General features: G+C 63.2%; 51 protein-coding genes (1 of these 51 running past the window's edge). 29 read left to right on the top strand and 22 right to left on the bottom strand.

Going from position 1 to position 56,637, the window contains the following annotated elements; all coding sequences use genetic code 11:
• Positions 1-44 precede the first annotated feature (44 nt).
• The 4 genes from tauD to tauA are packed head-to-tail and all read right to left on the bottom strand — an operon-like array spanning position 45 to position 3,546.
• The gene (gene tauD / locus F3J44_RS08330) at positions 45-878 is read right to left on the bottom strand and encodes a taurine dioxygenase (RefSeq protein WP_167271659.1); all 834 of its coding nucleotides are present in this window, start codon (positions 876-878) and stop codon (positions 45-47) included.
• Between the two features lie 47 nt (positions 879-925).
• Positions 926-1,765 (bottom strand): taurine ABC transporter permease TauC, encoded by an 840-nt coding sequence (tauC, locus tag F3J44_RS08325; RefSeq protein WP_167271657.1) that lies wholly within the window; start codon positions 1,763-1,765, stop codon positions 926-928.
• Positions 1,762-2,544 carry a taurine ABC transporter ATP-binding subunit gene (gene tauB, locus F3J44_RS08320; RefSeq protein WP_370526721.1) on the bottom strand — a complete coding sequence of 261 codons (783 nt, stop codon included), beginning with the start codon at positions 2,542-2,544 and terminating at the stop codon, positions 1,762-1,764. The genes tauC and tauB overlap by 4 nt, the downstream gene beginning before the upstream one ends.
• Before the next feature lie 30 nt (positions 2,545-2,574).
• Positions 2,575-3,546, bottom strand: a complete 972-nt coding sequence (gene tauA, locus F3J44_RS08315) for a taurine ABC transporter substrate-binding protein (RefSeq protein ID WP_167271653.1) — start codon at positions 3,544-3,546, stop codon at positions 2,575-2,577.
• A 501-nt stretch (positions 3,547-4,047) separates the two neighbouring features.
• Between tauA and F3J44_RS08310 the strand changes: the two genes are divergently transcribed.
• The 7 genes from F3J44_RS08310 (at position 4,048) to F3J44_RS08280 (ending at position 10,566) form a co-directional block, all read left to right on the top strand.
• Positions 4,048-5,376, top strand: a complete 1,329-nt coding sequence (locus F3J44_RS08310) for an OprD family porin (protein WP_167062740.1) — start codon at positions 4,048-4,050, stop codon at positions 5,374-5,376.
• 163 nt (positions 5,377-5,539) lie between these two features.
• Positions 5,540-6,178, top strand: coding sequence for a peroxiredoxin (locus F3J44_RS08305; RefSeq protein ID WP_016497546.1), 639 nt, complete (start codon positions 5,540-5,542; stop codon positions 6,176-6,178).
• A gap of 334 nt (positions 6,179-6,512) precedes the next feature.
• Positions 6,513-7,478: a sulfonate ABC transporter substrate-binding protein gene (locus tag F3J44_RS08300; RefSeq protein ID WP_167062738.1), complete on the top strand. Its 966-nt coding sequence runs from the start codon at positions 6,513-6,515 to the stop codon at positions 7,476-7,478.
• Between the two features lie 59 nt (positions 7,479-7,537).
• Complete coding sequence (ssuD, locus tag F3J44_RS08295) at positions 7,538-8,686, top strand: FMNH2-dependent alkanesulfonate monooxygenase (protein WP_167271651.1); 1,149 nt, start codon at positions 7,538-7,540, stop codon at positions 8,684-8,686.
• Positions 8,687-8,696: 10 nt separating this feature from the next.
• Complete coding sequence (gene ssuC / locus F3J44_RS08290; RefSeq protein WP_159412850.1) at positions 8,697-9,494, top strand: aliphatic sulfonate ABC transporter permease SsuC; 798 nt, start codon at positions 8,697-8,699, stop codon at positions 9,492-9,494.
• The gene (gene ssuB / locus F3J44_RS08285; protein ID WP_370526371.1) at positions 9,491-10,306 is read left to right on the top strand and encodes an aliphatic sulfonates ABC transporter ATP-binding protein; all 816 of its coding nucleotides are present in this window, start codon (positions 9,491-9,493) and stop codon (positions 10,304-10,306) included. The genes ssuC and ssuB overlap by 4 nt, the downstream gene beginning before the upstream one ends.
• A gap of 44 nt (positions 10,307-10,350) precedes the next feature.
• Positions 10,351-10,566 (top strand): molybdopterin-binding protein, encoded by a 216-nt coding sequence (locus tag F3J44_RS08280; RefSeq protein WP_003255829.1) that lies wholly within the window; start codon positions 10,351-10,353, stop codon positions 10,564-10,566.
• Positions 10,567-10,720: 154 nt separating this feature from the next.
• Here the strand turns inward: F3J44_RS08280 and F3J44_RS08275 are convergent, their stop codons facing one another.
• The 4 genes from F3J44_RS08275 to F3J44_RS08260 all read right to left on the bottom strand — a co-directional run bounded on the left by F3J44_RS08275 (position 10,721) and on the right by F3J44_RS08260 (position 15,786).
• A complete protein-coding gene (locus F3J44_RS08275; RefSeq protein WP_167271649.1) occupies positions 10,721-11,347 on the bottom strand; it encodes a TetR/AcrR family transcriptional regulator in 627 nt (208 codons plus the stop codon).
• Entirely contained in the window at positions 11,347-12,924 is a 1,578-nt protein-coding gene (gshA, locus tag F3J44_RS08270; RefSeq protein WP_205299761.1) for a glutamate--cysteine ligase, read from the bottom strand. The genes F3J44_RS08275 and gshA overlap by 1 nt, the downstream gene beginning before the upstream one ends.
• A 154-nt stretch (positions 12,925-13,078) precedes the next feature.
• Positions 13,079-13,462, bottom strand: coding sequence for a PaaI family thioesterase (locus F3J44_RS08265; RefSeq protein ID WP_167062730.1), 384 nt, complete (start codon positions 13,460-13,462; stop codon positions 13,079-13,081).
• On the bottom strand, positions 13,462-15,786 hold the full coding sequence (locus F3J44_RS08260) for a Tex family protein (RefSeq protein WP_167271647.1): 2,325 nt from the start codon (positions 15,784-15,786) through the stop codon (positions 13,462-13,464). Before F3J44_RS08260 ends, F3J44_RS08265 begins: the two co-directional genes overlap by 1 nt.
• A 217-nt stretch (positions 15,787-16,003) precedes the next feature.
• Between F3J44_RS08260 and ompR the strand changes: the two genes are divergently transcribed.
• Together ompR and F3J44_RS08250 are read left to right on the top strand one after the other, a co-directional pair.
• Positions 16,004-16,744 (top strand): two-component system response regulator OmpR, encoded by a 741-nt coding sequence (gene ompR, locus F3J44_RS08255; RefSeq protein WP_167062724.1) that lies wholly within the window; start codon positions 16,004-16,006, stop codon positions 16,742-16,744.
• Positions 16,745-16,757: 13 nt separating this feature from the next.
• On the top strand, positions 16,758-18,071 hold the full coding sequence (locus F3J44_RS08250) for an ATP-binding protein (RefSeq protein WP_167271645.1): 1,314 nt from the start codon (positions 16,758-16,760) through the stop codon (positions 18,069-18,071).
• Between the two features lie 83 nt (positions 18,072-18,154).
• Here the strand turns inward: F3J44_RS08250 and rimK are convergent, their stop codons facing one another.
• Positions 18,155-19,060 (bottom strand): 30S ribosomal protein S6--L-glutamate ligase, encoded by a 906-nt coding sequence (gene rimK / locus F3J44_RS08245; RefSeq protein WP_015268602.1) that lies wholly within the window; start codon positions 19,058-19,060, stop codon positions 18,155-18,157.
• Positions 19,057-19,539 (bottom strand): ATP-dependent zinc protease, encoded by a 483-nt coding sequence (locus tag F3J44_RS08240; RefSeq protein ID WP_167062718.1) that lies wholly within the window; start codon positions 19,537-19,539, stop codon positions 19,057-19,059. The genes rimK and F3J44_RS08240 overlap by 4 nt, the downstream gene beginning before the upstream one ends.
• A 109-nt stretch (positions 19,540-19,648) precedes the next feature.
• Between F3J44_RS08240 and F3J44_RS08235 the strand changes: the two genes are divergently transcribed.
• A complete protein-coding gene (locus F3J44_RS08235) occupies positions 19,649-20,050 on the top strand; it encodes an RNA-binding S4 domain-containing protein (protein WP_167062715.1) in 402 nt (133 codons plus the stop codon).
• Between the two features lie 104 nt (positions 20,051-20,154).
• Here the strand turns inward: F3J44_RS08235 and F3J44_RS08230 are convergent, their stop codons facing one another.
• The gene (locus tag F3J44_RS08230) at positions 20,155-20,949 is read right to left on the bottom strand and encodes a phosphatase PAP2 family protein (RefSeq protein ID WP_167271643.1); all 795 of its coding nucleotides are present in this window, start codon (positions 20,947-20,949) and stop codon (positions 20,155-20,157) included.
• A 118-nt stretch (positions 20,950-21,067) separates the two neighbouring features.
• On the opposite strand from F3J44_RS08230, the gene hslO reads away from it, so the two are divergent.
• The 13 genes from hslO (at position 21,068) to F3J44_RS08165 (ending at position 37,827) form a co-directional block, all read left to right on the top strand.
• Complete coding sequence (gene hslO, locus F3J44_RS08225) at positions 21,068-21,967, top strand: Hsp33 family molecular chaperone HslO (protein ID WP_167062709.1); 900 nt, start codon at positions 21,068-21,070, stop codon at positions 21,965-21,967.
• A gap of 179 nt (positions 21,968-22,146) precedes the next feature.
• Entirely contained in the window at positions 22,147-23,694 is a 1,548-nt protein-coding gene (locus tag F3J44_RS08220; protein ID WP_167062705.1) for a phosphoenolpyruvate carboxykinase, read from the top strand.
• Positions 23,695-24,069: 375 nt separating this feature from the next.
• A complete protein-coding gene (gene leuA / locus F3J44_RS08215) occupies positions 24,070-25,764 on the top strand; it encodes a 2-isopropylmalate synthase (RefSeq protein WP_205299785.1) in 1,695 nt (564 codons plus the stop codon).
• Between the two features lie 12 nt (positions 25,765-25,776).
• The gene (locus tag F3J44_RS08210) at positions 25,777-26,511 is read left to right on the top strand and encodes a helix-turn-helix transcriptional regulator (protein WP_167271641.1); all 735 of its coding nucleotides are present in this window, start codon (positions 25,777-25,779) and stop codon (positions 26,509-26,511) included.
• Positions 26,512-26,702: 191 nt separating this feature from the next.
• Entirely contained in the window at positions 26,703-28,136 is a 1,434-nt protein-coding gene (locus F3J44_RS08205; RefSeq protein ID WP_205299759.1) for an efflux transporter outer membrane subunit, read from the top strand.
• Positions 28,133-29,287, top strand: coding sequence for an HlyD family secretion protein (locus F3J44_RS08200; protein ID WP_167271637.1), 1,155 nt, complete (start codon positions 28,133-28,135; stop codon positions 29,285-29,287). Before F3J44_RS08205 ends, F3J44_RS08200 begins: the two co-directional genes overlap by 4 nt.
• Positions 29,280-30,794, top strand: coding sequence for a DHA2 family efflux MFS transporter permease subunit (locus F3J44_RS08195; protein ID WP_167271636.1), 1,515 nt, complete (start codon positions 29,280-29,282; stop codon positions 30,792-30,794). Before F3J44_RS08200 ends, F3J44_RS08195 begins: the two co-directional genes overlap by 8 nt.
• A 265-nt stretch (positions 30,795-31,059) precedes the next feature.
• The gene (locus F3J44_RS08190; RefSeq protein ID WP_205299758.1) at positions 31,060-31,851 is read left to right on the top strand and encodes a DUF3050 domain-containing protein; all 792 of its coding nucleotides are present in this window, start codon (positions 31,060-31,062) and stop codon (positions 31,849-31,851) included.
• Positions 31,848-32,195, top strand: coding sequence for a DUF4437 domain-containing protein (locus F3J44_RS08185; protein ID WP_167271633.1), 348 nt, complete (start codon positions 31,848-31,850; stop codon positions 32,193-32,195). The genes F3J44_RS08190 and F3J44_RS08185 overlap by 4 nt, the downstream gene beginning before the upstream one ends.
• 18 nt (positions 32,196-32,213) lie before the next feature.
• A complete protein-coding gene (locus F3J44_RS08180) occupies positions 32,214-33,143 on the top strand; it encodes a diiron oxygenase (RefSeq protein WP_167271632.1) in 930 nt (309 codons plus the stop codon).
• Positions 33,144-33,163: 20 nt separating this feature from the next.
• Complete coding sequence (locus F3J44_RS08175; protein ID WP_167271630.1) at positions 33,164-36,631, top strand: amino acid adenylation domain-containing protein; 3,468 nt, start codon at positions 33,164-33,166, stop codon at positions 36,629-36,631.
• Between the two features lie 19 nt (positions 36,632-36,650).
• Complete coding sequence (locus F3J44_RS08170) at positions 36,651-37,118, top strand: SRPBCC family protein (RefSeq protein ID WP_167271628.1); 468 nt, start codon at positions 36,651-36,653, stop codon at positions 37,116-37,118.
• Between the two features lie 274 nt (positions 37,119-37,392).
• Positions 37,393-37,827 carry a thioesterase family protein gene (locus F3J44_RS08165; RefSeq protein WP_167271626.1) on the top strand — a complete coding sequence of 145 codons (435 nt, stop codon included), beginning with the start codon at positions 37,393-37,395 and terminating at the stop codon, positions 37,825-37,827.
• 130 nt (positions 37,828-37,957) lie between these two features.
• Here the strand turns inward: F3J44_RS08165 and F3J44_RS08160 are convergent, their stop codons facing one another.
• The 3 genes from F3J44_RS08160 to fdhD all read right to left on the bottom strand — a co-directional run bounded on the left by F3J44_RS08160 (position 37,958) and on the right by fdhD (position 41,898).
• Positions 37,958-38,434 (bottom strand): glycine zipper domain-containing protein, encoded by a 477-nt coding sequence (locus tag F3J44_RS08160; protein WP_167062688.1) that lies wholly within the window; start codon positions 38,432-38,434, stop codon positions 37,958-37,960.
• A 282-nt stretch (positions 38,435-38,716) separates the two neighbouring features.
• Complete coding sequence (locus F3J44_RS08155; protein WP_167271624.1) at positions 38,717-41,062, bottom strand: FdhF/YdeP family oxidoreductase; 2,346 nt, start codon at positions 41,060-41,062, stop codon at positions 38,717-38,719.
• A gap of 5 nt (positions 41,063-41,067) precedes the next feature.
• Positions 41,068-41,898, bottom strand: a complete 831-nt coding sequence (gene fdhD, locus F3J44_RS08150; RefSeq protein WP_167271622.1) for a formate dehydrogenase accessory sulfurtransferase FdhD — start codon at positions 41,896-41,898, stop codon at positions 41,068-41,070.
• Between the two features lie 175 nt (positions 41,899-42,073).
• On the opposite strand from fdhD, the gene lysM reads away from it, so the two are divergent.
• Complete coding sequence (lysM, locus tag F3J44_RS08145; protein ID WP_167062682.1) at positions 42,074-42,514, top strand: peptidoglycan-binding protein LysM; 441 nt, start codon at positions 42,074-42,076, stop codon at positions 42,512-42,514.
• 87 nt (positions 42,515-42,601) lie between these two features.
• Here the strand turns inward: lysM and yrfG are convergent, their stop codons facing one another.
• Positions 42,602-43,264 carry a GMP/IMP nucleotidase gene (gene yrfG, locus F3J44_RS08140; protein WP_167062679.1) on the bottom strand — a complete coding sequence of 221 codons (663 nt, stop codon included), beginning with the start codon at positions 43,262-43,264 and terminating at the stop codon, positions 42,602-42,604.
• Positions 43,265-43,328: 64 nt separating this feature from the next.
• Here yrfG and nudE point away from each other — a divergent pair, with 64 nt between their 5' ends.
• Positions 43,329-43,895, top strand: coding sequence for an ADP compounds hydrolase NudE (nudE, locus tag F3J44_RS08135; RefSeq protein ID WP_054903565.1), 567 nt, complete (start codon positions 43,329-43,331; stop codon positions 43,893-43,895).
• Between the two features lie 11 nt (positions 43,896-43,906).
• Positions 43,907-44,710 (top strand): 3'(2'),5'-bisphosphate nucleotidase CysQ, encoded by an 804-nt coding sequence (cysQ, locus tag F3J44_RS08130; RefSeq protein ID WP_205299782.1) that lies wholly within the window; start codon positions 43,907-43,909, stop codon positions 44,708-44,710.
• Between the two features lie 135 nt (positions 44,711-44,845).
• Here the strand turns inward: cysQ and F3J44_RS08125 are convergent, their stop codons facing one another.
• Genes F3J44_RS08125 through rfbC form a run of 5 tightly spaced genes read right to left on the bottom strand, consistent with a single transcriptional unit; the run spans position 44,846 to position 49,958 of the window.
• Positions 44,846-45,301, bottom strand: a complete 456-nt coding sequence (locus tag F3J44_RS08125) for a YiiD C-terminal domain-containing protein (RefSeq protein WP_167062672.1) — start codon at positions 45,299-45,301, stop codon at positions 44,846-44,848.
• A complete protein-coding gene (locus F3J44_RS08120; protein ID WP_167271618.1) occupies positions 45,298-46,707 on the bottom strand; it encodes a sigma-54 dependent transcriptional regulator in 1,410 nt (469 codons plus the stop codon). Before F3J44_RS08120 ends, F3J44_RS08125 begins: the two co-directional genes overlap by 4 nt.
• Positions 46,704-48,518 carry an ATP-binding protein gene (locus F3J44_RS08115; RefSeq protein WP_167062666.1) on the bottom strand — a complete coding sequence of 605 codons (1,815 nt, stop codon included), beginning with the start codon at positions 48,516-48,518 and terminating at the stop codon, positions 46,704-46,706. The genes F3J44_RS08120 and F3J44_RS08115 overlap by 4 nt, the downstream gene beginning before the upstream one ends.
• 37 nt (positions 48,519-48,555) lie before the next feature.
• On the bottom strand, positions 48,556-49,416 hold the full coding sequence (gene rfbD, locus F3J44_RS08110) for a dTDP-4-dehydrorhamnose reductase (protein ID WP_167271616.1): 861 nt from the start codon (positions 49,414-49,416) through the stop codon (positions 48,556-48,558).
• Complete coding sequence (rfbC, locus tag F3J44_RS08105) at positions 49,413-49,958, bottom strand: dTDP-4-dehydrorhamnose 3,5-epimerase (protein ID WP_167062660.1); 546 nt, start codon at positions 49,956-49,958, stop codon at positions 49,413-49,415. The genes rfbD and rfbC overlap by 4 nt, the downstream gene beginning before the upstream one ends.
• A 455-nt stretch (positions 49,959-50,413) precedes the next feature.
• Between rfbC and aguA the strand changes: the two genes are divergently transcribed.
• The gene (gene aguA / locus F3J44_RS08100) at positions 50,414-51,520 is read left to right on the top strand and encodes an agmatine deiminase (RefSeq protein WP_167271614.1); all 1,107 of its coding nucleotides are present in this window, start codon (positions 50,414-50,416) and stop codon (positions 51,518-51,520) included.
• Between the two features lie 575 nt (positions 51,521-52,095).
• Here aguA and F3J44_RS08095 read toward each other — a convergent pair.
• Positions 52,096-54,192 (bottom strand): TonB-dependent siderophore receptor, encoded by a 2,097-nt coding sequence (locus tag F3J44_RS08095; protein WP_167271612.1) that lies wholly within the window; start codon positions 54,190-54,192, stop codon positions 52,096-52,098.
• On the opposite strand from F3J44_RS08095, the gene F3J44_RS08090 reads away from it, so the two are divergent.
• Positions 54,191-54,466 (top strand): hypothetical protein, encoded by a 276-nt coding sequence (locus F3J44_RS08090; protein ID WP_167271610.1) that lies wholly within the window; start codon positions 54,191-54,193, stop codon positions 54,464-54,466. The two genes, F3J44_RS08095 and F3J44_RS08090, sit on opposite strands and share 2 nt — an antisense overlap.
• Positions 54,467-54,664: 198 nt before the next feature.
• On the top strand, positions 54,665-55,969 hold the full coding sequence (locus F3J44_RS08085; RefSeq protein WP_205299781.1) for an OprD family porin: 1,305 nt from the start codon (positions 54,665-54,667) through the stop codon (positions 55,967-55,969).
• Positions 55,970-55,999: 30 nt separating this feature from the next.
• On the opposite strand, the gene F3J44_RS08080 is transcribed toward F3J44_RS08085, so the two are convergent.
• On the bottom strand, positions 56,000-56,637 hold the end of the coding sequence (locus tag F3J44_RS08080; protein WP_167271606.1) for an FMN-binding glutamate synthase family protein. 1,033 nt of this gene lie beyond the right edge of the window; only the last 638 of its 1,671 coding nucleotides appear in the window; the start codon falls outside the window, past its right edge; it ends in the stop codon at positions 56,000-56,002.

The raw sequence follows: 56,637 nt of genomic DNA, 5'->3' as shown, positions 1-56,637 counted from the left end.
CTACCCGGTGTGTAGGAGCGACCGCAGGTCGCGAGAGGGGCCTTTCAGAAGGGTGCATCCCCAAGGATGGTCGCCCGGTGCATGACCCGCCGATTGGGCCGGTAGTCATCCACCGCAAAATGCTGGGTCACGCGGTTGTCCCAGAACGCCACGTCATTTTCCTGCCAACGCCAGCGAATGCTGAACTCCGGCCGCGTCGCGTGGGCGAACAGCAACTTGAGCAGCGCCTCGCTTTCCAGCTCGCTCAGTTCATTGATGCGCGTGGTGAACCCCTCATTGACGAACAACGCCTTGCGCCCGCTCACCGGGTGCGTGCGTACCACCGGGTGCGACAGCGGCGGGTTGTTGCGCCGGGTTGCTTCCCAGCGTGCCAGGTCTTCGGGCGTGGTGCCGAAGCGCTCCAGCGGGAACGACTTGGTGAAGTCGTGGGTGGCGGTGAGCCCGTCGAGCAGGCCCCGCAAAGGCGCCGACAAGGCCTCGAAGGCAGCGATGCCGCTGGCCCACAGGGTGTCGCCGCCAAAGGCTGGCAGTTGCTTGGCGCTGAGCACCGCGCCTAGCGCGGGGGTGGGCAGGAAGGTCACGTCGGTGTGCCAGACGGCATTGTCGCGCACGTCGGTCACCGCCGTGTCGAGGATCAGCACCTGGGGCGTTTCTGGCACGTTGGGGTAGATCGGGTGGATGTGCAGGTCGCCAAAGCGCGCGGCAAAGCGTGCCTGCTGCTCGGGCTCGATGGGCTGGTCACGGAAGAACAGCACCTGGTGCTGCAACAGCGCCTGCTCGATAGCGTCACGCTCGGCGGTGGTGATTTCGCCGCTGATGTCCACGCCACTGATCTGCGCGCCGAGCGCCGGGCTGAGGGGGGTGATGGTCAGGCTCATGTCGTTCTCTTCATCAGGCGCCAGTGTGCTGGCGTGGTCAGTCGTGTTCAGTGGCTCTGGCCATGCCAGGGCACCAGCTTGCGTTGCAGGGCACGCAGGCCCATCTCCAGGGCAAAGGCGATCAGGGCGATCAGCAGGATGCCCAGCACCACCACATCGGTAACCAGGAACTGCGCCGCCGACTGCACCATGAAGCCCAGGCCGCTGGTGGCGGCGATCAGCTCGGCGGCAACCAGGGTCGACCAGCCGACGCCCAGGCCAATGCGGATGCCGGTGAGGATGTCGGGCAGGGCGCTGGGCAGGATCACGTGGCGAATCAGCTGTGCCTTGCTCGCCCCCAGCGATTGCGCGGCGCGCAGCTTGGCCGGGTCGACGGTGCGCACGCCGGTGGCGGTGGCAATGGCGATGGGGGCGAAGATCGCCAGGTAGATCAGCAGCACCTTGGACAGCTCGCCAATGCCGCACCAGATGACGATCAGCGGCAGGTAGGCCAGCGGCGGAATTGGCCGGTAGAACTCGATCAGCGGGTCGAGGATGCCGCGGGCCACGCGGTTGTAGCCAATGGCGATGCCGACCGGGATGGCGGTCAGGGTGGCGGCGGCCAGGGCCAGGCCGATACGCCCAAGGCTGGCGCCCAGGTGCTGCCACAGGCTTGCGTCCATGTAGCCCTGGGTGAGCAGGGTCCAGCCCTTGGCCAGGATGTCGCCGGGTGAAGGCAGAAATAGCGGTTCGACCCAGCCGGCGGCCGTCACCAGCCACCAGGCCAGCAGCAGGCTGGCCAGGGTCAGGGTGCTGATCCAGCGGGTGGGCAAGGAACGGCGCACCTTGGCGGCGGGCCGGTGAGAGGTGGCTTGCTTGCCGGCAACCGGCAGGTTCAGGCTGTTCATGCTTGCTCCTGCAGGCTTTGGCGTTGGGCGAATACGCGGGCCAGTACGTGCTCGCGGGTTTCGATGAAGCGGGGGTCGGACTTGATTGCCCGGGCGGGTTCGCCGGCGGCATAGCGCTGGCCGAAGTCCAGTTGCAGGCGCTCGACCACGCGACCGGGGTTGGGTGCCAGCAGCACCAGCTCGCTGGCCAGGAACACCGCTTCCTCGATGTCGTGGGTAATCAGGAACACCGGCTTGGCGGTGCGTTGCCACACCTGCAGCAGCAGCTCCTGCATCTGTTCGCGGGTGAAGGCATCCAGGGCGCCGAAGGGTTCGTCCATCAGCAGCACCCGTGGGTCGGCCGCCAGCGCCCGGGCCAGGCCCACTCGCTGTTTCTGGCCGCCGGAGAGTTGCCAGATACGCCGCTCGGCAAAGCCTTCGAGGTCTACCAGGGCCAACATCTCGCGGGCCTTGGCCTCACGTTGGGCGCGTGGCACGCCGGCCAGCTCCAGGCCGAAGGCGACGTTGCCCAGCACGTTCTGCCAGGGCAGCAGGGCATCGTCCTGGAACACCACGCCCCGCTCGGCGCCGGGGCCGTGCACCGGGTTGCCGTCGAGGCTGATACGTCCGGCGCTGGGGGCGACGAACCCGGCGATCAGGTTCAGCAGCGAGGTCTTGCCGCTGCCCGATGGCCCGAGGGCCACCAGCAACTGGCGTGGGCCCAGGCTCAGGTTGATGTCGGCCAGCACCGGGGTGGCGGCGCCGGGGTACTGTGCGCTGATGCGCTCCAGCTCAAGCAAGGCCATGACAGGCTCCCTGGGTGATAAGCGTTAGTTGGGGATGTACTGGGCGCTGACGTAGGGCGCGTAGTCCGGCAGCACCGCGTCGACCTTGCCCTGTTGCTTGAGGAAGGTGGCCGTGTCGGTCAGCGCCTGGGTGGTGGGTGCGCCCAGTGCCTTGGCCTGGTCGGCGGCCAGTGGGTAGACGTTGCCCTGCAGCAGCACCGGAATGTCGGTTGGCTTGGCACCGGAAAGCTTGGCCAGCTTGGCCACGTTGTCTGGGTTGGCCAGCCAGGCTTGCGGGTCTTTGCGGTAGTCGGCGTAGGCGTCGAGGGTGACTTTGGCGAAGGCCTTGACCACCTCGGGGTGCTTGCTGGCGAAGTCCTTGCGCACGATCCAGGCGTCGAAGGTGGGCGCGCCTTGCTTGGCCAGGTCGCCGGAGGTAATCAGCACCTTGCCGTTTTCCTTGGCCACGCCCAGGGCTGGGTCCCACACATAGGTGGCGTCGATGTCGCCGCGCTTCCAGGCGGCGATGATCGCCGGTGGCGCGAGGTTGAGGATCTGCACCTTGGCCGGGTCGATGTTCCACTGTTTCAGCGCGGCCAGCAGGCTGTAGTGGCCGGTGGATACGAACGGCACGGCGACTTTCTTGCCGACCAGGTCCTGTGGGGTTTTGATGCTGTCGCGGGCCACCAGCGCTTCGCCGGCGCCGATCTGGGTGGCGATCAGGAAGGTTTCGACCGGCAGCTTGCGGGTAGCGGCGGCGGCCAGCGGGCTGGAGCCCAGGTAGCCGATCTGCACGTCGCCACTGGCCACGGCGGTGATCACATCGGCGCCATTGTCGAATTTGCGCCAGTCGATGCTGGCCTTGCTGGCTTTTTCATAGTCGCCATCTACTTGGGCGACCTTGGCCGGGTCGACGGTGGTCTGGTAGGCCACCGTCAGGTCGGCGGCCTGGGCCAGCCAGCTGGTGCTGGCGAGGGTCAGGGCGGCGAACAGGCGCAGCGGAGCATGCGGGATCATGGTTGAACCTCTCGTCAGGCAATGTGGGGATTGGATGAAGAGAGACTAAATGATCTAAGAATTCTAAAATAAATAACTTTTTTGCATTAGCTTAGGATGCAAAGCTGTTAGCGCAGGTCAGGATCAGGGAATGCCTGATGGCGGAAGCTGGAAGGGCTGCTAGTCTCTTTTCCCTCCCAAAGGGGCGCAATGGGGTAGTTGGTCGGCAAACGTTTGCAAATAACCTAAAGGTATGATTGCGAACTGCCGATACAACGTTTTGCAGTAAAGGTTCAGATGATATTCCGTAAAAATCTTAGGATTTCACAAAACGGTCATTTTGGATTTATAGGATTGTCATTATCCTGTAGCGCAGGAGTGTCTTAGACCAAAGTCGAGAAACGTTTGGAAATGATTGACTAAACGGTCACGGTTTTGGGCTAAATCGCCCATCCACGGTGAGCGGGGCAAAAGATCCCGCCGCCAGAGATACACAAGAATTAGAACGTAGAGGAGCAAAACATGTACAAGTCCAGCCTGGCTCTGGCCGTGGCACTGGGGGTTATCGCCCAATCTGCAGGCGCTGCCGGTTTCGTTGAAGACAGCAAACTGTCGCTCAGCTCGCGCACCATGTATTTCAACAACGACAACCGTGAAGGCGGCGCCGACAACCGTGAATCGGGTCAGGGCTTCAAGCTCGACTACATCTCCGGTTTCACTGAAGGCACCGTAGGCTTCGGCGTCGACGCCCAGGCCCTGTGGGGTATTCACCTGGATGGCGGCCGCGGCAAGCACCCAGACAACAGCAGCTTCTTCCCAAGCGATTCCGACGGCTCGGCTGTCGGCCAGTGGGCGCGCGTAGGCGCCAACGCCAAGGCTCGCTTCTCCAAGACCGAAGTTCACTTCGGTAGCGCCCTGGCGCCGAACCTGCCGATCCTGGTTTCCAACGACGGTCGTCTGCTGCCGCAAACCTTCGAGGGTGGCACCATCCAGTCGAAGGAAATCGACAACCTGACCATCAACGCCGGTCAGCTGACCCACGCCATGGGCCGTGCGTCGAGCAACCGTACTGGCCTGTCGGTCGCTGGCGCGACTGCAGACAGCAACAAGTTCCGCTACGGCGGCCTGGACTACAAGCTCACTCCAGACCTGACCCTGCAGTACTACTACTCGAACCTGGAAGACTTCTACAAGCAGCACTTCCTGGGCGCCACCCACGTCTTCAAGATTGCTGACAACCAGTCGTTCAAGACCGACCTGCGCTACTTCGACAGCAGCAGCGATGGCAACAACGGCCACGGCGGCGGCTTCAACTTCAGCAACAACGGTGGCTACGCCAAGAACACCGGCAAGGTCGACAACAAGACCTGGTCTGCCATGTTCACCTACACCCTGGGTGGCCATGCGCTGATGCTGGGTCGCCAGCAAGTCAGCGACGACGGTGCTTTCGTCTGGCTGAACCAAGGCAACGTGGTTGACGGCAACGGTCGCAACGAAGGCGCTGGCGGTTCCAGCTTCTACCTGTTCACCGACAGCATGATCAACCAGTTCGCCCGTGCTGGCGAGAACACCAACTTCGGCCAGTACTCGTATGACTTCGCCTCGCTGGGTGTTCCAGGCCTGAAGGCCTCGGTTGCCTACCTGCGCGGTGACGACATTCGTTACAAGAGCGGCCACGGCACCTACAACGAGTGGGAACGTGACGCCCGCGTCGACTACACCATCCAGGAAGGCACCCTCAAAGGCCTGGGCTTCAGCCTGCGCCAGGGCGTGTTCCGTGGTACTGGCGAAGCTAGCGCCGACCAGGACCAGACTCGCTTCATCGTGAACTACACTTACAGCTTCCTGTAAGCCGTAGCCACACAGAAAGCCTCGCCTAGTGCGAGGCTTTTTTGTGCCTGCGATTTGGTATGCGCAATGGTTATAAATAAATCATTATTTATTCTTTTTGTTTTTAATCGGATGCAGGCACATTGAACCCATACGGTCAGCACACAGCACAGGAGCCGCACCCATGAGCCTCAAACTCGGCGACATCGCCCCCGATTTCGAACAGGATTCCAGCGAAGGCAAAATCCGCTTTCACGAGTGGCTGGGTAACAGTTGGGGCGTGCTGTTCTCCCACCCGGCCGACTTTACCCCGGTGTGCACCACCGAGCTGGGCCTGACCGCCAAGCTCAAGGACGATTTCGCCAAGCGCGGGGTCAAGGCCATCGCCCTGTCGGTTGACCCGGTCGACTCGCACCACAAGTGGATCGAGGACATCAACGAAACCCAGAACACCGTGGTCAACTTCCCGATCATCGCCGACGCCGACCGCAAGGTGTCCGACCTGTACGACCTGATTCACCCCAACGCCAGCGACACCCTGACGGTGCGCTCGCTGTTCGTCATCGACCCGAACAAGAAGGTGCGCCTGACCATTACCTATCCGGCCAGTACCGGGCGCAACTTCAACGAAATCCTGCGGGTGATCGACTCGCTGCAACTCACCGACAACCACAAGGTGGCCACGCCAGGTAACTGGCAGGACGGCGACGAGGTGGTGATCGTGCCTTCGCTCAAGGACGAAGAGGAGATCAAGCAGCGCTTCCCGAAAGGTTACCGGGCGGTGAAACCTTACCTGCGGCTGACCCCGCAACCTAACCGTTGATGAATTCCTCGTTGCATTGCTCTTAGCCATAGCAGGGATATTCGGGCCGTTTCGACGGCCCTTTTTTATGCCTGTGGGTTTTGTCATGCCTGGTAGGAGCGAGCGCAGCTCGCGATGCGCGCGCGCGGCGCCTGGCGAATTAAATAGGCTTTAATGGAATAAACAAATGAAAAAATATGATTTCTAGATATATAAACAGGCTGGTAATGTTCTTCAACCGAACACCCAGCAGCGCCGATACCACTAACCGGCACTGCCTTCGCTCCACCACCTTACTCGCCCGTCAACGAGGCAAGCAGGTGCAACCCGAACCCCATCGCATCAGGAGAGCGCCATGCGCACAGTCTTCTTGCGTCGAGGTCTGGTCGCCCTGTTTGCGGCGGCTGTCTCCTTCGGCGCCATCACCCAAGCCCAGGCAGAAAGCCTGCGCATCGGTTACCAGAAATACGGCACCCTGGTGCTGCTCAAGGCCAAGGGCACGCTGGAGAAGCGCCTGGCCGAGCAGGGCGTGCAGGTGCAGTGGACCGAGTTCCCCGGTGGCCCGCAACTGCTCGAAGGCCTGAACGTTGGCTCCATCGACTTTGGCGTCACCGGCGAAACCCCGCCTGTGTTTGCCCAGGCAGCCGGTGCCGACCTGCTCTACGTGGCCTACGAGCCGCCCGCCCCGCACAGCGAAGCCATCCTCGTGCCCAAGGGCTCGCCGATTCAGTCGGTGAAGGAGCTCAAAGGCAAGAAAGTCGCCCTCAACAAAGGCTCCAACGTCCATTACCTGCTGGTTCGCGCCCTGGAAGACGCAGGCCTCAAGTACAGCGACATCCAGCCTGTGTACCTGCCACCTGCCGATGCCCGCGCCGCCTTCGAGCGTGGCAGCGTCGACGCCTGGGTGATCTGGGACCCGTACCAGGCGGCTGCCGAACAGCAACTGCAGGTCCGCACCCTGCGTGACGGCAAGGGCCTGGTCGACAACCACCAGTTCTACCTCGCCACCCGCAACTACGCCACCCAGCACCCGGCGGTGATCAGCACCCTGATCGACGAAGTGCGCGCTGTTGGCGAGTGGTCCCAGGCCAACCCGCAGGAAGTTACCCAGCAGGTAGCGCCGCTGCTCGGCCTGCCCGCCGACATCACCCTGACCTCGGTGAAACGCCAGGGCTACGGCGCTGCGCCGCTGACCCCGCAGGTGATCGCCGCGCAACAGAAGATTGCCGACACCTTCCAGGCGCTCAAGCTGATTCCCAAGCCGCTGAGCATCAAGGACGTGATCTGGACACCCCCTGCCAAGGTCGCCAGCGCGCCTTGACTGATTCGCCTGCGCCGGGGCACCGCCCCGGCTGAGCCACCCTTGAGGAGACAACTCCAATGAGCCTTAACATTTTCTGGTTCCTCCCCACCCACGGTGACGGCAAGTACCTGGGCACTTCCGACGGCGCCCGTGCAGTCGACCACGGCTACCTGCAGCAAATCGCCCAGGCCGCCGACCGCCTTGGCTTTGGCGGCGTGCTGATCCCCACCGGGCGCTCCTGCGAGGACTCCTGGCTGGTGGCGGCCTCGCTGATTCCGGTTACCCAACGCCTGAAATTCCTGGTTGCCCTGCGCCCTGGCATCATTTCGCCAACCGTGGCCGCACGCCAGGCCGCAACCCTCGACCGCCTGTCCAACGGCCGTGCGCTGTTCAACCTGGTGACCGGTGGCGACCCGGACGAACTGGCCGGTGATGGCCTGCACCTGAACCACCAGGAGCGTTACGAAGCCTCGGTGGAGTTCACCCGCATCTGGCGCAAGGTGCTTGAAGGCGAAACGGTCGACTACGACGGCAAGCACCTTCAGGTGAAAGGCGCCAAGCTGCTCTACCCACCGATCCAGCAACCACGCCCGCCGCTGTACTTCGGTGGCTCGTCCGAGGCCGCCCAGGACCTGGCCGCCGAGCAGGTGGAGCTTTACCTGACCTGGGGCGAGCCGCCAAGCGCGGTTGCCGAGAAAATCGCCCAGGTGCGCGAGAAAGCCGCCGCACAAGGCCGCGAAGTGCGCTTTGGCATCCGCCTGCACGTGATCGTGCGGGAAACCAACGACGAAGCCTGGGCGGCTGCCGACAAGCTGATCTCGCACCTGGACGACGACACCATCGCCCGTGCCCAGGCCTCGCTGGCGCGCTTCGACTCGGTGGGCCAGCAGCGCATGGCGGCCCTGCACAACGGTAACCGCGACAAGCTGGAAGTCAGCCCCAACCTGTGGGCCGGGGTTGGCCTGGTACGTGGCGGCGCCGGTACCGCGCTTGTTGGCGACGGCCCCACCGTGGCGGCCCGGGTCAAGGAATACGCGGCGCTTGGCATCGACACCTTCATCTTCTCCGGCTACCCGCACCTGGAAGAGTCGTACCGCGTGGCCGAGCTGCTGTTCCCGCACCTGGACGTGCAGCGCCCGGAGCAGCCCAAGGCCGGGGGCTATGTAAGCCCGTTCGGTGAAATGGTCGCTAACGACATCCTGCCCAAGTCCGTCGCACAGAGCTGAGGGCCGGACCATGAGTCGTGCAACTTCCACAACCCTGAGCCAGCGCCTGGCGCCCTGGGCGCTGCCGGTCCTGCTGCTGGCCGCCTGGCAACTGGCGGTCAGCGCCGGCTGGCTGTCGACGCGCATCCTGCCGGCACCCAGCGCGGTGGTCAGCGCCGGTGTCGAGCTGGTGCGCAGCGGCGAGATCTGGACCCACCTGGCCATCAGTGGCTGGCGCGCCGGGCTGGGCTTCGTCATTGGCGGCAGCATTGGCCTGGTACTGGGCTTTATCACCGGCCTGTCGAACTGGGGCGAACGCCTGCTCGACAGCTCGGTGCAGATGATTCGCAACGTGCCGCATCTGGCGCTGATTCCGCTGGTGATCCTGTGGTTCGGTATCGACGAGTCGGCGAAGATTTTCCTGGTCGCCCTTGGCACGTTGTTCCCGATCTACCTGAACACCTACCACGGCATCCGCAACGTCGACCCGGCGCTGGTGGAAATGGCCCGCAGCTATGGCCTGTCCGGCTTCGGCCTGTTCCGCCAGGTGATCCTGCCTGGGGCACTGCCGTCGATTCTGGTGGGCGTGCGCTTTGCCCTGGGCTTCATGTGGCTGACCCTGATCGTCGCTGAAACCATCTCGGCCAATGCCGGCATCGGTTACCTGGCAATGAACGCCCGTGAGTTCCTGCAAACCGACGTGGTGGTGTTGGCCATCGTCCTGTACGCCGTGCTCGGCAAGCTTGCCGACCTGGCAGCCCGCGGCCTGGAACGGGTGTGGCTGCGCTGGCACCCGGCTTACCAGGTTGCCAAGAAGGAGGGCGCATGATGACCGTGCTCAAGGAACAACCCCCGCGCCTGTTGCGTGGCATTCCACTGGCCAGCAACGGCCTGCGCAAGGCTTTTGGCCAGCGCGAAGTGCTCAAGGGCATCGACCTGCACATTCCGGCTGGCCAGTTCGTCGCCATCGTTGGCCGCAGCGGCTGTGGCAAGAGCACCTTGCTGCGCCTGCTGGCCGGGCTCGACCAGCCTACCGCCGGTGAATTGCTGGCCGGCGCCGCACCGCTGGCCGATGCCCGCGAGGAAACCCGGTTGATGTTCCAGGACGCGCGCCTGCTGCCCTGGAAGAAGGTCATCGACAACGTCGGCCTGGGCCTGCGTGGTGACTGGCAGCAACGGGCGCTGGATGCCCTGGAGGCGGTAGGCCTGGCCGACCGCGCCAACGAATGGCCGGCGGCCTTGTCCGGTGGCCAGAAGCAGCGTGTGGCCCTGGCCCGTGCACTGATCCACCAGCCGCGCTTGTTGCTGCTGGACGAACCGCTGGGCGCGCTGGATGCGCTGACCCGCATCGAGATGCAGCAACTGATCGAACGCCTGTGGCGTCAGCATGGCTTCACCGTGCTGCTGGTGACCCACGACGTCAACGAGGCGGTAGCCGTCGCTGACCGGGTGATCCTGATCGAGGACGGCGAAGTTGGCCTGGACCTCAACGTCGACCTGGCCCGGCCCAGGGCGCGTGGTTCGCACCGCCTGGCCGCGCTGGAAAGCGAAGTGCTCAACCGTGTGCTGTCGGTACCGGGCATCGCGCCCGAACCGGACCCTGTAGCCCCTTTGCCCACGCAGCTGCGTTGGGCGCACTGAATCACTCACTTACCCGACTGAAGCCATAGAAAAGGAAACAAGCCATGACCATCAAAGCGATCAACGTGCGCAACCAGTTCAAAGGCACCGTGAAGGAAATCCTCGAAGGGCCAGTGCTGTCGGAAATCGACGTGCAGACGGCCTCCGGCATCGTCACCTCGGTGATTACCACCCGCTCGGTACGCGAGCTGGAGCTGCAGGTGGGCAGCGAGGTGATTGCCTTTGTGAAATCGACTGAAGTGTCTATTGCCAAGCTGTGATTGGCACCGCTGCGCGGCCCTTCGGGTGTAGGAGCGAGCATAGCTCGCGATGGGGCGCGCAGCGGCCCCAGGGTTTCAGCTTCGCGGCTGATCACGCCGGGGCTGCTTTGCAGCCCATTCGCGAGCTGCGCTCGCTCCTACAGTGAAGGGCCGCTCAGCGCTTGGCCAGAAACGGCGGCAAATAAAGCCCCAGATACGCCTCGAACACCCGCTTGCCTTCCTCGGCCATGCGCGGTGTGATCGCCTCGTGCAACTGCACCGAGCGCGCATACACCCGGTCGCTCAATTCCATCGCCAGGGCGAACACGTCCACGTCGGCCGGCATCACCGGCAGGTGGAAGTGCTGGTCGAACAGCTGGTGCATCAGCACGCCCAGCTCCATGTCGTGCTGGCGGTCGGCTTGCACCACTTCGCTCAGCCCGTGCTGGGCCAGAATCAGCTGCCGTGCGGCAGCGTCTTCATTGTAGATGTCCAGCATGCGTTGCTCGATCACGCGCGACAGCGCGTGCCAGCTGGCAAACCCACTGCTGTCGATCGGCGCGCCCAAGGCTTCGCGAAACGCCCGATGCACATCCGCGGTCAACGCCTCCAGCAAGGCCGGCACGCTGGCGAAGAAGTGATACACCGACGATGGCGGGATCTGCGCCCGCTCGGCCACGCTGTAGATCGACAGCGCCGCCACCCCCTGGCCCGCCAACAGCTCGCGGGCCGCGGCCAGGATCGCGTCGATCCTGGCCTGGCTGCTGGCCCGTGGCCGGCGCGGGGAGGGGCTGCGGTTCATCAGTTGCTGATCGCCAGGATACTGGCCTGGTAGGCACCGACGAACAGGTCGAAGTCGCCGACTTCTTCCTGCTCAAGCTGCGACTGCTTGGCCAGCGACTCGCGGGCGAGGGTTTCGAAATGCTGTTGCTGCTCGGCGGACAACGGCTGTTCGCGGAACGTTTCGGCGTGCAGGCGGCTCTGGCGCAGGGAGAACTGGATAAAGCTCTCGTCGTGCTCGGTCATGCGTGCCAGCACCTGGGCCGACGGGGTCAGCGACGGGTCATCGACCTTGGCCTGCTGGGTCGCCAGGGCCTTGGCGTGCTCTTCGCCGCCCTGGGCGCGGTCGAGCAGTTCAGCCAACTGGCCAATGCGGCCGATCAGTTCGCTGGCCCATTCGCCCAGGCCCACTGGCTGGCCGTCGCGGTGCAGTTGCAGGCCCGGACGGCGGCCTTCCTTGACCACGGTGAGGAAGTTGCTGGTGCACTGGCCGCATTCGCCGTTGTCCAGCTGCGGGCTGTCTTCCAGGGCGCAGAACAGCAGGAAGGCGTCGAGGAAGCGCGCCTCGGTCAGGTCGATGCCCACCGGCAGGAACGGGTTGATGTCCAGGCAGCGCACTTCCACGTACTGCACGCCGCGCGACGTCAGGGCCTGGATTGGCCGCTCGCCGGTGTAGGTGACGCGCTTGGGGCGGATATTCGAGTAGTACTCGTTCTCGATCTGCAGGATGTTGGTGTTCAGCTGCACCCACTCGCCGTCCACGTGCGTACCCACCTCGACATAGGGCGGGTAGGGCGTGCCCACCGCCTTGCGCAGGCTGTCGGTGTAGCTGGCGAGGTTGTTGTAGCACGGCGTCAGGCCGGCCTGGGCATTGCTCTGGTAGCCCAGGTCGCTCATGCGCAGGCTGGTGGCGTAGGGCAGGTAGAGGGTTTCGCCGTCGAGCTCTTCGAGCTGGTGCGGGCGGCCTCGCAAAAAGCCTTTGTCCAGGGCCGGCGAGGCACCGAACAGGTACATCAGCAGCCAGCTGTAGCGGCGGAAGTTGCGAATCAGCGCAATGTACGCCGACGACTGGTAGTCGCGGTCGCTTTCCTGGCTGCCTTCGGCTTCGCGCAGCAGGGGCCACAGCGCTTCGGGCAGCGAGAAGTTGTAATGGATGCCGGCAATGCACTGCATGGTGCGGCCGTAACGCAGGGCCAGGCCCTTGCGGTACACATGCTTGAGCTTGCCGATGTTCGAGCTGCCGTACTCGGCGATCGGGATGTCTTCCTCGGCCGGCAGCGCACAAGGCATCGACGGGCTCCACAGGTATTCGCCAGCGAGCTTGCCGTAGACGAAGCGGTGGGTCTGTTCGAGGCTTTCGAGCACCTTGGCCGGGTCTGCCAGGGCTGGAGTGATGAACTCCAGCAGCGACTCGGAATAATCGGTGGTGATTTGCTCGTTGGTCAGCGCCGACCCCAAGGCCTCGGGGTGTGGCGTCTGCGCCAGGCGACCTTCATCGGTTACGCGCAGGCATTCGCGCTCAATACCGTGCAGGCACTGCTTGAGCAGGGGAAGATTGGCGCCGAGCAGGCTCAGGCGGCGGTTGAGGAGGTCGCTCAAGATGTATTCCTTCACGCGTCAGTCGCCCCAATATGGGGGTAGAGATGACGGTCTACAAGGGTAGGAAGAAAGGAACTGGCGTTGTCGCCTGGTTTACGCGGTTCCGGCAGTGCCAGCGCACTGCCGAAAAATACCGCAGATACCCCTTGGTGAGCTAGAGAACCGCGAAGGTTCCTTGCGCTTTGGCCACCAGTTTGTCGCCTTGGACTACGTCGGCGTCGACCACCAGGGTGCGGCGCCCGGCGTGCAGCACACGCGCCGTGCACAGCACCTCGCCGTCACTGACGGCGCGCAGGTAGTTGATCTTGCATTCGATGGTCACGCTCTGCTGGTCGAAGCCATGGCTGGCCGAGCAGGCCAGGCCCATGGCAATGTCCACCAGGCTGAAGATCGCCCCGCCGTGCAGCTTCTGGCCACGGTTGCGCAGCTGCGGCTCAAGCGCCAGGGCCACCTCGGCAACGCCGGTATCCAGGCGTTGCACGCGGCAGCCCAGCAACTGGCTGTAGGCGCTCTGGACCAAGTCCTTGGGGATCTCCATCACTTCTTCTTCAGCTGCTTGGCGTTGGCGAACAGGGCGGCCATGGCGTTGTTGGCCGGGGCTGCGGTGGCGGTTTCACGCGGGCGCGGCGCCTGCTGCTGGCGGTTGCCGCCGTTGCCACGGTTGCCGCCGCGGTTGCCTTCGACTTTCTCGCCCGGGGTGTCGCTCATGCGCATGGACAGGCCGACACGCTTGCGCGGGATGTCCACTTCCATGACCTTCACTTTCACCACGTCACCGGCCTTCACCGCTTCGCGTGGGTCCTTGACGAACTTCTCCGACAGCGCGGAGATGTGCACCAGGCCGTCCTGATGCACGCCGATGTCGACGAAGGCGCCGAAGTTGGTCACGTTGGTGACCACGCCTTCGAGGATCATGCCGGGCTCCAGGTCCTTGAGGTCTTCGACGCCCTCCTGGAAGGTGGCGGTCTTGAACTCCGGGCGCGGGTCGCGGCCGGGCTTGTCCAGTTCCTGGAGAATGTCGGTGACGGTTGGCAGGCCGAAGGTTTCGTCGGTGAACTTCTTCGGGTCCAGGCGCTTGAGGAAGCCGCTGTCGCCGATCAGCGAGCGGATGTCACGCTCGGTGCCAGCGGCAATGCGCTGCACCAGCGGGTAGGCCTCAGGGTGCACGGCGGAGGCATCGAGCGGGTTGTCGCCATTCATCACGCGCAGGAAGCCGGCGGCCTGCTCGAAGGTTTTCTCGCCCAGGCGGCTGACCTTTTTCAGCGCCGCACGGGTGGCGAACGGGCCATTGGCGTCACGGTGGGCAACGATGTTCTGCGCCAGGGTGGCGTTGAGGCCGGAGATGCGCGTCAGCAGTGCCACGGACGCGGTGTTGACGTCGACGCCCACGGCGTTCACGCAGTCCTCGACCACGGCGTCCAGGCCACGGGCCAGCTTGATCTGCGACACGTCATGCTGGTACTGGCCGACACCGATGGATTTCGGGTCGATCTTCACCAGTTCCGCCAGCGGGTCCTGCAGGCGGCGGGCGATGGACACGGCGCCACGGATCGACACGTCGAGGTCGGGGAATTCCCGGGCCGCCAGCTCGGAGGCGGAGTACACCGAGGCGCCGGCCTCGGACACCATGATCTTGGTGATTTTCAGGGCAGGGTACTTTTTCACCAGCTCGGCCACCAGCTTGTCGCTTTCACGGCTGGCGGTGCCGTTGCCGATGGCGATCAGCTCCACCGAGTGCTTGGCGCACAGCGCGGCCATGATGGAAATCGTGCGGTCCCAGTCGTTTTTCGGTGCGTGCGGGTAGACCGTGGTGTAGTCCAGCAGCTTGCCGGTGGCATCGACCACGGCGATCTTGCAGCCGGTGCGCAGGCCTGGGTCGAAGCCCAGGGTCGCGCGCGGGCCTGCCGGGGCGGCCAGCAGCAGGTCGTGCAGGTTGTGGGCGAAGACGTTGATCGCCTCGCCTTCGGCGTTGTCGCGCAGCTCGCCGAACAGGTCTGTTTCCAGGTGGGTGTAGAGCTTGACCTTCCAGGTCCAGCGCACCACCTCGCCCAGCCATTTGTCGGCCGGGCGGCTGCGGTTTTCGATGCCGACATGGGTGCCGATCATCAGCTCGCAGGGGTGCAGGGTGCCTGGCAGTTCTTCACCCACCTTCAGCGATGCGCTCAGCACGCCTTCGTTGCGCCCGCGGAAAATGGCCAGGGCGCGGTGCGACGGGGCGCTGCGCAGCAGTTCGTCATGGGCGAAGTAGTCGCGGAACTTGGCGCCTTCCTCTTCCTTGCCGGCCACCACGCGGGCGCTGAGCACCGCTTCCTGCTTGAGGAAGCCGCGCAGCTTGTCGAGCAGGGCGGCGTCTTCGGCGAAGCGCTCCATGAGGATGTACTTGGCGCCTTCCAGGGCGGCCTTGACGTCGGCCACGCCTCTTTCGGCGTCGACGAAGCGCGCCGCTTCGCTTTCCGGGGCCAGGTTCGGGTCGTTGAACAGGCCGTCGGCCAGTGCGCCAAGGCCGGCTTCCAGGGCGATCTGGCCCTTGGTGCGGCGCTTTTGCTTGTACGGCAGGTAAAGGTCTTCGAGGCGGGTCTTGGTGTCGGCCAGCTTGATCTCGCGGGCCAGCTCCGGGGTCAGCTTGCCTTGTTCCTCGATGCTGGAAAGGATGCTGGCGCGGCGTTCGTCGAGTTCGCGCAGGTAACGCAGGCGCTCTTCCAGGTGGCGCAGCTGGGTGTCGTCGAGGCTACCGGTGACTTCCTTGCGGTAACGGGCGATGAAGGGCACGGTCGAGCCTTCGTCCAACAGGCCTACGGCCGCCTCGACCTGCTGGGGGCGTACGCCCAGTTCCTCGGCGATTCGGCTGTTGATGCTGTCCATGAGTACCACCTGACATGTCTGAATACGGGGGTCGCCGGCCGGCCGTTCGCCTGCTGGCGCTGGATGAAAGCGGCGCATTATACCCATCGTGAACCGCTTGCGGTGATGGCGCCCGGCCAGCCGGAAGTGGCGCCCGGGGAAAAATCTGCTAACAATGCTCACGGCACGCGCGGCATTGGCTACGCCATAATGCGCGGCGATATCAGAGGAGTTATTCATGACCGGCACCGCAAACACCGCAGAAGGTGACAAGATTCTCATCGTCGACGACGATCCGGGGCTCAGCAGCCTGCTGGAGCGTTTCTTCGCCAGCAAGGGCTACCGCGCCCGCGCGGTGCCCAACACCGAACAGATGGACCGCCTGCTGCAGCGCGAAGTGTTCAACCTGGTGGTGCTCGACCTGATGCTGCCCGGCGAAGACGGCCTGTCCGCCTGCCGCCGCCTGCGCCAGTCGAACAACCAGATCCCGATCATCATGCTGACCGCCAAGGGCGACGAGCTGAGCCGTATCAAGGGCCTGGAGCTGGGCGCCGACGATTACCTGGGCAAGCCGTTCAACCCCGACGAGCTGATGGCGCGGGTCAAGGCCGTGCTGCGCCGCCAGGCGCCGAGCGTGCCGGGCGCGCCGGGCAGCGAGGACGAAACGGTCACCTTCGGTGATTACGAGCTGTCGCTGGCCACCCGCGAACTCAAGCGTGGCAATGAAGTGCACATGCTGACCACCGGCGAGTTCGCCGTGCTCAAGGCGCTGGTGATGCACGCCCGCGAGCCGCTGACCCGCGACAAGCTGATGAACCTGGCCCGTGGCCGCGAGTGGGATGCACTGGAGCGCTCCATCGACGTGCAGGTGTCGCGCCTGCGCCGCATGATCGAACCGGACCCGTCCAAGCCGCGCTACATCCAGACGGTATGGGGCGTGGGCTACGTGTTCGTGCCAGACGGAAACGCCGGCAAATGATGCTTCGCCGTCGATGAAAACACCGCTGTGGTTCCCGCAAAGTTTCTTTGCCCGCACCCTGTGGCTGGTGCTGATCGTTGTCCTGTTCTCCAAGGCACTGACCTTGGTCTACCTGCTGATGAACGAGGACGTGCTGGTCGATCGGCAGTACAGCCACGGCGTGGCACTGACCCTGCGCGCCTATTGGGCGGCGGATGAAGAAAACCGTGACAAGATCGCCGAGGCGGCCGGGCTGATCCGCGTCACCGGTTCCGGCGTGCCGGAGGGGGAGCAGCACTGGCCGTACAGCGAAATCTACCAGCGCCAGATGCAGGCCGAGCTGGGTGAGAACACCGAGGTGCGCCTGCGCATCCATGCGCCACCGGCGCTGTGGGTCAATGCCCCGAGCCTTGGCCCTGGCTGGTTGAAGGTGCCGCTGTACCCGCACCCGCTGCGTGGGCAGAAAATCTGGAACGTGCTGGGCTGGTTCCTGGCCATCGGCCTGTTGTCCACGGCGTCGGCGTGGATTTTCGTGCGCCAGCTGAACCAACCGCTCAAACGCCTGGTGTTCGCCGCCCGGCAAGTGGGCCAGGGGCGCAGCGTGCGCCTGCCGATCAGCGATACGCCCAGCGAGATGGCCGAGGTGTACCGCTCGTTCAACCAGATGGCCGAGGACGTCGAGCAGGCTGGGCGCGAGCGCGAGCTGATGCTGGCGGGGGTTTCCCATGACCTGCGCACGCCGCTTACCCGGCTGCGGCTGTCGTTGTCGTTGCTCGACAGCGACAGTGAGCTGAGCGACGACATGGTGCGCGACATCGAGGACATGGACGCGATTCTCGACCAGTTCCTGGCGTTCATTCGCGATGGCCGGGACGAGCCGGTGGAGGAGATCGATTTCGCCGAACTGGTGCGCGAAGTGGTGGCGCCGTACAACCAGCCGGAAGAACGGGTGCGCTTGTGCCTGGAGCCGATTCCGCCGTTCCCGCTGCGCCGGGTGTCGCTCAAGCGCATGCTGGGCAACCTGATTGGCAATGCCCTGCACCATGCGGGCAAGGGCGTGGAGGTTGCGGCCTATGTGTCTGGCGACGAGAGCGCGCCCTACGTGGTGCTCAGCGTGCTCGACCGTGGCACCGGTATCGACGAGTCGGAGCTGGAAACCATCTTCAACCCGTTCATCCGTGGTGACCGTGCCCGCGGCGGCAAGGGGACTGGGCTTGGGTTGGCGATCGTCAAGCGCATTGCTGCGCAGCATGGCGGCATCGTGGAATTGCGCAACCGTTCCGGTGGCGGGATCGAGGCGCGGGTCAAGTTGCCGTTGGGGTTGTTGTTGCCGCGTAATGCGGTGTGAGGTTTTGAGCCTTATCGCGAGCTGCGCTCGCTCCTACAGGGCCGTGAAGGCTTGGTAGGAGCGAGTGCAGCTCGCGATGCATTTCAGCCCTTGCCCTTGGTCCGGGTCTGATTCGGCCCGCCATTTTTCTCCAGGTGCTCGATAATCATGCCGGCCACGTTCTTGCCGGTGGTCACCTCGATGCCCTCCAGCCCAGGCGAGGAGTTCACCTCCATCACCAAGGGCCCATGGTTGGAGCGCAGGATATCCACACCCGCCACGCTCAAGCCCATCACCTTGGCCGCACGAATGGCTGTCATGCGCTCCTCGGGGGTGATCTTGATCAGGCTGGCCACGCCGCCTCGGTGCAGGTTGGAGCGAAACTCCCCAGGCTTGGCCTGGCGTTTCATCGAGGCAATCACCTTGTCGCCGACGACGAAGCAGCGAATGTCCGCGCCGCCGGCTTCCTTGATGTACTCCTGCACCATGATGTTCTGCTTCAACCCCATGAACGCCTCGATCACCGACTCGGCGGCCTTGGTGGTTTCGCACAGCACCACACCGATGCCCTGGGTGCCTTCGAGCACCTTGATCACCAGTGGGGCGCCATTGACCATCTGGATCAGGTCGGGGATGTCGTCCGGTGAGTGGGCAAAGCCGGTGATCGGCAGGCCGATGCCGCGCCGCGACAGCAATTGCAGCGAGCGCAGCTTGTCGCGCGAGCGGGCGATGGCCACCGACTCGTTGAGCGGGTACACGCCCATCATCTCGAACTGGCGCAGCACCGCGCAGCCATAGAAGGTGACCGAGGCGCCGATGCGCGGGATCACCGCATCGAAGCCTTCCAGCGGTTTGCCGCGGTAGTGGATCTGCGGCTTGTGGCTGGCAATGTTCATGTAGGCACGCAAGGTGTCGATCACCACCATTTCGTGGCCCCGCTGGGTGCCGGCTTCGACCAGGCGGCGGGTGGAATACAGACGCGGATTACGCGACAGCACAGCGATCTTCATGCAGCACCTGTGACAGGAGATAGGGTGGCCGGATAGGCCGGTTTGTCTTGTACGTACTTCACGCCAGGGTTCACCACCAGCTGGCCCTGGATAAGCGCCTTGGAGCCCAGCAGCAGGCGGTAGCGCATGTTCTTGCGGCAGGCGAGGGTGAACTCGACCTCCCACACGGCATCGCCCAGGGCCAGCGACGTGCGGATCACGTAGCGGGTCTGCGCGTGGCCATTGGAGCTTTTGATGGTTTTCATGGTGACCAGCGGCGCTTCGCAGCGGCGGTGGCGCAACTGCACCACTGACCCCAGGTGCGCGGTGAACCGCACCCAGGGCTGGCCGTCGCGCTCGAACGGTTCCACCTCGGTGGCATGCAGGCTGGAGGTGCTGGCGCCGGTGTCGATCTTGGCGCGCAGGCCCGCCACGCCGAGGTCGGGCAGGGCTACCCACTCACGCAGGCCAATCACTGTCAGATGGTCAAATTTCTTCACGAAGCACACCCTGCGGATAAGGTGGTGAACTGTAAGCACGACGGGGACTTTTTGCATCCGTTAGTGAAGGTAGTACAGTTCGATGAAAGACAGAATTCGAGGAAACGCCATGGCACAAAAAGCCGAGGACGACGACAAGGTACGCCTGGACAAGTGGCTGTGGGCGGCGCGCTTCTACAAGACCCGCGCATTGGCCAAGGCCGCCATCGAGAGTGGCAAGGTGCATTGCAGGGGGGAGCGCTGCAAGCCGGGCAAGGAGCCGCGGGTGGGCGATGAATTCGTGCTGCGCACCGGGTTCGACGAGCGCACCGTGGTGGTCAGGGCATTATCGGTGGTGCGGCGTGGGGCGCCAGAGGCGCAGACGTTGTATGAGGAAACCGAGGACAGCGTGCGCCGCCGCGAACAGGCGGCCGAGTTGCGCAAGGCGGGGGCGATGGGGGTAACGACCGATGGTCGGCCGACCAAGAAACAGCGGCGGCAGATTCACCTGCTGCATGGGAGTTTTGAGTGATGAGGGCCGCTTTGCGGCCCATCGCGACCTCCGGTCGCTCCTACAGGGAATCGTGTTGGTAGGAGCGACCAAAGGTCGCGATGGGCCGCAAAGCGGCCCCAAGTTCACCGAATGACGGCCAACCGCCGAACCACCGGCACCTTGCGGGCAATCGCAAACAACGGCGCCGTCCAGCGCAGCAGCAGGGCACTGCCCTTGGCCGCAAGCGGCGTATGGCAGCTCCAGCCCAGTGCCAGCACCGCCATCAGCAAGCCACCGATATAGTCATCCTGCCCCCAGTGCGCACCGGCCACCAGGCGCGGCATCATGAACAGGAAGGCCAGTGCCCAGGTCACCAGGTGCTGCACCAGGCGGCGCCTGAACAGGCTCATGAACAGCGCCCAGATCAGCAGCACCGAGGCGTGGTCGCCCGGGAAACTGTTGCTGGAGCGGTCCTTGAGTTCCCAGGCTTTTTCCAGGTTCGGGTAGTAGCTGCTCAGGTGCACCACGTTGTCGAACACCATCGATGGGCTGTCATGTTGCCAACCCATTGCATCCACCCACTTGGAAAACAGTGCGCGAATCACCACTAATAGAATCAGCGTGACGAGAAAGCCGAAGAAGGCCTCGCGAACCTGGTTGGCCTTGAACACCCAGTTGCCGCGGATCAGCACGGTCAGCAGGATCAGGCCGACGACGATATCGAAGGGGCGCAGGCTGCCAACGGTCCAGATGTAGCGCCAGGCGGTGTTGTCAGCCAGGGGCGCATTGAGGCTGTGGAACAGCCATTCGTCGAAAGTCAGGCACAGGATCTGGCCAATAGGCCATAACCAGAAACACAGTAGAGCGATGGGTAGCAGCGTACAGGCTGCCAGTGGCCCCCAAGACCACCTTGCTTGGAACAGTGGTCGATTGTCCATAAAATACCTCTATTGCAAACAGATATCGGAGCACCTTGTGGGTGCTCTACCAGGGGATTTCGCCGTTCTGGATATCCCTTGTAACCATTTTGTCATCATTTTCAGATAGCCAAAACCTATGAGCGATTTGCCTGATACCGATTTCACCCAACGTTTCATCTTCGACGAGCGCGATGTGCGCGGCGAGTGGGTGTCGCTCGATGACAGCTACGCCGCGGTGCTGGCGCGTCACCCTTACCCGCAGCCGGTGCAGACCTTGCTCGGCGAGCTGATGGCCGCCACGGCCTTGCTGGTGGGCGCGCTGAAGTTCGACGGCCTGCTGATTCTGCAGGCGCGCTCGGCAGGGCCGATTCCACTGCTGATGGTCGAATGCTCGGGCGAGCGCGATATCCGCGGCATGGCCCGCTACGAAGCCGACCAGATCCAGGCCGATGCCACCCTGGGGCAACTGATGCCCGACGGCCACCTGACCCTGACCATCGACCCGGTCAAGGGTCAGCGCTACCAGGGCACCGTCGACCTGGATGGTGCCAACCTGTCGGAATGCTTCACCAACTACTTCGTCCAGTCGCAGCAGCTGAACACCCGTTTCTGGCTCAACGCCGCCGAGGGCAAGGCCCGTGGCCTGCTGCTGCAGCAGTTGCCACGCGATCGCCAGCCTGACGATGAAGAACGCGAAGACAGCTGGCAGCACGTGATCGCCCTGGCCAAGACCCTCAAGCCCGAGGAGTGGGCCGAAGGCAACGAAACCCTGCTGCACCGCCTGTACCATGAGGATGCCGTGCGCCTGTTCGACATCCAGCCGCTGCGCTTCAACTGCAGCTGCTCGCGGGAGCGTTCCGGCAATGCGCTGGTCAGCCTGGGCGAGCACGACGCCAAGGCGCTGGTGGAAGAATGCGGTGGCAAGGTAGAGATCGATTGCCAGTTCTGCAACGAGCGCTATTTCTTCGATGCCAGCGATGTGGCGCAACTGTTTGCCGGTGGTGGCACGGAAGCGGCGTCAGAAACTCGCCACTGAAACGTTTAAGTTCAGGTGAATCTCCTGTCGAATTGCGCAAAAGCGCAGTTCTGACAGGAGGGGCCTACTTTTTTTGGGCGTTTCTGGCATAATCCGGCCACTTTTTTCGCTGTAGTAGTTTTTTCGAGACAACTACAAAACGTTTGGAGCACTCGGCCTCGGGCCGGATGGGGTATCTCATGACGCAAGCCAACAACACCGTGTACACCGACCTGAGCGTCGATAAGCTGGTTGAAGAAGCGCTGCAACGCGGTGAAGGCGTGCTGGCCGATACTGGCGCACTGGTAGTCGAAACTGGCCACCGTACTGGCCGCTCGCCGGCTGACCGTTTCATCGTCGAAGAACCTTCCACCCAGGCTGCCATTGCCTGGGGCCCGATCAACCGCAAGTTCCCGGCTGACAAGTTCGATGCCCTGTGGGCGCGCGTCGAGGCGTTCAACAACGCCCAGGATCACTTCGTTTCCTACGTTCACGTAGGGGCTGCAGCCGAGCACTACCTGCCGGTGAAGATGACCACCCAGACCGCCTGGCAGAACCTGTTCGGCCGTTGCCTGTTCATCAACCCGGAGCAAGGCCAGTTCAACCCGGCCGGTCGCGACCAGTGGCAGATCCTCAACGTCGCCAACTTCGTTTGCGAGCCTGAGCGTGACGGCACCAACTCCGATGGCTGCGTCATCATCAACTTCGCCCAGAAGAAAGTGCTGATCGCTGGTATGCGCTACGCCGGCGAAATGAAGAAAGCCATGTTCTCGGTGCAGAACTTCCTGCTGCCGGCTGCCGACGTGCTGCCAATGCACTGCGCTGCCAACATCGGCGAAGAGGGCGATGTGACCCTGTTCTTCGGCCTGTCCGGCACTGGCAAGACCACCCTGTCGGCCGACGAAAGCCGTTACCTGATCGGTGACGACGAGCACGGCTGGGGCGAAGGCGTTGTCTTCAACATGGAAGGCGGCTGCTACGCCAAGTGCATCGACCTGTCGGAGAAGAACGAGCCGGTCATCTGGAAGGCCATCAAGCATGGCGCCGTGCTGGAGAACGTCGTGCTCGACGCCAACAAGCACGCCGACTACGCCGATGTCAGCCTGACCCAGAACAGCCGCGCCGCCTACCCGCTGGAGCACGTTGCCAAGCGCGCCGAAGCCAACCTGGGTGGCGAGCCGAACGCAGTCATCTTCCTGACCTGCGACCTGACCGGTGTTCTGCCTCCGGTTTCGATCCTGAACAACGAGCAGGCGGCCTACCACTTCCTGTCCGGCTACACCGCGCTGGTCGGTTCCACCGAAATGGGTTCGGGTGGCGGCATCAAGTCGACCTTCTCCACCTGCTTCGGCGCGCCGTTCTTCCCGCGCCCAGCTGGCGAGTACGCCGAGCTGCTGATCAAGCGCATCAATGCCTTCGGCTCGAAAGTCTACCTGGTCAACACCGGCTGGACCGGTGGTGGCTACGGCGTTGGCAAGCGCTTCAGCATCCCGACCACCCGTGGCGTGATCGCCGCCATCCAGAGCGGTGCTCTGGTCGGCGCCGAAACCGAGCACCTGGACATCATCAACCTGGACGTGCCGAAGGTCGTTCCAGGCGTTGAGACCGAACTGCTCAACCCACGCGCTACCTGGGCTGACAAAGCTGCCTACGATGCTGCAGCCCAAGGCCTGGCCAAGCTGTTCATCGAAAACTTCAAGAAGTTCGAAGTTTCCGACGCCATCAAGGCCGCCGGCCCGCAGCTGTAAGCTGACTCAGCCGCAACCCTAAGCTGCCTCGCCATACCGCTAGGCAGCGCTGCCAGCACTGGCCCAAGTACCCCTCTCCGAGGGGTATTTTTTTGCGTCGCGGGTGGCCATCCAGTGATTTGCCATCAACGCTTCATGAACATCGCCTTTCGTTGCTATGCAGATAGCTCGTGAATATTTTTCGGCTGTTGAGCAATTAATAGCCAATAAATTACAAAAACGCGCAATTCTAAAAAATCTCTTCGCCGTCGTTGCGAAAAAAACGCAATACAACCCAACCCCTTCCGTCTTAAATTGGATCCAATTCGTGATTTAGAGGTCGTCTCGATGGGCGGCCAGTACGACCAGTGACAGGCAAAGGAGAACGCCGCCATGATGCTGAAGGATCCCTCTACCAAATATCGCCATTTCAATGTGGTGGATCTGCCGGACCGCACCTGGCCTGGCAACGTGCAAAAAGCAGCACCGACCTGGTGCAGCGTTGATATGCGTGACGGTAACCAGGCGCTGATAGAACCCATGAACGCCGAGCGCAAGCGTCGCTTCTTCGACCTTTTGGTCAAGGTAGGCTTCAAGGAGATCGAGGTAGGCTTCCCGGCAGCATCGCAGACTGATTTCGACTACGTGCGCGAGTTGATTGAAAGCGGTGCGATTCCCGACGATGTGACCATTCAGGTAATGACCCAGGCGCGTACTCACCTGATCGAGCGCACCTTCGAAGCCCTCAAGGGCGCGCCGCGGGCGATCGTGCACGTCTACAACGCCACCGCGCCCGTTTTCCGCGAGGTCGTATTCGGTGTCGACCGCGCTGGCTGTATCGACATTGCCACCCAGGCCACCCGCGAGATCAAGGCGCTGATGCAGGCCAACCCGCAAACCCAGTGGACCTACCAGTATTCGCCGGAAACGTTCTGTTTTACCGAGCTGGATTTCGGCCTGGAAATCTGCGATGCGGTGATCGCCGAGTTTCAGCCAACACCGTCCAACAAGATGATCCTCAACTTGCCCACGACCGTGGAGGTATCCACCGCCAATGTGTTCGCCGACCAGATCGAATGGTTTTGCAGGCATGTGAGCCAGCGCGACAGCGTGGTCATCAGCGTGCACCCACATAATGACCGCGGCACTGGCGTATCCACTGCAGAGCAGGCTTGCCTGGCAGGTGCCGAACGGGTCGAAGGGACCTTGTTCGGCAATGGCGAGCGTACTGGCAACGTCGACATCCTGACCTTGGCGATGAACCTGTATACCAGCGGTATCAGCCCTGAACTGGACTTCTCTGACATCATCCACGTTCAGCGTGAGGTTGAATATTGCAACCAGTTGCCCACTCATCCCCGCCATCCGTATGCCGGTGAGTTGGTGTTCACCGCCTTCTCCGGTTCCCATCAGGACGCCATCAAGAAGGGCTTCGCGCGCCGCCGCGACAACCCTGAGGGATACTGGGAAATCCCCTATCTGCCGATCGACCCAGCCGATATGGGGCGCAGTTACGAGGCTGTGATCCGGGTCAACAGCCAGTCCGGCAAGGGCGGAGTCGCCTATCTGCTGGAGCAGCAGGGCATCGTGCTGCCGCGTCGCCTGCAGATGGAGTTCAGCGGCCTGGTACAGCGTGTAGCAGATACTGCTGGCCAGGAAGTGACCAGCGACATGATTCTGTCCTGCTTCACCGAGAACTACCTGTTGCAGGGCAGGCCCTACACATTGACCCAGCCCATGCTCACCAGTGATGACGCCAGCTCCTACGTGAATGCGCAGCTGGTCTTCGACGGTGGCCGCCTGCCCTTGAGCGGTGAAGGTAACGGGCCGCTGGCTGCATTGGTCAACGCCTTCTGCGCGCTTGGCCTGAATTTCGACATCGCAGACTACCATGAGCATGCGGTGCGCGATGGCGCCCAGGCAGAAGCGATTGCGTACGTGGAAATCCGCGTCAACGGCCAGCTGCTTTTCGGTGTTGGCAGGGACAGCAGCATTCTCCAGGCTTCGCTGCAGGCATTGGTCAGCGCCGTGTGCAGGGCTACTCGCCAGGGCCTGCTCAAGCCATTGGGCAATGCTGTCGTCACGGCCTGAGGCGATATCGGCATGGAAGCCTTAGGAATGGACTACGGGCACGGTGAGGTGGTGGCCAGCCACTGCCACAGCGATGATCAGCTGATCTACGCCTCCAGGGGTGTGATGCGTGTTTGCAGCGATGATGGCAGCTGGGTGATTCCCTGCGGGCACGCGCTATGGGTGCCCGCAGGGGTCAGCCATGAGATTCGCATGGAGGGTGATGTATCCATGCGGACCTTGCTGCTCAGCTCACGGGTGGATCACTGCCAGGTAATCGTGGTTCCCGGGTTGTTGCGCGAGCTGATTCTGGCAGCCTCGCGCATGCTCGGGCAGCGCGATGAGTCGTTGGGTGAGCATGTGCGTGCGCTGATCCAGCGCGAACTGGAAGCAGCAGAGCGGATCAATGCTTATGTACCGGTACCTCGGCATGCGAGGCTGCGTGCCTGGTGCGAACGCTTCTTCGACGACCCCGCCCAGGACTTGACGCTGGAACAGTGTGGCGAGCAACTGAACATGAGCTCCCGTAGCGTGGCCAGGCTGTTTCAGCGAGAGGTGGGTATGTCGTATGGCGAGTGGCGTGCGCGTACGCGGATGATGCTTAGCCAGCGTTGCCTGGCTGATGGCATGCCGATCATCAACGTCGCGCTGGAGCATGGCTACCAGAGTGCCAGTGCGTTTGCCGCCGTGTTCAAGCGCATCCTGGGCTACACGCCCAGTGACTGGCAGGTCAGTATCCAGGAGGCTGCCGCGCCACGTGCGCATTGACGGCGGGTGCCAGGCGAACCGGATGCAACGTCCGGTTCGCTGCCTGGCAAGATTGTCTCGTTTGCGCGTACGGTTGTCCTGCTCAAGGCAGAAGCGCCACCCCCTCCCTCGCTAATCTGGCAACACTCTCCCAATCGTGACGCCATGTGATGCCAGTATCGCGTTCATTCCCGTTTCCCCTTTGCGTGTGCATGTTTGCCCTCCTGTCGGCCTGTACTGCGCATGACTCGCGCACCCCGGCCGAGGCGTCGTTGCAGGCCGATGCACTGGCTGGCCGCTCCTCTGGGGTGAGCAGGCAAGCCTTGCCCGAAGGCTGGTGGATGCTTTACCACGACCCCCAGCTCAACGAGTGGGTGCAGCGGGCGCTGGCGCACAACCAGGACCTGGCCCAAGCGCAAGCCAACGTAAGAGCAATGTTGGCCGGTATCGATGAGTTCGATGCACAGCGCTGGCCTTCCACCTCCACCCGTTTCGCCGCGACCTACGGCAAGAGCGCCGACGACCAGACGTTGGCGCAAGCAACCGACAGCCATGCGCCGTCCCAGTGGACATTCAATCCAGGCATTGAACTGGCCTACCAGGTGGATGTGTGGGGGCAGGTACGCAACACGATCGAGCGCGCCAAGGCACAGGCTGACGCGTCACGTGATGCCTTGGGGCAGGTGCGCCTGGAGATTGTGGCGCAGACCAGCCGCGCCTATATCGACCAGTGTGTCTATGGTGCCCGTTTGCAGGAAGCCGAGCGCTCCTTGCTGACGCTGGACAGAAGCCTGCAGCTCAGCGAAAGGCAGCGCCAGGGCGGTATTGCCACTGAGCTCGATAGCGAGCGCCTGCTGAGCCTGCGCGAGCAGGTCAAGGCCGGTTTGCCGATGCTCGAAGCGCGCCGGCGCATGGCGTTGTACGAACTGGCCATGCTCAGTGGCCAGAACCCCGCACGCGTTGCTGTTGATACCGCCGCTTGCCGGACGATCCCCTCGCTTGATGCGCCGCTGCCCGGCGGCGATGGCTGGCACTTGCTCGAACGTCGCCCGGACGTGCGCAAAGCGGAGCGCGAGCTTCAGGCTGCGGCGCTGGAGGTGGCCATCGTGAAGGCCGATCTGTATCCGAAGGTGAGCTTCGGTGCCTCGCTGACGTCCTCCGACCATCACCTGTCGAACCTGGGTGGCAGCCGCGCGGTGATGTTCGCCATCGGGCCCCTGATCCAATGGGAGTTTCCCAACCTCAAGGCCAACCAGGCGAGGGTGAGCAAGGCGCAAGCCTTGCATGAGGGTGCCGTCGCCCGCTACCGAGGTACGGCGCTGGCGGCGCTGAAGGATGTTCGCAAGGCCTTGGCCCGCTATGACGGTGAACGTCAACGGCTTCTTGCTCTGCAGGGGGCTCTGGCGCACAGCCAGCGCGGCTTTGACCTGGCTTCGGTGAATTACCGGGCCGGTACCCTCGATGCCTTGCAGTTGCTCGACGCAGAACGCGACCTGATCAGCGTTCGCGACCGCCATGTTCAGGCCTTGGGTGGGCTTGCTGGCGCACAAATCGATTTGTTCCGGGCCTTGGGTGGAGGCTGGCAAGAGACCGCACCCCCCACCACGGCCCAAGGGTTAGCTGCCGATACTGGAAAACAACCATGAATGTTGCCGTTGATGAACCGGTTCTCGCCAACGACGGGCGCCAGGATGATGCTGTTTCTCGCAAACAGGCCAGGCGCAGGCTGGCGTTGTACGGCGGGGCTGGTGTGGTGCTGGTCGGGGTGCTGGTATTTGGCGGTTACTGGTACAGCGTCGGGCGCTATCTGCAAAGCACCGATGACGCCTATGTGCGCGCTGACTGGGTGACTTCGAGTTCACGTGTGGCAGGTTTCGTCGCCAAGGTCGAGGTGGATGATGATCAACCCGTCAAGGCAGGCGATGTGCTGGTGCGCCTGCAGGATCGTGACTACCGCGCGCGGTACGAACAGGCCAAGGCCGATGTCGCTGAAGCTCATGCCGCCTTCACCGCTGCCCAGGCACTTGCCCAGGTGGCAGGGGAGCGTATCGCGCAACAGCAACAGGCGATCGTGCAGGCAGAGTCGATGTTGCAAAGCACCGATGCCGAACGCCGCCGCACCACGCTGGACGTCAAGCGTTACAAAGGCCTGGTGCGTGACAGTGCGGCCACCCTGCAACGCCTGGAGCAAGCCAACGCCAGCGCGGTGCAGGCTGGGGCAGCCTGGCAGGGCGCCCAGGCACAACTGCGCGAGCGCCGTTCCCAGTTGGCGATGGCCAAGGCCCAGGCAGCCTATGCCGATGCTCAAGTCGAACAGCGCCAGGCCGGCCAGGCCAGTGCCCAAGCCCGGCTGGTGCTGGCTGAACAGGATGTACAGGACACGCTGATTCGAGCCCCGATCGACGGCGTCGTCGGCCAGCGTCGGGTACGTGCTGGCCAGCATGTGGTGGCCGGGCAGCCGCTGCTGGCTGTAGTGCCGTTGCAGCAGACCTATATCGTGGCCAACTACAAGGAAACCCAGTTGACCCACATGCACCCCGGCCAGCCAGTGCGGATCAACGTCGACAGTTATTCGGACCGGCAGTTGCTGGGGCGGGTGGCCAGCGTCTCACCCGCTTCGGGCAATGTATTCGCACTGCTGCCTTCGGACAATGCGACCGGCAACTTCACCAAGATCGTCCAACGCTTTCCCGTACGGATCCTGCTGGAGCAGCCGATGAGCGGGCAGCCGATTCTACCGGGCATGTCGGTGGTAACCACTGTTGACACGCGGCCGACGGAGTCAGCGGATGAATAGCGAGCAACCTGTCACGCTGCGTGCCTGGGTAGCTGTGCTGGGCGGGTTGTTCGGCTGCTTCATGGCCGGCATGAATGTGCACGTGACCAGTGCGGCGCTCCCGGAAATCCGCGGCTCCCTCGGTGCGAGCTTTGAGGAAGGCTCTTGGATATCCACCGCTTACCTGGTCGCCGAGATCGTCATGATTCCATTGACGGCCTGGCTGGTCGAAGTCTTTTCCATGCGGCGGGTCATGTGGACGGGCTCGTTCATATTCCTGCTGGCCTCGATCGCTTGCTCCTGGGCGCCCAACCTTGAGGCGATGATCATCATCCGAGTCATCCAGGGGGCAGCTGGCGCCGTACTTATCCCCTTGTCATTCCAGTTGATCATCACTGAATTACCGGCCAGCAAGATGGCCATGGGGATGGCGCTGTTCAGCCTGGCGAACAGTGTGGCACAGGCGGCAGGGCCATCGATCGGTGGCTGGCTTACGGACGCCTATTCCTGGCGCTGGATCTTCTACCTGCAACTGGCACCCGGTATCGCCCTGTTGGCCGCCATTGCCTGGTCGATCGAAGCCAGGCCCATGAAGCTCGAACTCTTGCGGCATGGTGACTGGGTGGGTATTGCGGCCATGGTAGTGGGGCTGGGAGGGCTGCAGATTGTCTTGGAGGAGGGGGGGCGTCTGGACTGGTTCGGTTCGCGCTTCATTCTGGCGATGGCAATCGTGGCGGCCATCGCCCTGGTGGTGTTCGCGGGCACGCAGCTCTATGGCAAGCGCGCATTCATCAACCTGCGGCTGCTCGGGCATTACAATTTCGGCGTTGCCAGCGTTGCCATGTTCATCTTCGGGGCAGCGACCTTCGGCCTGGTGTTCCTGGTTCCCAACTACTTGTCCCAGTTGCAGGGTTTCAGCGCGAGCGATGTCGGTGTGGCGCTGATTGCCTACGGTGTGGTGCAACTGGTATTGGCACCGCTGATGCCACGCCTGATGGCTTGGACCAGTGCCAAGTTCATGGTGGCCAGCGGTTTTCTGATCATGGCACTGGGCTGCTGGCTGGGCGCGGGCCTGACCGCGGACAGCGCGGACAACGTCATTATTCCATCGACGGTGGTGCGTGGTATTGGCCAGCCCTTCATCATGGTGGCGCTTTCGGTGCTGGCAGTGGCCGGTTTGGACAAGCGCGAGGCGGGTTCGGCTTCTGCGGTCTTCTCCATGTTGCGCAACCTGGGCGGCGCTATCGGCACTGCGGCGCTCACGCAGGTGGTGGCCATGCGTGAACGTTTTCACAGCGAACGCATACATGAGCATGTATCGGTGTTTTCACCTGGGTTGCAGGAGCGGCTCGGACAGACCGTGCAGACGTGGCTGCCGGCGCAGCAACAAATACTCGAAGGGCTGGTGAACACGGTCCGCCGCGAAGCCTATTTGATGGCTTACAGCGATGCTTTTTATGTTTCTTGTCTGGCGCTGACGGGGTGTGCGGTGGCGGCCCTGATATTGAGAAAACAACGCGCTGGTTAATCTTAATTGACGGCGAAATAGATAGGAATAAGGAGTTGGTCGCAATGGATTGCCCATGGATGACTGAATAGCGACTTTGCGTTTGGCGACAGTATGTGACGCGGGCAACTTTTAGTTAAGTTGCCTTTTTGGCGTGCCTTTAATAATAAGAAAGTTCGAAAATTAATAAGTTTCAGTGGTTGATTTGTAACGATTGATGTCATAGTTTTTCTTGGGCTGCACAAGCGCAGCGATATTAAAAACAATTTCAGTCACGAAAACCCTGATGAGTGAGGTAATCATGCACGACCAGAAATTCGTTCTAGAAAGCAAAAAATCCGAACTGGGGAAGCACCCCATTTTTGCTGAAATTGGTTCGCTGCCTGTCTTGCGGACGTTCATGGAAACACATGTTTTCGCTGTCTGGGATTTCATGTCGCTGACCAAGCGCCTGCAGCAGGACCTGACGTGCACGGCGCTGCCCTGGTTGCCGCCAGTGGACCCGGCCGCCGCCCATCTGATCAATGAAATCGTCCTGGGCGAGGAGTCGGACCAGAACCTCAATGGGGGACACTACAGTCACTTTGAACTGTACCTGCATGCCATGCAGGAGATCGGTGCAAGTACCGAGTGCATCGAGCGCTTCGTCGAACTGATGCGCGATGGGGTGGGCCTTGAACAAGCCCTTCAGCGTTGCCAGGCGCCCGCAGCGGCAGTGCGCTTTGTCACCAACACCATCGAGACGGCCGTCAATGCCGAAGCGCACGAGGTAGCCGCAGCCTTCCTGCACGGGCGTGAAAGCGTGATCCCGCGCATGTTCCAGACCATTCTCGATGATTGGGACATCGGTATCGACCAGGCGCCGACATTCCGCTACTACCTGCAACGGCATATCGACGTGGACTCCGACGATCATGGGCCGGCAGCTGAGAAGCTGCTCGAACGCCTGGTCAAGGGCGATGCGCAGCGACAGCAGGAAGTGTTTGCGGCAGCGATTGCGGCCGTGGACAGCCGTCGTGTGCTGTGGGACGAACTGCGTGCGGAAATGGCTGAACACGTTGTCGGGTGTGTGGCATGAAGTTCTCGGTGATCGAGCAGGACCAAGCCGTTTGGCAAGAGGTGCCCAGCGAGCGCGGCATCACCCTGACGGTGTTCAGGGACACACTGGATGCGGCAACGCGAACGGGAGTTCGCACGCGCCTGGTGCGCTTCGCGCCAGGCGGCGGCACGCGGGAAATATACACCCACGATTACCACGAAGAAGTCTATCTGATCGAAGGCGACCAAGTTGAACATGCGGCGCCCGGTCGTCCACTCAAGGCGTACGGTGAGGGAAGTTATTTTTACCGTAAAGCGCACACCGAACATGGACCTTTTCATTCCGAAACAGGCTGCCTGTTGTTTGAGGTTCATTATTACTGAGTGACGGGGCGCAACCTGATGAATGCACAAGATTACCAATCGTTCGCCGAGGTATGGGAGCGCCGTGCGACGATACGCACACGCCCAAGGCGAACAGTGGAAGATGACGGGAAGTTGATTTATCCGACAAGTCGTCAGCCGCTGGTGACCAGCGACGTGTTTTTGCAAAAGTGCCCTCATCTCAGGGACTTTGCGCTGGTGCAGAGCCTGTACAAGTTCATTAACGACGTCGTGATATTCGAAACAGAAATTGTCGACAAGACGGCGCGTAGTATCGCCAAGGACAATTTCCCGATCCGCTTTCCGTTTGCCTGCCGCTACGACGCCATGACGGTAGTCGTCGACGAGGACTACCACGCGCTGGTCGCCATGGACTACCTGCAGCAGACCATTGAGCTGACCGGGATCGAGCCGATTGCCCTGCCGCAGGAAATCGAGCTGAGCCGCTCGATTCCGAAAGCGATGGAAATGGCACCAGACCACCTGAAAGCTGCGGTCGAGCTCATCTGCGTCGCCGTTGCTGAAAATACGCTGACCAATGACGTGGCTGCATTCGCTCGCGACGACACCGTGAAGGAGTCGGTCAAGGGATTGATGGCCGATCACTTGGCCGACGAGGGGCGTCATTCCAGCTTCTGGGCGCGGCTGACCCGCATCTACTGGAATGCCGCGCCAGCAGAGGACCGCGCCACCCTTGCCGCGATCTTGCCGGTGTTCCTGGAACAGTACCTGACCAACGACATCCAGAAGCACTTCGACCTGCTGCTGGTCGACAGCCTGGACACGCCCGAGCAGGTCAAAGTGGCGCTGCGCGAAGAGGTCGAGGCAATGGCTTTCCCCATCACTGCCGGGCATCCCCTGGTGGGCAACATCATGCGGTTTTTCCAGACGAGCACGATGCTCGAAGATCCAGCCGTGCAGGCCTCCCTGGCCGCGTATCGGCTCTGACTTCAACGGAAGGAACTCCGATGAGACGTTTAGACATTTTGCTGTGCGGGAGCAGCCGTGGGCTTGCCCGCTTGGCTGGCGAGCTGCGCCAGATGGGCCATCAGGCCCATCTGCTGGAAACGCGTGCCAGCTTCGACCATTGGCAATTGCACGCTTTGGACCTGGTCATCGATGACGCCAGCCTGGCTCCATGGCCAGCGCTGGGCAGCACCCGACAGATCTCCCTGCGGGTGGCCGGCGATGGCCTTGGCAATCCCATGGCTGGCCTGCAGCTGCAATTGATGACCCGGGAAGGCGACCAGCCCTGGCAGTGCCTGGAGCTGCTGGACGTGCCCGCAGAGGTGTCGGGAAACGGCGCTAACCTGGTAGCCGTCGCCTGGCGGGAGCTGGTTGAGGCCACGGCGGCCCATGTGAGCGGCTACTCGCGCAACGAAGACCATTTCCGCCAGCCCCGTCTGCAGCCACAGCCAACGGTAGCGTTGGCGGGCCTCGATACCCTGGATGCGCTGGCCTTCGCTCATCGCTGCAACATGACGGCGGCCACGGCCATCAGTGAGGCGGCCGCCACCTCGTTCATCGAGCGCCTGGCTGGCAGCATGCTTGCACACCAAGGCGCCCCGGCCCTTCTGGTCGAGGGGCGTTACATCAGTTACCGCGAACTGCATGCCATGAGTGTGGCGATCCAGGAACGCTTGCTGCCGCTGCTGCAAGCGCACGACGGGCAGGCGGTGGTTGCCGTCGCGCTTGGCAAGGGCCTGGCACTGTACGCTTCGATTCTGGCTGTGCTTGGCTGCGGTGCTGTCTATCTTCCGCTTGACCCGCAGCATCCTGCCGAACGCCGTTCAATGATCGTCGAGCACGCTCGGGCGAAGGTCATCATCCATGACGGCAAAGTGGCAACGCCCGATGCCTGCCAGGCGCTGGACGTAAGCCAACTGAGCGCTATGCACCGAGGTGTCGATGGCCACGCCGCCGTTGCCCTGGCGGAGCATCAGTCGCTGCTGCGAGGCACATGGGAAGCCCAGCGAGCCTGCGTGGCCATCTATACCTCAGGCACCACCGGAACGCCCAAAGGCGTGCTGCTTTCGATAGCCAACCTCAGCCATTTCTGTGCCTGGTATGGCGAACATGTCCAGGTCGGCCCGCAGACCCGGGCCTTGCAGTTTTCGACGATCAACTTCGATGCCTCCATGCTGGACATCTTCCCGACCCTGATTGCAGGGGGCTGTCTGGTCGTGCCGAGCGAGGATCAGCGCCGTGACCCTGCTGCGCTGGCGCAGCTGATCGGGCAGGCCGAAGTCAGCCATGCCTTCCTCCCTCCTGCCTTGCTCAGCATCATGCCGCTGCAAAGCTTGCATGGCATACGCCACCTGGTTACCGGCGGTGATGTGTGCGAACCGCATGTCATCGATGGCCTGGGTGCGCACTGTAACTTGCACAATATCTACGGGCCTACCGAAACGACGGTGCTGGCCACCAGCCGGGTTATGCGCCCGGGCGACTCCAATCGCCTGCTGGGCCTGCCGATTGCCAATACCCGGCTTTACCTGCTGGACGAGCAGGGCATGCCAGTGGCCCAGGGCGAAAGTGGCGAGGTCTACATTGCCGGGCCAGGCGTGGGGTTGGGCTACCTGAACAACACCGAAGCGACCCAGCAACGCTATGTTCCCGGCGCAGGCGGCTTGCAAGCTGAGCGCTGGTATCGCACCGGCGATCTGGCGCGTTGGGGCAGCGAAGGTGTGGAAATCATCGGGCGTCTGGATAACCAGGTGAAGATCCGCGGCTTTCGCGTCGAGCCTGAAGAGGTCGAGCACATTCTGCGCGGCAGCAACTTGTTCGCCCAGTTGGCCGTGGTCATCGACGAGCAGCGGCGTATCGTGGCGTTCTTCGCCGAGCCTCGATCGATGGATGCACAGAGCGCCACGCAGGCATTGCAGGCCCATGCCGAGAAACATCTGCCCGACTACATGCGCCCGTCACGGTGGCGCCTGCTGGACGCCTTTCCGGCAACGGCAAACGGCAAGGTCGACCGCAAGGCGCTGCGGCAGATGCCTGACGACAACCGGCCCCGGCAGGTTCGTGAACAGCCCCTGAGCGGCGGTTTGCAGCAGTTGCTGCCCATCTGGGCCAACTTGCTGGAAATCGACGCGGACGAGATCGGCCTGGACGACAGCTTCTTCAACCTCGGTGGGCACTCGATCCTGCTGTCGCGCATGCTCATGGACATACGCGAGTCGTTCGGCAAAGGGGTATCGATCAACCGTTTCATCGAACTTCCCACCCTTGCCAACCTCGACCGTCTGCTCTCCCAGGATGAGTCGGCCGATGCCATTGTCAGCCCCAGGGCGCTGGCCGATGCCAACCTCAGTGTCGAGCTCGATATCTTGCCGCTGAGCCAGATGGGCGACGTGCACAAGGTCATCGTCACCGGCGCCAATGGCTTCCTGGGTGTGCACATCGTCGAAGCCTTGTTGGAGTTGGGGTCCACTGAAGTAGCCTGCCTGGTGCGTGCCGGTGCTGGGCAATCGGCGCAGCAGCGTTTCGCTCAGGCGCTGGTCGACAACCGCCTGCAGCACCTGGACATGAGCCGCGTACGCGTGTTGGCGGCTGACATCAGCCAGCCGATGCTGGGGCTCAGTGCCGAAGAGTACGAAAGGCTCGATCAGGATTACGGCGTGCTGATCTACAACGCTGCCAATGTCAACCATGTGCTCGACTATGAATCACTGGTCAAGGACAACGTCGCGCCCGTGATCGAGTGCCTGAAATTGTGCGAAGGGCGCAGCAAGAAGATCTTCAACTTCATTTCGACACTGTCGGCGTCCAGCAGCGTCGATACCGAAGGCCGAGTGCTGGAGGCCCCCCCCGCAGCGACGCCGCCAATCTATATCCGAAATGGCTACAACCTTTCCAAATGGGTAGGCGAGCGCATTCTCTGGAATGCCAGTGAACGCGGTGTGAAAGTGAATCTTTACCGCCCAGGCAACATTGCCTTCAACACCCGTACCGGGGTTTGCCAGCCACATCAGAACCGATTGATGCTGATGCTCAAAGGCTCGCTGCAACTCAAGGAAGTGCCGCAGCTGTCGTTGAACTTCGACCTGATGCCGGTGGACTTCCTGGCGCGGTTCATTGGCTTCCATGCCAGCCGTCACATCAGTACCCGGGCCGTGTTCAACCTGCACAACCCGCAACCGTTGAGTTGGGACAGCTACGTGGAGGCGTTTCGCCCCATGGGGCACGACTTCAAGTGGGTACCGATCAGCCACTGGCAGCGGCGGCTATCGACCATCGAAAGCGACAACGCGCTTTTTGGCGTGGTCGGTTTCTACCTCAATGGCTTCGAAGAAGACATCGGCGACATTTCGATGATCGAGCACGGCAACGCACGCCACGGCATCGACATCATGGGCGAGGAGTACCCCGCCAAGAGCCCCACGCTATTGCGCCTGGGCTGTGAGTTCTTGAAAGAAATCGACTTCATCTGACAAATCAAAGGAGCTGAACATGCAACATTGCGAACCCGATACCCTGATCAAGAACCCTGCCGGTGAGCCTGTAGTGGCCTCTGTTACCGTGAATGCCGATGCCCGAAGCGTGTGGAACATCGTCGGCAACTTCGCAGGTTTCCCTGTGTTCATTCCAGCACTGTCGCATATCGAAATGACCGGTACCGGCGTGCGTTCGGTACGCAAGAAGCTGTTCAAGGACGGCAACGTGGTGATCGAGCAACTCAACACCCACGACGACCAACGCATGGTCATGACCTGGTCGCTGATCTACACGTCGTTGAACATCGGCAACCTCTGGGCGCGCATGGAAGTGCAGGAGCACGCACCGGGCAAATCGGTGGCGACCTGGACCATCATCGGTGAGCCCTACACGGGAAGCCCGCAAGACCTGCCTGCATTCCAGTCATTCCTGCAGGGCTTTGCCGACGGTGCGATGAACAACGTCAGACAGATGTTCGCCTGATACGTTGGGGTTTGCTCCGAGGCCCGCGCCTTCATTGAAGGGGCGGGCCTCGTGGTTTCAGAAGTCAGAATTCTCGGTGTTGTCCACTAACAAGAGGTAGAACCCATGGAAATCTTCTTGTACGTCCGACTCGTTCCCTGAGGCTCAGTGGCTCGAGGGGTATTCATCGTTGAGGCTTGCTTCGGCCTGTTCGTTAAGCCAGCTTTCATAGGCAGCTGCTAGACTTACTTGCTGTGGGAAGCTTCCCTTTGATGTAACCAACTGTGGATAACTCATGACCGAATCCCCAAACCGCACGGCCTTCTCCCACTTCCACCCCATCCTCACCCGCCCCCAGGACAACGACGTCAATGGCCACATTGCCGGTGCCACCGTGCACGGCTTTTTCGAGGCTGCGATCCAGGCGTTTCTCGTGGAGCAGGCTGACCTCGACCTGCGTGATGGCCAGTTGGCTGCGTTCGTGGTGAGTTCGTCGGCAGACTTCTTTGCCTTGCCGGGCTTTCCGGATGTGCTGGAGGTGGGGCTGGGGGTGACGCGCCTGGCGGGCAGTACCGTGGAGTACCGGCTGGCGCTGTTCCGCCCGGGGGAAACCGATGCCTGTGCGGCGGGGACGGTGGTGCAGGTGTTCATCGAGCGCGCAGAAGGGCGGCCGGTGCCGTTGCCTGAAACCCTGCAGGTGATCCTGGCGGGCCTGCAGCTTGTGCAGTAATTGGGGCCGCTCTGCGGCCCATCGCAGGCAAGCCAGCTCCTACAGGACAGCGCAAATCTTGAAATCTGCGCTGTACATGTAGGAGCTGGCTTGCCTGCGATGGGCTGCAAAGCAGCCCCAAATTCAAGTATCAGTCACGCCAGTGGCGGTGATTACGGTGGCCGTAGTGGCGGCCACGGTCGTAATGACGACGGTCGTCATAGCCGCGACGGTAGCGGCGATCGTCATGGCGTTCGTCTTCGTCGGCCTTGTTGCCCATGTAGTTACCCAACGCGCCGCCAGCACCGCCGCCTGCGGCTGCGCCAATCAGGCTGCCGGTGGTGCCGCCCATCGAGCGGCCAACCACGTTGCCGCCTGCAGCGCCCAGTGCGCCACCGATGGCGGCTTCGCCGCGCTGGTGCTTGTTGGCACCCACCGCACTGCCGGCGGCGCCGCCCAGGCCGGCGCCGATGGCGCTGCCGGTGCTACCGCCGATGGACTGGCCGACGACCGAGCCCAGTACCCCACCCAATGCGCCGCCAATGCCGGCCTCGGTGGTGCCGCCTGCCATGGCAACGCCGCTGAGCAAGCTGAAAGACAACAACAGAATCGAGGAGTACTTCTTCATCAAGAGAGCCTCATAGGGATGACGAGGGCGAATTTGAGGCTAAGGCGGGTGGCTGGCAACGAAAATCCGACGAGTAACACGAGTTGTACACAATTCCATAAGTTACTGTATTTGCAGTGAAACTTAATCGATTTTCGTGGGTCTGAGGTCTTTATGGCAAAAGCCCTGGACCTTGCGGTTCAGGGCTTTTTTGGTTTTTGCGCCTATCGCGAGCTGCGCTCGCTCCTACGAAATCTACGTAGGTCTGGTAGGAGCGAGCAGAGCTCGCGATGCGGTTAACCGTCAGAGAATCCTGCCATCGTCCCGCGCGCGTTCGAGCTTGATGGCGACGAACTTGGACGTCGGTGTATGGCTGCCGTCACCGACGCTTTCCAGCGGGATCAACGGGTTCACTTCCGGATAGTACGCCGCCGCCTGGCCCGCCGGGATATCGAAGGCCAGCAATGTGAAGCCGTGCACACGGCGCACATGCGCATCCCCCCATAGCGAGACGATGTCGACCTTCTGCCCCGGCTGGAAGCCCAGGCGGATGATGTCGGCTTCGTTGGCGAACAGCACCTCGCGCTGGCCGCGCACGCCGCGGTAGCGGTCGTCCAGGCCGTAGATGGTGGTGTTGTACTGATCGTGCGAGCGCATCGACTGCATGATCAGGTCCGGCAACTGGCCGCTGGCGCGCACGCGCTCGTCGAGCAGGGTGTCGGGCAGCAGGTTGGCCTTGAAGTTGGCACGCCCGGTGGCGGTTTTCCACTGGCGGCTGCCGGCACTGTTGCCCAGGTAGAAGCCCCCCGGGTGCTCCAGGCGTTGGTTGAAGCCAGCAAAGCCCGCGATGGTGTCGCCAATCAGGTCGCGGATGCGCGCATAGTCGGCCACCAACCAGTGCCAGTCCACCGGGTGCTTGCCCAGGGTGGCGGCGGCAATCCCGGCAACCACCGCCGGTTCCGAGCGCATCTGCTTGGACAGTGGCTTGAGCTGGCCATTGGAGGCGTGGACCATGCTGAACGAGTCTTCCACGGTCACCGCCTGGGGGCCGTCGGCCTGCAGGTCGATATCGGTGCGGCCCAGGCACGGCAAAATCAACGCCTGCTTGCCGTGTATCAGGTGGCTGCGGTTGAGCTTGGTGCTGATGTGCACGGTCAGCTCGCAGTTGCGCAGGGCCTGGGCGGTGCGCTCGGTGTCTGGGGTCGCCTGGGCGAAGTTGCCACCCAGGCCGATGAACACTTTCGAACGGCCATCGAGCATGGCGTGGATCGCCTCGACGGTGTTGTGGCCGTTGTGCCGCGGCACCGGGAATTTGAAGCGCTTCTCGATGGCATCGAGCAGGGCCACGGGTGGGCGCTCGTTGATGCCCATGGTGCGGTCACCCTGCACGTTGCTGTGGCCGCGCACGGGGCACAGGCCGGCGCCGGGCACGCCGATGTTGCCGCGCAGCATCTGCAGGTTGACGATTTCCTGGATGGTCGGCACCGAATGGCGGTGCTGGGTGATGCCCATGGCCCAGCACATGATGACTCGCTTGCCACGGCAGTACATGCGTGCGGCCAGTTCGATATCGGCCAGGGTGAGGCCCGACTGCGCCTCGATGTGTGCCCAGGAGGTGGCGTCCACGGCGGCCAGGTATTCGTCCACGCCATGGCCGTGCTCGGCGATGAACACATGGTCGAATACCGCTGGCTCGCCGTTGGCCTGGGCCTCGCGTTCCCACTGCAGCACGAACTTGGCCATGCCGCGCAACAGCGCCATGTCGCCGCCCAGGGCCGGGCGGAAGAACGCGGTATTGGTCGGGCGGTCGCTGTTGGTCAGCATCTCCAACGGGTTTTGCGGGTGCTGGAAACGTTCCAGCCCACGTTCCTTGAGTGGGTTGACGCACACCACCTGAGCCCCGCGTTTCACCGCGTCGCGCAGCGGGTCGAGCATGCGTGGGTGGTTGGTGCCAGGGTTCTGGCCCCAGACGAAAATCGCATCGGCATGCTCGAAGTCGTCATAGGTGACGGTGCCCTTGCCGACCCCGACGCTCTGGCCCAAGGCCACGCCGCTGGCTTCGTGGCACATGTTCGAGCAGTCGGGGAAGTTGTTGGTGCCGTAGGCGCGCACGAACAGCTGGTAGAGGTAAGCCGCCTCGTTGCTGGCCCGGCCCGAGGTGTAGAACTCGGCCTGGTCGGGCGTGGTCAGCTTGTTCAGCTCGCGGGCGATCAGGGCGTAGGCGGCGTCCCAGGCAATTGGCTGGTAGCGGTCGGTTTGCGGGTCGTAGACCATCGGCTCGGTGAGGCGGCCTTGGTACTCCAGCCAGTAGTCGCTTTGCTGCAGCAGCGCCGTGACGCTGTAGCGGGCGAAGAAAGCCGCATCGACGCGGCGCTTGGTGGCTTCCCAGTTGACGGCCTTGGCGCCGTTCTCGCAGAACTTGACCATGCCGCTTTCGGGCGAATCGCCCCAGGCGCAGCCGGGGCAGTCGAAGCCGCCGTTCTGGTTGGTCTTGAGCAGGGCGCGGATATTCTTCAGCGCGTTGTCGCTGCCAACCCAGGCCTTGGCCACGCTGCGCAGCGCACCCCAACCGCCGGCGGGGCCGTGGTAGGGCTGGTAGCGTGGGGTGGAAGCGGGGGCGTTGTCTGGAAGTTGCTGGTAGGAGGTCACGGCTGTTACGACTCCGCCGCAGGGCTGTAGACCCGCGGTGCACTGTGTTTGGGCAGGTGAATGAGGTTGAGGTTGTGCTTGCGTGCCCACTGCAGGGCAAGGCCGGTGGGCGCCGACAGGCTGACCAGGGTCTGGATGCCGGCGCGCAGCACCTTCTGGATCAGTTCCAGGCTGCAGCGGCTGGTGACGATGGCCAGGCCGCCGTCGGTGGCGATGCCCTGGCGCAGCAGGGCGCCGATCAGCTTGTCCAGGGCGTTGTGCCGGCCAATGTCCTCACGGCCCATCAGCAGCTCGCCGTGGGCGTTCATGAACAGTGCCGCATGCACGGCGCCGCAGTGTTGGCCCAGCGGGGTGAAGGCATCGATCCGCTCACGCAGGCCGGCCAGCCACTGGGCCGGGGGCAACGGCGCGCCCGGTAGCACGTTGAGTTCGGGCAGGGCCTGTTCCAGGGCCTCGACGCCGCACAGGCCGCAGCCGCTGGTGCCCGCCAGCTGGCGGCGCTGGTTTTTCAGGTTCCAGAACGCGCGGCTGGAAATCTCCAGGTCGGCGTACAACGCCGAGCCACTGCCGGAAAGCTTGAGGTCATAGATTTCCGCGGTGCCTTCGACGATGCCGCTGCCCACGCTGAAACCGACCGCGAAGTCTTCAAGGTCGGTGGGGCTGACCAGCATCACGGCCTGGTTCAGGCCGTTGTAGACGATGGCCAGGGCCACTTCTTCGGCCAGCGGCGTGCAGGCGCGTTCGCCGTCGCTGAGCTGGGCGTAGTCGTAGGTATGGCTGGCGGCAGGCAGGGCCAAGGGTGTGGAGGCCGCGCAGACCGGAGGTTTGCTTTGCATCTGGGCTGAGCACCGGCTGCTATTTGATAGCACCAGCCTAGGCCGCCGGGTCGCGCGCGTCTAATCGCTAGGCTCTATGCCTTGATAGACCGCGTCGATTGGTCGCAGTGGGGCGCGGGGAGGGATCGTGGCCTAGACTGCTGGCTCCGAGGTTTACCTTAACAAGGAGCACGTCATGAGCCTGTTCAGTTTCGTGAAGGAGGCCGGCGAGAAGCTGGTCGACCTGCTGACTCCCGGCAATGCCAACGCCGAGGAACAGCTCAAGCAGCACGTGGAGAGTGTCGGCCTGGGCAACCCGAACATCAGCGCCACTGTAGAGGGTGACAAGGTCGTTCTCAAGGGCGAGGTGGCCAGCCAGGAGGAAAAAGAGAAAATCATCCTCGCCGCCGGCAATATTGCCGGGGTGGCCAGTGTCGAGGACCAGATCACCGTGACCGGGCCGGTAGTGGCAGCGGCAAGGTTCGTCACCGTGAAAAAGGGCGACACGTTGTCGGCGATCGCTGTGGTGGTGTATGGCAATGCCGGGCAGTACAATAAGATTTTCGAGGCCAACAAGCCGATGCTCAAGCACCCCGACAAGATTTATCCGGGGCAGGTGTTGCGGATTCCTGATTGATCTTTAGTGCCTGGTTTGGCCTCTTCGCGGGGCAAGCCCGCTCCTACAGGCGATGTGTAGGAGCGGGCTTGCCCCGCGAAAGGGCCGTCAAAGGCCAACCAATAATTCCCGGTAATCCTCGACCGCCGCGAACTCCTCGGTATCGCGTGGCTGCGCCCGGCTATCGGGCTGGCGCACCGCCAGTAGATGCCCCACACCAAAGCGCCGCGCACTGCGCAGGATGGCCAAGGTGTCATCGATGAACAGGCTGCGCTGCGGGTCGAAGCCGATATCCGCCTGCAAGGCATCCCAGAACTGCGGGTTTTCCTTCGGGTAGCCGTAATCGTGCGAGCTGATCAAGCGCTCGAAATACGGCGCCAGTTCCACCCGCTCCAGTTTCAGCGACAACGAATCGCGGTGGGCGTTGGTGATCATCACCACCCGCTTGCCGGCCTTGCGGATGGCCGCAAGGAAAGTGTCGGCGTCCGGTCGCAGGGCGATCAGGTCGGCGATCTCGCGTTTGAGCTCGCGGATAGGCAGTTTCAGCTCGCGGCTCCAGAAGTCCAGGCAGTACCAGTTGAGCGTGCCGGCGTTGCGCTCGAACAGCGGCTGCAGCTCCATTTCCGCCATGGCCCGGCTGACCCCGTGCAGCTCGGCATAGCGCTGGGGCAGGTGGTCGAGCCAGAAGCGGTTGTCGTAGTGCAGGTCGAGCAAGGTGCCGTCCATGTCCAGCAGGACGGTGTCGATGGCGGACCAGGGAAGAACAGGCATGGGAAACTCTCGTTCAGTCGGCAAGCCACGGTATAGTAACCCGTTCACGCCAAGGAGCCGCCCCATGCGCCAGAAACCCACCGTCCTCAGCCGCGAAATTGTCGCCAGCAGCCGCCTGTTCCGCGTCGAGGCCGTGCAATTGCGCTTCAGCAACGGCACCGAGCGTACCTACGAGCGCCTGGTCGGGCGCGGCAACGGCTATGGCGCGGTGATGATCGTGGCCATGCTCGACGCCGAGCATGCGGTGCTGGTGGAGGAATACTGCGGCGGTACCGACGAGTATGAGCTGTCGCTGCCCAAGGGCCTGATCGAGCCGGGCGAAGACGTGCTGGCGGCGGCGGACCGCGAGCTCAAGGAAGAGGCCGGCTTCGGTGCGCGCCAGCTGGAACACCTGACCGAGCTTTCACTGTCGCCGGGCTACATGAGCCAGAAAATCCAGGTGGTGCTGGCCAGTGACCTCTACGAGGAGCGCCTTGAGGGCGACGAGCCGGAGCCGATGCGGGTCGACAAGGTCAACCTGCGCGAGCTCTCGGCCTTGGCCATGCACCCGCAATTTACCGAAGGGCGGGCGCTGGCGGCGTTGTACCTGGCCCGTGACCTGTTGATCCAGCGGGGGCTGCTCGACGCATGAACGACCTGCAATTGATGCATGAAGTGGTCAAGCTCGCCCGCTTGGCGGGCGAGGCGATCCTGCCGTTCTGGCGCGCCGATGTGGCGGTGAGCAACAAGGCCGACGATTCACCGGTGACCGCCGCCGACCTGGCCGCGCACCGGGTGATCGCCGATGGCCTGTTGGCCCTGGCGCCGCAGATTCCAGTGCTGTCCGAAGAGGACTGCAACATCCCCCTGAGCGAGCGCCAGGGCTGGAGCCGCTGGTGGCTGGTCGACCCGCTGGATGGCACCAAGGAATTCATCGCTGGCAGCGAGGAGTTCACCGTCAACATTGCCCTCATCGAGCACGGTGAGGTGGTGTTTGGCGTGGTGACGATGCCTACCAACGGGCGCGCCTATTTCGGTGGCCGTGGCCTGGGGGCGTGGCGTGCCGAGGCTGATGGCGAGGCCTTGGCGGTTCAGGTGCGCACTGCGCCGCCTACCGATGGGCGTTTCACCGTGGTTGCCAGCCGCCGCCATTCCAGCCCCGAGCAGGAGGCGCTGCTGGCAGGGCTGGGCGCGGCGGTGGGCGAGCTGGCGCTGGCCAATATCGGCAGTTCGCTGAAGTTCTGCCTGCTGGCCGAAGGCAGCGCCGATTGCTACCCGCGCCTGGCGCCGACCTCGCAGTGGGACACGGCAGCGGCGCAGGGGGTGCTGGAAGGTGCTGGCGGTGAGGTGATTGGCGTGGATGGGCAGCCGTTCCGCTACCCGGCGCGTGAGTCGCTGCTCAACCCGTTCTTCCTCGCGCTGCCGGCCAAGGCCGTTTGGCGCCAGGCGTTCCTGAGCTTGGTCTAACCTTCAAGCCCGCTCCTGTGGAACAGATTTAATGTAGGAGCGGGCTTGACCCGCGAACACCGGCGAAGCCGGTGCCATACCGCGTCGCCTGCTTCGCGGGGCAAGCCCGCTCCTACAACGGTAGGTGGAAGCCTGCTAGCGGTGCAGGACGTACTGCCCGCTGAAGGTGACGGCGGGGGCGTCGCTGCCGGCATTGCAAACCGTGGTTTCCAGCGTCAGCCGTGCCCGGCCTCGGCGCTGATACATCGCCAGGAACCGCTCCCAGGCCTTGGCATCCGGCGCCGCGCAGCGCGCCACGGCGGCGCCGGTCACCGGCAACGGGTAACTGATCTGGCCTTCCTGGATGACGATATGCCCGTCATCGATGCCCAGCTCGCGCAGGCGCAGGTGCAACCAGCCCCAGCCCACCAGCACCGCGGCGCAGTACAGGCTGCCGCCGAACATGGTGCTCTTGTGGTTGACGTTGGCCGCCAGCGGCAGTTGCAGGCGCAGGGCCTGCTGCTGCCAGTCGAGCACTTCCAGGCCCATTTCCCGGGTCAGCGGGATGTCGCCGTGCAACACGGCCTGCAGGTACTGGCTATCGGAACTCATGGGCGGTTTTCCTCGTGGTCATCAGGCCCGCTGCTGCCGCCTTCGAAGTGCAGGCCGTGCTTGCGCAGCTTGTCGTGCAGGGTTTTGCGCGGAATGCCGAGGGCTTCGGCCAGGCTGCGCATGGAGCTGTGGGGCTGGGCGAGCTCGGCGGCAATCAGTGAGCGCTCGAACTGCTCCACTTGTTCGCTGAGGTTGCCCAGCAGAATGGGGGCCGCAGGCGTTGGCGCGGCCGGCGCCTGGCCGTCGAGGGCCAGCTCCAGGCCCAGGGCGAAGCGTTCGGCAGCGTTCTGCAGCTCGCGCACGTTACCTGGCCAGCCATGGCGCAGCAGCATCGCCCGCTGGGCAGGCTGCAGGCTGTGTGGCGACAGGCCGTGGCGCTGGCTGGCGGCATCGGCGAAATGCTGGAACAGCACCAGAATGTCGTCGCCGCGCTCGCGCAGTGGCGGAATACGCAGCGGCGCCACATTCAGTCGGTAGTAAAGGTCGGCGCGGAAGCGGCCCTGGTCGGCGGAGGTGCGCAGGTCTTCCTTGGTGGCGGCGATCACGCGGATATCCAGCGGGATCAGCTGGTTGCCGCCCAGGCGCTCGACCACCCGCTCCTGCAGCAGGCGCAGCAGTTTCACCTGCACATCCAGGCTCATGCTCTCGATTTCATCAAGGAACAGCGTGCCACCGTTGGCGAATTCGAACTTGCCGATGCGGCGCTTCTGCGCGCCGGTGAAGGCCCCCGGCTCATGGCCGAACAGCTCGCTCTCGACCACCGATTCGGCCAGGGCGCCGGCGTTGATCGCCACGAACGGGCCGTCGCGTCGGCTCGACAGATCGTGCAGGGCGCGGGCCACCACTTCCTTGCCGGCACCCGTCTCGCCAAGAATCAGCACGTCGGCGCGGGTGCCGGCCAGGGCGCCGATCTGCTCGCGCAGGCGCTGCATCGACGATGACTGGCCGACCAGGCGGGTGGCCAGCTGCTGGCGGTCGCTCAGGGCCAGGCGCAGGCTGCGGTTGTCCAGCACCAGGCGGCGCAGGGCCAGGGCGCGGCGCACGCTGTCGAGCAGGGCATCGGTTGCGAAGGGTTTTTCCAGGAAATCATAGGCCCCGGCGCGCATGGCCTGCACCGCCAGTGGCACGTCGCCGTGGCCGGTGATCAGCAGCACCGGCAGCTCGTTGTCGCGGGCATGCAGTTGCTGCAGCAATTGCAGGCCGTCGATGCCGGGCATGCGGATATCGCTGACCACCACGCCCGGCCAGTCGGGCTCGATGCGCTCGGCCAGGCCCTGGGCCTCGGCCAGGGCCACGACCTTGAGCCCGGCAAGGTCCAGGGTTTGGCTCAGGGCCTGGCGCAGGTGCGGGTCGTCATCGACCAGAATCACCTGGGCCTGGCTGTCGATGTAAGGCTCGGTCGTCATGCCGAGAGGTCCTCCGAATTGGGCAGGGTCGCGCCGGGGGCGGCCACCCGCAGTTGCAGGGTGAGCAGGGCGCCCCCTTCCGGGTGGTTGGCCAGCAGCAGTTCACCGCCCAGGGCGCGCATCAGGCTTTCGCAGATGGCCAGGCCCAGGCCCAGCCCTTGGGTACGGGTCTTGGTGGTGAAGAATGGCTCCTTGGCGTGCTCCAGGGCCTGGCGGCTGAAGCCTGGGCCGTTGTCGCGAATGTACAGGTAGACGCATTCATCGCGCCGTTCGGCACTGAGCCACAGGCGGCGCGGGTTGGCTTTCTCGGTCAGTGCATCGAGGGCATTGGCCAGCAGGTTGCCAAGCACCTGGCGCAGGCGGGTTTCACCGGCCTGCACCCACAAGGTGGCGTCTGGAAGGTCGCGGATCAGTTCCACCGCCATGGCCCGGCGGCGTTTGGCCAGCAGCGCCAGGGCATCATCCAGCGCCGGCTGCAGGGCCACGCTTTCCGGGGCATGGCGGTCGCGGCGGGCAAAGGCGCGCAAGTGGGCGATGATCGAGGCCATGCGCCCGGTCAGCTCAGCGATCAGCTTGAGGTTGCCACGGGCATCGTCAGTGCGCTGGTGGTCGAGCAGGATCTCGGCGTTTTCCGCGTAGCTGCGAATCGCCGCCAGTGGCTGGTTGAGTTCATGGCTGATGCTTGCCGACATGGTGCCGAGCACCGACAGCTTGCCGGCCTGGACCAGTTCGTCCTGGGCGCGAACCAGTTCCTGCTGGGCATTCTCGCGTTCGAGCACGGCGCTTTTCAGGCGCGTGTTGAGCCCTTCCAGGTCCGCGGTGCGCTCGACCACGCGCTTTTCCAGTTGCTGGCGGCCACGGGCCTCGAAGTCGATGCGGTCGATGTAATGGCGACGGCGCTGCATCACCAGGCCTGCCAGCAGCATGGTCACCAGCAGTGCGCCGCCGCCGATGGCCATGACCGTCTGCACTGAGCGGTCGACCAGGATGCGCGGGGCAAGGATGCTGACTTGCCAGCCGGTTTCCTTGATGTCGCGGGTCTGGGTGATCCAGGCGTCCTGGTTGAGCACCAGCGGTTGCGGCGCCTGGGTTGGGTAGGGCTGGATGGCGATGATCGCCTGGCGTTCCGCTTCGCTCAGGGCGCGGGTGGCACGGAAGCGCCAGTCGGGCCGCGAGGTAAGGATCACCACGCCGTTGTGGTCGGTCAGCAGCAACTGCTCGGGGGTGCGGCCCCAGAGGGTTTCGGTGTGGTCGAGGTCGACCTTGACCACCAGCACACCGACGATGCGTTCACGGTCACGCACCGCGGCGGCGAAGAAGTAGCCGCGCTTGGCCGAGGTGGTGCCCTGGCCGAAGAAACGCCCCAGGCGGCCGGCCATGGCTTCATTGAAGTACGGGCGGAACGAGAAGTTGCGGCCAACGAAGCTGTCTTGCTTGTCCCAGTTGGAGGCGGCGAGGGTGTTGCCGCTGACGTCCATCAGGTACATCACTTCGGCGCCGGTCTGGTGGACGATGTCCTTGAGCAGGCGGTTGGCGTTGGTCACCGCTTCCAGGCGGAACGGGTCGGCCAGCACGCCGCGCAGGGCCGGCAGGTCGCCAAGAATCTGCGGCAGGGTTTCGTAGCGGTGCAGGGTGCCGAGCAGGTTGGCCACGTAGAGGTCGAGGGTCTGGCGGTTTTGCGAGGCCAGTTCGTCCTGGTAGTAACGCTCAGCCAGGTGATGCAGCGGCCACAGCAGCGGAGCCAGGCACAAGGCCAGCAGTGCCAGGCTGCGCCAGCGTGGGCGCCGTGGAGCGGTCGGTTTTGCAATCATCGCATCATGCGCCAGAAGGGTCTGGCGCAATTATGCGCTACTTGAGGCAGTCGATCAGCGCCTGCTGCCAGTGCGGCTGGTGCACATCCCATTCGCGGGCCAGGCGGCTGCAGTCCAGCCGAGAGTTCAGTGGCCTGCGTGCCGGGGTGGGGTATTGGCTGGAGGGGATCGGCAGCAGTTCTGCGCAAGGCAGGCCTTGGGCCTTGAGGTGTTCGCCGATGGCCTGGGCGAAGCCGAACCAGGATGTCTGGCCCTGGGCGGTGAGGTGGTAGGTGCCCCAGGCGCCGGGTTGCCCAGCCTGCCAGCGCTCGACCAGGGCACGGGTGCTGGCGGCAATGGTGCCGGCCCAGGTTGGGGCGCCAACCTGGTCGTCAACCACGCGCAGCTGTGGCTTTTCCTGCAACAGGCGCTGCATGGTCAGCAGGAAGTTGCGCCCATGCCGCGAGTACACCCAACTGGTGCGCAGGATCAAGTACTCGCCATCGACGGCGGCTATGGCCTGTTCGCCGGCCAGCTTGCTGCGGCCGTAGACGCCGAGCGGGTTGGGCCGGTCGGCTTCGGTGTAGGGCAGGGCCTTTTCACCGTCGAACACGTAGTCGGTGGAATAGTGAATTAGCGGCGCACCCAGGCGCACGGCTTCTTCGGCCAGCACCCGGGGGGCGTCGGCGTTGATCGCGTAGGCCAGGTCGGGTTCGCTTTCGGCCTGGTCGACCGCGGTGTGGGCGGCGGCGTTGATGATCAGTTGCGGGGCCAGGCGGCGCAGCGGTTCGCGCAGCGCTTCGGGGCGCGCCAGGTCGAGTTGGTCGCGGCCCAGGACATGCAGCTCGCCCAGGCCTGCCAGTTGTGCCCGGAGCGCCTGGGCGACCTGGCCATTGTGGCCACAGATGAGGATGCTCATGGGAACAGGTCCGCGTCGGCCAGCCATGCCCCGGCCTGGTCCTTGGCCGACAGCTGTGGCGGTGCTTCCAGGCCCCAGTCGATGGCAAGCTGCGGGTCGTCCCAGCGGATCGAGCGCTCGGCGGCGGGGTTGTAGTAGTCGGTGGTCTTGTAGAGGAAGTCGGCCGACTCGCTCAGCACCAGGAACCCGTGGGCGAACCCGGGTGGAATCCAGAACTGCAGGTGGTCTGTGGCAGACAGGCGGCGGGCCACCCAGCGGCCAAAGGTGGGCGAGCTGCGGCGGATGTCCACCGCCACGTCGAGCACTTCACCTTGCACCACGCGCACCAGTTTCCCCTGGGGGTTGTCGATCTGGTAATGCAGGCCACGCAGCACACCGCGTTGGGAACGGGAGTGGTTGTCCTGAACGAAATGGCCGTCGAACCCGGTCTGTTTCTTGAATTCGCGGGCATTGAAGCTTTCGAAGAAAAAGCCGCGGCTGTCGCCGAAGACCTTCGGTTCGATGATCACTACATCGGGAATTTCGGTCGCTATGATGTTCATGGGATTTCTTCGGTCAGTGTGGTTGGGGTCCGACCTTGTGAGGTCCACGCTAATCCGCCGCCCTGGCAAGCAGAGCCTAGATCGGCTGGCTGTAGGCCATTACCTACCCACTCGCTGATTTCATCTTCGCCCCGTGTGCCAGGCCTTAAAGCGTGGCGATGCAGGCAGAAAAATGAAACAGCTTTCATCTTGATACGTTTTGCCAGCCTGATGCAGCCTGCGCTTAGCGACTAGCTCAAAGGGCGTAATCAGGTATGACTGCTTGGGCCTTTTGTCGTTTTTTATCGGTAAAAAATGCGTTTATAGATTTTTTATAGACCGTTTAGGCTTCTAAAGTCGATATCTATCGGTTATAAAATGGCCAGCCAACAGGGCTAATCAACGCCCTGCGAAATTGTCACCTCCATTTGCTATCCCATTTGACCATCGGCCTAGGGCCTTTGCAGAGGTTACCCATGAAAACCCTCAACTCCACCCCCCGCGCCGACGGTTTCCACATGCCCGCCGAATGGGCCCCGCAGAGCCAGGTCTGGATGGTCTGGCCGGAGCGCCCGGACAACTGGCGCCTGGGTGGCAAGCCTGCGCAGGCGGTCCATGTCACCCTGGCCAAGGCCATCGCCCGCTTCGAGCCAGTGACCGTGGCGGTATCGGCTGGCCAGTACGAAAACGCCCGTCGTCAACTCGACCTGCCGAACATCCGTGTGGTGGAAATCAGCAACGACGACGCCTGGGTGCGCGACACCGGCCCAACCTTCGTGATCGACGGCCAGGGGGAAGTGCGCGGTGTGGACTGGGGCTTCAATGCCTGGGGTGGCTTTGACGGTGGCCTGTACGCGCCGTGGAACCGCGATGAAGAACTGGCCGCCAAGGTGCTGGAGATGGAGCGCTGCCAGCGCTACCACACCGAGGGCTTCGTGCTCGAAGGTGGCTCGATTCACGTGGACGGTGAAGGCACCCTGATCACCACCGAGGAGTGCCTGCTCAACCGCAACCGCAACCCGCACCTGAACCGCGAGCAGATCGAGGAAATCCTGCGTGAGCACCTGGCGGTGGAAACCATCGTCTGGCTGCCCGATGGCCTGTACAACGACGAAACCGACGGCCATGTGGATAACTTCTGCTGTTACGTAAGTCCAGGCGAAGTGTTACTGGCCTGGACCGATGATTCCAACGACCCCAACTACGCCCGTTGCCACGCCGCGTATGAGGTGCTGAAAAACACCCGCGACGCCAAGGGCCGCGAGTTCGTGGTGCACAAGATGCCGATTCCAGGCCCGCTGTTCGCCACCCAGGAAGAATGCGATGGCGTCGACCACGTGGTCGGCAGCCAGGAGCGCGACCCGTCGGTTCGCCTGGCCGGCTCCTACGTGAACTTCCTGATCGTCAACGGCGGGATCATCGCGCCGAGCTTCGACGACCCGGCAGATGCCCAGGCCAGGGCGATCCTGGCCAAGGTGTTCCCGGGCCACGAAGTGGTGATGATTCCGGGCCGTGAACTGCTGCTTGGCGGGGGCAACATCCATTGCCTGACCCAGCAACAGCCGGCGCCGGCCAAGCGCTGATTTGCAGGAAATCGCCCAGCCCTGTGGGCTGCGCTGTCGCGCAGGGAACAGGGCCTTTGTAGGAGCGGGCTTGCCCCGCGAACACCGGCGAAGCCGGTGCCATGCACCGCGGAGCCTGCTTCGCGGGGCAAGCCCGCTCCTACAGTGAGCACGATGGCATAGGTTTTGTATTGTTTTCAGGGGGTTACCCGGGCAGGTCGGGCTCTCCGTTCTGTAACAATCTTGACGTAAATTAGCCGCTCACGGCCCAGGGAGTACGTGGACATGAACGCAGCAAGTGAGACGGCTTTGCGCCCATCGGCAGTGAATCACCAATCGCTCAGGGTTGTAGCGCAGTGGTTGAAACACCATGGAGGCAAACGGGTCAGGACGACCGACCCACGACGTCTGCTGAACGGCCGTTATCCTCACGGCCTGATCAGCGATGCGGAGCTGGAAGCACTGCTGGGTGTGTGGCACTGAAATACGGCACTTTTGCTGGCCCTTCGTGAGCTGCGCTCGCTCCTACAGGGGATGCTATTGCCCTTGGTAGGAGCGAGCGCAGCTCGCGATGAGGCCCGCAAAGGCACCCACCATCAGAAACTATAGGTCCCGGTAACCACCAGGCTACGCGGATCGCCCACCTGGATCTGCGCCGCACTGGTCGCGGAACTGTAGTAGGTCTTGTCGGCAATGTTGCTCAACGCCGCCCGCACATCCCAATCGCGGGTGCGGAACCCCGCCAGCGCGTCCCAACGGCCATAGCCCGGCAGCACCGTGGTGTTCTGGTTGTCGGCGTAACGCTCGCCCACCAGCGTCAAACCGGTTTCGGCGTACCAGCCCAACTGCGGCTTCCAGGTCACGAACAGGCTGCCGTTGCGCTTGGCCACGTCGTTGATACGGTTGCCTTCCAGGCCGTTGTTGTCCTTGACCACCGTGGCATCCTGCAAGCCGATGCCGCCGCGTACGTACCAGTTGCCAACGATGTTGCCGGTGGCGGTCAGCTCGATGCCGCGCGAGCGCTGCAGGCCGCTGAGCAAGGTAATTTCCGGGTTGTTCGCGTCGCGGGTGCGGCGGTTGTACAGCTCCAGCTCGTAGATCGCCAGGGTGGTGGTCAGGCGTTCGTCGAACCAGTCGCTTTTCACCCCGACTTCCTTCTGCCGGGTCAGCTCCGGGCCTGTTTCGTTGGTGTTGCCCGGTGCACCGGGGGTAATACCGATCAGGCCACCGCCAACCGGGGCGAAGGTCTTGCTCCACGAGGCGTAGAACGAATGGTCGCGCCACGGCGTATAGACCACGCCCAGACGCGGGCTGGTGGTGTTGCTGTCTTGTTTCTCGGACAGGTTGCGCACCTTGTTGGTGGTTTCCACCTCGAACTGGTCGAAGCGCACCCCGGCCAGGATTTGCCACTGCTCGTTCAGGCGAATCTGGTCCTGCAGGTACAGGCCACGGCTGTCGACCACGGTGTGGTTGTTGCTCGACACCACCATGCGGCCATTGTGCTGCTGGCTGCGGTCGGGGTCATACAGGCCAAGGCTTGGCACTGGCCGGCCACCGGCCGAAACCGCGGCGGCGGTGTACAGCGTCGGGTCGCGGCGCTGGTTGCCGAACTCCAGGCCCAGCAGCAGCTTGTGCTCCAGCCCCAGGGTGAGGAAATCGCCCTCGGCTTCGAGGGTGTTGAACAGGTTGCGGGTGTTCAGGTCCTGCTGCCAGCGCTGGCGGGTGACGGTCTGGTTGCTGGCGTTGTAGCCGGTGAGGTAGGTGTTGTCGAACTCGCTGTCGAGCTTGAACAGGCCCAGGGTATGGCGCACCTGCCAGGTGTCGTTGACCTGGTAGTTCAGGCGCGAACGCAGCGACTGGGCGCGGTCGTCGATGTAGTCGCGCTGGATGTCGCCATAGGTGGTGCTGCGGCCAACGTCCGCCGGCCGGCCGTTGACGCCCGGGATGCCACGGTCGGGCGTGCGGTTGTAGCGGCTGTATTCGTACTGCACCAGCCAGTTCAGGTCGGGGGTCACCTGCCAGCTCAACGACGGCGCGAACAGTTGGCGGCTGCCATCGACACCGTCGCGGAAACTGTTGGCGTCCTGGTTGCCCAGGTTAAGGCGCAGGCTGACGGTGTCGCTGGGGTCGGCGCTGAGGTCGGCATACAGGCTGCGCAGGTCCTGGCTGCCGCCCTGGGCTTCGAGGGTCGAGCGGCGGCCATGCTCTGGCGCCTTGCTGACCCGGTTGATGATGCCGCCCTGGCTGCCGCGCCCGTACAGCACGGCGGCCGGCCCCTTGAGCACTTCGACCCGCTCGATGTTGTGCAGGTCGCGGATGTACTGGCTGTCGTCGCGAATGCCGTCCAGGTAGAAGTCGTTGCTGGCCTCGAAGCCACGGATACGCACGCTGTCGAAGCGGGTGTCGGCGCCGCTGCTGACGTTGGGGATGCCTTCCAGGGCCTTGCCCAGCGAATCGTTGCCGTAGTCGAGCACGTTGCGCGTCTTCACGGTGTCGATCGCCTGGGGTACGTAGCGCACCGGGGTAGCGGTGCGCGTGGCGGTGCTGACCTCCTTGGCGCGGGGGTCGTCGTCCTCGCGTTCAGCGGTAACCGAAAGCTCCGGCAGGGTGGTGGTGGCGGCGCTGGCAAGGCTGGCGCCCATTAGCAGGGACAGGCCGAGTGTCAGGGGTGAAAGGCGGCAAGGGGCAGGCATGAAGGCATCCGAACCAGGGCAGGTGAAAAAGGTGGCGCGAATGGTAATGCTTGTTATTTGCTGTTGCTTGGGTATTTGTAAAGCCCTGTCTTTACATTTGTGTCCGTATGTAACGAGTGACTTTTTCTTCCGTTTGTCGGGAATTTGCCTGACTGGTCAAGACTACGTTTCCTACAAAAGAGAATTTGCCTCCACCGATGGCAAAGGGGCATGGAAATGCACCAGTCCTGCCAGTGATTTTGGTTATATCAACCTGCAATTCACGAGTTTTTGACATTTGTAATTGCACACGGCTAGGATTCGGCCAACGCTTGCTGGCCACCCATGGCCATGCTGCCGGAAAAGGCCCGTCACTCCACCCTCGGCGGGCTTTTCAGTTTGGATCCGCACAGCGTCGAACCTACGAAGGGGCGTTGGTTCCTGGCGCAATCGTGCACAGCGTTTTTGATTTAGAAATAAGGAAAACAACATGTTGAAAACCAGGATCAGCCTGGTCGCCCTGGCGATGATCGCCGCGACCCAGGCCCAGGCCAACGATCAGGCCGACAGCAAGGGCTTCATCGAGGACAGCCACGCCAACGTCCTGCTGCGCAACGCTTTCATCAACCGTGACAAGAAGCACGGCGTCAACGACCAGTCCCAGTGGGGCCAGGGCGTCATCGCCAACTTCTCCTCCGGCTTCACCCAAGGCACCGTTGGTGTCGGCGTTGACGCCTTCGGCCTGTACGCTGTTCGCCTGGACGGCGGCAAGGGCCGCAACGGCGGTGGCGGTATCGATTTCTTCAAGCGTGAGAACACCACCGACGCCCGTGGCCGCAGCGACGCTGCCGACCAGCTGGCCCGTAGCGGCGCAGCCGTGAAGTTCCGCGTCTCCAACACCGTGCTCAAGTACGGTGACCAGATGCCGGCCCTGCCAGTGCTGCAGTACGACGACACCCGCCTGCTGCCTGAGAGCTTCACCGGTACCCTGTTGACCTCCAAGGAGATCCAGGGCCTGGAGCTGAACGCCGGCCGCTTCACCCGTGAAGTGCAAAAGAGCGCCGAGGGCCACGACAGCGGCCGCCTCAAGGCGATCAACGTGATCGGTGGTAGCTACAAGTTCACCGACAACTTCACCGCTTCGTTGTACACCGCCGACAACGAAGACGTGATGAAGAAGCACTACCTGGGCCTGAACTACGTCTACCCGATCGCTGCCGACCAGTCCCTGACCCTGGACTTCAACGGCTACAAGTCGAAGCTGGACAACAAGTTCATCCGTACCTGGGACCTGCCGGAAGGCGACCGCGACAACACCATCTGGAGCCTGGCTGCGACCTATGCGTTCGGCCCGCACTCGGTGACCATCGCCCACCAGCGCAGCACCGGCGACACCGGTTACAACTACGGTGGCTACCAGCGTAACGGCGGTATCGGCGACGGTGGTTCGACCATCTACCTGGCCAACTCCTACTGGTCCGACTTCAACGCCGAAGACGAGCGCTCCTGGCAGATCGGCTACGGCCTGGACTTCGGCGCCTTCGGCGTGCCGGGCCTGACCTACAAGATCGCCTACGTGGCGGGTGACAACATCAACACCCACGGCTTCGGCGAAGGTAAAGAGCGCGAAATCTTCAACCAGCTGCGCTACGTCGTTCAGGACGGCCCGGCCAAGGACCTGTCGGTCAAGCTGCGTGGTTCCTGGCTGCGTACCAACAACGCCGTTCAGCAAAATGGCTACAACGACGACGGCAACGAAGTCCGCGTATTCGTCGAGTACCCGATCAGCATCTTCTGATCCTGACCGCGTGATTCGAGCAGCCCCGGCCTATGCCGGGGCTGTTTCTTTGCGGCGTACGCCAGCTGCCGCCGGTGCTACCGGCCCATCCCCCGTCTCTGGCGCAAAGCTGTCACTGCGCGCCATTCGCCACATCCGTGCATAGAATTCGCTGCCAATCGAGCCGCTGAGCAATTCGCCAGGCTTGAGGAACGGGTGCAGGTCGGAAAACAGGCCGATCTCGCTGGGGCTGATACGCCGCGCCAAATGCTTGGGCTTGAGCTCCGAGGGGTGCTCCAGGCCCGCGGCCGCAAGCATTTCGGCCAGGGCATGCAAGGTGTTGCGGTGAAAGCTCGCCACCCGCTCAGCCTTGTCCGGCACCACCAGCGCACGCTGGCGCAGCGGGTCTTGGGTGGCCACGCCGGTCGGGCACTTGTTGGTGTGGCAGCTCTGCGACTGGATGCAGCCAATGGCGAACATGAAGCCGCGTGCCGAGTTCACCCAATCGGCGCCGATGGCCAGGGCGCTGGCGATATCGAAGGCGCTGACGATCTTGCCTGCTGCACCAAGGCGGATGCTCGAACGCAAGTTCAGCCCCACCAGGGTGTTGTGCACGAACATCAAGCCTTCGCGCATGGGCACGCCCATGTTGTCGCTGAATTCGCGCGGCGCAGCACCGGTGCCGCCTT

Source organism: Pantoea sp. Tr-811 (assembly GCF_011752535.1).
GTDB lineage: Bacteria > Pseudomonadota > Gammaproteobacteria > Pseudomonadales > Pseudomonadaceae > Aquipseudomonas.
The sequence above is the reverse complement of the archived record's forward strand: the minus strand, read 5'-3'. Positions and strand labels throughout refer to the sequence as shown.

Excerpts from the sequence above, each read along its gene's own strand:
- tauD (WP_167271659.1), bottom strand. The coding sequence starts at position 878 with ATGAGCCTGACCATCACCCCCCTCAGCCCGGCGCTCGGCGCGCAGATC.
- tauC (WP_167271657.1), bottom strand. The coding sequence starts at position 1,765 with ATGAACAGCCTGAACCTGCCGGTTGCCGGCAAGCAAGCCACCTCTCAC.
- tauA (WP_167271653.1), bottom strand. The coding sequence starts at position 3,546 with ATGATCCCGCATGCTCCGCTGCGCCTGTTCGCCGCCCTGACCCTCGCC.
- F3J44_RS08310 (WP_167062740.1), top strand. The coding sequence starts at position 4,048 with ATGTACAAGTCCAGCCTGGCTCTGGCCGTGGCACTGGGGGTTATCGCC.
- F3J44_RS08305 (WP_016497546.1), top strand. The coding sequence starts at position 5,540 with ATGAGCCTCAAACTCGGCGACATCGCCCCCGATTTCGAACAGGATTCC.
- F3J44_RS08300 (WP_167062738.1), top strand. The coding sequence starts at position 6,513 with ATGCGCACAGTCTTCTTGCGTCGAGGTCTGGTCGCCCTGTTTGCGGCG.
- ssuD (WP_167271651.1), top strand. The coding sequence starts at position 7,538 with ATGAGCCTTAACATTTTCTGGTTCCTCCCCACCCACGGTGACGGCAAG.
- ssuC (WP_159412850.1), top strand. The coding sequence starts at position 8,697 with ATGAGTCGTGCAACTTCCACAACCCTGAGCCAGCGCCTGGCGCCCTGG.
- ssuB (WP_370526371.1), top strand. The coding sequence starts at position 9,491 with ATGATGACCGTGCTCAAGGAACAACCCCCGCGCCTGTTGCGTGGCATT.
- F3J44_RS08280 (WP_003255829.1), top strand. The coding sequence starts at position 10,351 with ATGACCATCAAAGCGATCAACGTGCGCAACCAGTTCAAAGGCACCGTG.
- F3J44_RS08275 (WP_167271649.1), bottom strand. The coding sequence starts at position 11,347 with ATGAACCGCAGCCCCTCCCCGCGCCGGCCACGGGCCAGCAGCCAGGCC.
- F3J44_RS08265 (WP_167062730.1), bottom strand. The coding sequence starts at position 13,462 with ATGGAGATCCCCAAGGACTTGGTCCAGAGCGCCTACAGCCAGTTGCTG.
- F3J44_RS08260 (WP_167271647.1), bottom strand. The coding sequence starts at position 15,786 with ATGGACAGCATCAACAGCCGAATCGCCGAGGAACTGGGCGTACGCCCC.
- ompR (WP_167062724.1), top strand. The coding sequence starts at position 16,004 with ATGACCGGCACCGCAAACACCGCAGAAGGTGACAAGATTCTCATCGTC.
- F3J44_RS08250 (WP_167271645.1), top strand. The coding sequence starts at position 16,758 with ATGAAAACACCGCTGTGGTTCCCGCAAAGTTTCTTTGCCCGCACCCTG.
- rimK (WP_015268602.1), bottom strand. The coding sequence starts at position 19,060 with ATGAAGATCGCTGTGCTGTCGCGTAATCCGCGTCTGTATTCCACCCGC.
- F3J44_RS08235 (WP_167062715.1), top strand. The coding sequence starts at position 19,649 with ATGGCACAAAAAGCCGAGGACGACGACAAGGTACGCCTGGACAAGTGG.
- F3J44_RS08230 (WP_167271643.1), bottom strand. The coding sequence starts at position 20,949 with ATGGACAATCGACCACTGTTCCAAGCAAGGTGGTCTTGGGGGCCACTG.
- hslO (WP_167062709.1), top strand. The coding sequence starts at position 21,068 with ATGAGCGATTTGCCTGATACCGATTTCACCCAACGTTTCATCTTCGAC.
- F3J44_RS08220 (WP_167062705.1), top strand. The coding sequence starts at position 22,147 with ATGACGCAAGCCAACAACACCGTGTACACCGACCTGAGCGTCGATAAG.
- leuA (WP_205299785.1), top strand. The coding sequence starts at position 24,070 with ATGCTGAAGGATCCCTCTACCAAATATCGCCATTTCAATGTGGTGGAT.
- F3J44_RS08210 (WP_167271641.1), top strand. The coding sequence starts at position 25,777 with ATGGAAGCCTTAGGAATGGACTACGGGCACGGTGAGGTGGTGGCCAGC.
- F3J44_RS08205 (WP_205299759.1), top strand. The coding sequence starts at position 26,703 with ATGTTTGCCCTCCTGTCGGCCTGTACTGCGCATGACTCGCGCACCCCG.
- F3J44_RS08200 (WP_167271637.1), top strand. The coding sequence starts at position 28,133 with ATGAATGTTGCCGTTGATGAACCGGTTCTCGCCAACGACGGGCGCCAG.
- F3J44_RS08195 (WP_167271636.1), top strand. The coding sequence starts at position 29,280 with ATGAATAGCGAGCAACCTGTCACGCTGCGTGCCTGGGTAGCTGTGCTG.
- F3J44_RS08190 (WP_205299758.1), top strand. The coding sequence starts at position 31,060 with ATGAGTGAGGTAATCATGCACGACCAGAAATTCGTTCTAGAAAGCAAA.
- F3J44_RS08185 (WP_167271633.1), top strand. The coding sequence starts at position 31,848 with ATGAAGTTCTCGGTGATCGAGCAGGACCAAGCCGTTTGGCAAGAGGTG.
- F3J44_RS08180 (WP_167271632.1), top strand. The coding sequence starts at position 32,214 with ATGAATGCACAAGATTACCAATCGTTCGCCGAGGTATGGGAGCGCCGT.
- F3J44_RS08175 (WP_167271630.1), top strand. The coding sequence starts at position 33,164 with ATGAGACGTTTAGACATTTTGCTGTGCGGGAGCAGCCGTGGGCTTGCC.
- F3J44_RS08170 (WP_167271628.1), top strand. The coding sequence starts at position 36,651 with ATGCAACATTGCGAACCCGATACCCTGATCAAGAACCCTGCCGGTGAG.
- F3J44_RS08165 (WP_167271626.1), top strand. The coding sequence starts at position 37,393 with ATGACCGAATCCCCAAACCGCACGGCCTTCTCCCACTTCCACCCCATC.
- F3J44_RS08160 (WP_167062688.1), bottom strand. The coding sequence starts at position 38,434 with ATGAAGAAGTACTCCTCGATTCTGTTGTTGTCTTTCAGCTTGCTCAGC.
- fdhD (WP_167271622.1), bottom strand. The coding sequence starts at position 41,898 with ATGCAAAGCAAACCTCCGGTCTGCGCGGCCTCCACACCCTTGGCCCTG.
- lysM (WP_167062682.1), top strand. The coding sequence starts at position 42,074 with ATGAGCCTGTTCAGTTTCGTGAAGGAGGCCGGCGAGAAGCTGGTCGAC.
- yrfG (WP_167062679.1), bottom strand. The coding sequence starts at position 43,264 with ATGCCTGTTCTTCCCTGGTCCGCCATCGACACCGTCCTGCTGGACATG.
- nudE (WP_054903565.1), top strand. The coding sequence starts at position 43,329 with ATGCGCCAGAAACCCACCGTCCTCAGCCGCGAAATTGTCGCCAGCAGC.
- F3J44_RS08125 (WP_167062672.1), bottom strand. The coding sequence starts at position 45,301 with ATGAGTTCCGATAGCCAGTACCTGCAGGCCGTGTTGCACGGCGACATC.
- F3J44_RS08120 (WP_167271618.1), bottom strand. The coding sequence starts at position 46,707 with ATGACGACCGAGCCTTACATCGACAGCCAGGCCCAGGTGATTCTGGTC.
- F3J44_RS08115 (WP_167062666.1), bottom strand. The coding sequence starts at position 48,518 with ATGATTGCAAAACCGACCGCTCCACGGCGCCCACGCTGGCGCAGCCTG.
- rfbD (WP_167271616.1), bottom strand. The coding sequence starts at position 49,416 with ATGAGCATCCTCATCTGTGGCCACAATGGCCAGGTCGCCCAGGCGCTC.
- rfbC (WP_167062660.1), bottom strand. The coding sequence starts at position 49,958 with ATGAACATCATAGCGACCGAAATTCCCGATGTAGTGATCATCGAACCG.
- aguA (WP_167271614.1), top strand. The coding sequence starts at position 50,414 with ATGAAAACCCTCAACTCCACCCCCCGCGCCGACGGTTTCCACATGCCC.
- F3J44_RS08090 (WP_167271610.1), top strand. The coding sequence starts at position 54,191 with ATGAAGGCATCCGAACCAGGGCAGGTGAAAAAGGTGGCGCGAATGGTA.
- F3J44_RS08095 (WP_167271612.1), bottom strand. The coding sequence starts at position 54,192 with ATGCCTGCCCCTTGCCGCCTTTCACCCCTGACACTCGGCCTGTCCCTG.